Annotated in this window: 61 protein-coding genes (2 of these 61 only partly in view); 45 read left to right on the top strand and 16 right to left on the bottom strand. The window is 45.8% G+C overall.

The window, feature by feature from the left end:
• Positions 1–602 carry the 3' portion of a succinate--CoA ligase subunit alpha gene (sucD, locus tag MU515_RS06295; protein ID WP_260259583.1) on the top strand. Its footprint begins 271 nt before the window's first position, so only the last 602 of its 873 coding nucleotides appear in the window; its start codon lies off the left edge, out of view; it ends in the stop codon at positions 600–602.
• Between the two features lie 78 nt (positions 603–680).
• Here the strand turns inward: sucD and MU515_RS06290 are convergent, their stop codons facing one another.
• Complete coding sequence (locus tag MU515_RS06290) at positions 681–965, bottom strand: hypothetical protein (protein ID WP_260259581.1); 285 nt, start codon at positions 963–965, stop codon at positions 681–683.
• Positions 966–1840: 875 nt separating this feature from the next.
• Between MU515_RS06290 and MU515_RS06285 the strand changes: the two genes are divergently transcribed.
• Positions 1841–2359 (top strand): GNAT family N-acetyltransferase, encoded by a 519-nt coding sequence (locus tag MU515_RS06285; RefSeq protein WP_260259580.1) that lies wholly within the window; start codon positions 1841–1843, stop codon positions 2357–2359.
• Here MU515_RS06285 and MU515_RS06280 read toward each other — a convergent pair.
• Positions 2307–2606, bottom strand: coding sequence for a DUF3301 domain-containing protein (locus MU515_RS06280; protein ID WP_260259579.1), 300 nt, complete (start codon positions 2604–2606; stop codon positions 2307–2309). The genes MU515_RS06285 and MU515_RS06280 overlap by 53 nt on opposite strands.
• 42 nt (positions 2607–2648) lie before the next feature.
• On the bottom strand, positions 2649–3695 hold the full coding sequence (locus tag MU515_RS06275; RefSeq protein ID WP_260259578.1) for a DUF3549 family protein: 1047 nt from the start codon (positions 3693–3695) through the stop codon (positions 2649–2651).
• Between the two features lie 87 nt (positions 3696–3782).
• Here MU515_RS06275 and MU515_RS06270 point away from each other — a divergent pair, with 87 nt between their 5' ends.
• Together MU515_RS06270 and truC are read left to right on the top strand one after the other, a co-directional pair.
• Complete coding sequence (locus MU515_RS06270) at positions 3783–4097, top strand: YqcC family protein (RefSeq protein WP_260259577.1); 315 nt, start codon at positions 3783–3785, stop codon at positions 4095–4097.
• 12 nt (positions 4098–4109) lie between these two features.
• A complete protein-coding gene (gene truC / locus MU515_RS06265) occupies positions 4110–4832 on the top strand; it encodes a tRNA pseudouridine(65) synthase TruC (protein ID WP_260259576.1) in 723 nt (240 codons plus the stop codon).
• A gap of 84 nt (positions 4833–4916) precedes the next feature.
• On the opposite strand, the gene dxs is transcribed toward truC, so the two are convergent.
• From dxs to xseB, 3 genes are read right to left on the bottom strand one after another with little or no spacing between them, the layout of a single operon-like run.
• Positions 4917–6782: a 1-deoxy-D-xylulose-5-phosphate synthase gene (gene dxs, locus MU515_RS06260; protein ID WP_260259575.1), complete on the bottom strand. Its 1866-nt coding sequence runs from the start codon at positions 6780–6782 to the stop codon at positions 4917–4919.
• 20 nt (positions 6783–6802) lie between these two features.
• Complete coding sequence (gene ispA, locus MU515_RS06255; protein WP_260259574.1) at positions 6803–7687, bottom strand: (2E,6E)-farnesyl diphosphate synthase; 885 nt, start codon at positions 7685–7687, stop codon at positions 6803–6805.
• Positions 7688–7707: 20 nt separating this feature from the next.
• On the bottom strand, positions 7708–7950 hold the full coding sequence (gene xseB / locus MU515_RS06250) for an exodeoxyribonuclease VII small subunit (RefSeq protein WP_260259573.1): 243 nt from the start codon (positions 7948–7950) through the stop codon (positions 7708–7710).
• Between the two features lie 252 nt (positions 7951–8202).
• Between xseB and pomA the strand changes: the two genes are divergently transcribed.
• From pomA to rlmM, 7 genes are all read left to right on the top strand, one after another.
• Positions 8203–8967: a flagellar motor protein PomA gene (pomA, locus tag MU515_RS06245; protein WP_260259572.1), complete on the top strand. Its 765-nt coding sequence runs from the start codon at positions 8203–8205 to the stop codon at positions 8965–8967.
• A 9-nt stretch (positions 8968–8976) separates the two neighbouring features.
• Positions 8977–9918 carry a flagellar motor protein MotB gene (locus MU515_RS06240; protein WP_260259571.1) on the top strand — a complete coding sequence of 314 codons (942 nt, stop codon included), beginning with the start codon at positions 8977–8979 and terminating at the stop codon, positions 9916–9918.
• Between the two features lie 148 nt (positions 9919–10066).
• A complete protein-coding gene (gene thiI, locus MU515_RS06235; RefSeq protein ID WP_260259570.1) occupies positions 10067–11515 on the top strand; it encodes a tRNA uracil 4-sulfurtransferase ThiI in 1449 nt (482 codons plus the stop codon).
• A 446-nt stretch (positions 11516–11961) separates the two neighbouring features.
• Positions 11962–12873: a transcriptional regulator GcvA gene (locus MU515_RS06230; protein WP_260259569.1), complete on the top strand. Its 912-nt coding sequence runs from the start codon at positions 11962–11964 to the stop codon at positions 12871–12873.
• A complete protein-coding gene (locus tag MU515_RS06225; protein WP_260259566.1) occupies positions 12866–13492 on the top strand; it encodes an alpha/beta fold hydrolase in 627 nt (208 codons plus the stop codon). Before MU515_RS06230 ends, MU515_RS06225 begins: the two co-directional genes overlap by 8 nt.
• Positions 13482–13895, top strand: coding sequence for a DUF423 domain-containing protein (locus tag MU515_RS06220; RefSeq protein ID WP_260259564.1), 414 nt, complete (start codon positions 13482–13484; stop codon positions 13893–13895). Before MU515_RS06225 ends, MU515_RS06220 begins: the two co-directional genes overlap by 11 nt.
• The gene (gene rlmM / locus MU515_RS06215; protein WP_260259562.1) at positions 13892–14983 is read left to right on the top strand and encodes a 23S rRNA (cytidine(2498)-2'-O)-methyltransferase RlmM; all 1092 of its coding nucleotides are present in this window, start codon (positions 13892–13894) and stop codon (positions 14981–14983) included. The genes MU515_RS06220 and rlmM overlap by 4 nt, the downstream gene beginning before the upstream one ends.
• A gap of 62 nt (positions 14984–15045) precedes the next feature.
• Here rlmM and xni read toward each other — a convergent pair whose 3' ends face one another.
• The 5 genes from xni to queF form a co-directional block, all read right to left on the bottom strand.
• The gene (gene xni / locus MU515_RS06210) at positions 15046–15825 is read right to left on the bottom strand and encodes a flap endonuclease Xni (RefSeq protein ID WP_260259561.1); all 780 of its coding nucleotides are present in this window, start codon (positions 15823–15825) and stop codon (positions 15046–15048) included.
• Positions 15826–15904: 79 nt separating this feature from the next.
• Positions 15905–17269 carry a nucleotide 5'-monophosphate nucleosidase PpnN gene (ppnN, locus tag MU515_RS06205; RefSeq protein WP_260259560.1) on the bottom strand — a complete coding sequence of 455 codons (1365 nt, stop codon included), beginning with the start codon at positions 17267–17269 and terminating at the stop codon, positions 15905–15907.
• 189 nt (positions 17270–17458) lie between these two features.
• On the bottom strand, positions 17459–19024 hold the full coding sequence (locus MU515_RS06200) for a diguanylate cyclase (protein ID WP_260259559.1): 1566 nt from the start codon (positions 19022–19024) through the stop codon (positions 17459–17461).
• 112 nt (positions 19025–19136) lie between these two features.
• Positions 19137–21407 (bottom strand): tetratricopeptide repeat protein, encoded by a 2271-nt coding sequence (locus MU515_RS06195; protein WP_260259558.1) that lies wholly within the window; start codon positions 21405–21407, stop codon positions 19137–19139.
• Positions 21408–21421: 14 nt separating this feature from the next.
• Positions 21422–22267 (bottom strand): NADPH-dependent 7-cyano-7-deazaguanine reductase QueF, encoded by an 846-nt coding sequence (gene queF, locus MU515_RS06190; protein WP_260259557.1) that lies wholly within the window; start codon positions 22265–22267, stop codon positions 21422–21424.
• 119 nt (positions 22268–22386) lie between these two features.
• Here queF and syd point away from each other — a divergent pair, with 119 nt between their 5' ends.
• On the top strand, positions 22387–22932 hold the full coding sequence (gene syd / locus MU515_RS06185) for a SecY-interacting protein (protein WP_260259556.1): 546 nt from the start codon (positions 22387–22389) through the stop codon (positions 22930–22932).
• A gap of 2 nt (positions 22933–22934) precedes the next feature.
• A complete protein-coding gene (locus tag MU515_RS06180; protein ID WP_260259554.1) occupies positions 22935–23711 on the top strand; it encodes a Zn-ribbon-containing protein in 777 nt (258 codons plus the stop codon).
• Between the two features lie 110 nt (positions 23712–23821).
• Here the strand turns inward: MU515_RS06180 and MU515_RS06175 are convergent, their stop codons facing one another.
• The 4 genes from MU515_RS06175 to MU515_RS06160 all read right to left on the bottom strand — a co-directional run bounded on the left by MU515_RS06175 (position 23822) and on the right by MU515_RS06160 (position 26240).
• A complete protein-coding gene (locus tag MU515_RS06175; protein WP_260259612.1) occupies positions 23822–23989 on the bottom strand; it encodes a DUF2897 family protein in 168 nt (55 codons plus the stop codon).
• Positions 23989–24675 (bottom strand): M15 family metallopeptidase, encoded by a 687-nt coding sequence (locus tag MU515_RS06170; RefSeq protein WP_260259553.1) that lies wholly within the window; start codon positions 24673–24675, stop codon positions 23989–23991. Before MU515_RS06170 ends, MU515_RS06175 begins: the two co-directional genes overlap by 1 nt.
• Positions 24672–25805, bottom strand: coding sequence for a succinyl-diaminopimelate desuccinylase (dapE, locus tag MU515_RS06165; RefSeq protein WP_260259552.1), 1134 nt, complete (start codon positions 25803–25805; stop codon positions 24672–24674). Before dapE ends, MU515_RS06170 begins: the two co-directional genes overlap by 4 nt.
• An 87-nt stretch (positions 25806–25892) precedes the next feature.
• The gene (locus MU515_RS06160) at positions 25893–26240 is read right to left on the bottom strand and encodes an ArsC family reductase (RefSeq protein ID WP_260259551.1); all 348 of its coding nucleotides are present in this window, start codon (positions 26238–26240) and stop codon (positions 25893–25895) included.
• Between the two features lie 373 nt (positions 26241–26613).
• Here MU515_RS06160 and MU515_RS06155 point away from each other — a divergent pair, with 373 nt between their 5' ends.
• From MU515_RS06155 to MU515_RS06140, 4 genes are all read left to right on the top strand, one after another.
• A complete protein-coding gene (locus MU515_RS06155; RefSeq protein WP_260259549.1) occupies positions 26614–27621 on the top strand; it encodes a hypothetical protein in 1008 nt (335 codons plus the stop codon).
• A 40-nt stretch (positions 27622–27661) separates the two neighbouring features.
• Positions 27662–28051, top strand: a complete 390-nt coding sequence (locus MU515_RS06150; RefSeq protein WP_260259548.1) for a hypothetical protein — start codon at positions 27662–27664, stop codon at positions 28049–28051.
• The gene (locus MU515_RS06145) at positions 28051–29004 is read left to right on the top strand and encodes a glycine zipper domain-containing protein (protein WP_260259546.1); all 954 of its coding nucleotides are present in this window, start codon (positions 28051–28053) and stop codon (positions 29002–29004) included. The genes MU515_RS06150 and MU515_RS06145 overlap by 1 nt, the downstream gene beginning before the upstream one ends.
• 421 nt (positions 29005–29425) lie before the next feature.
• Positions 29426–29713: a winged helix-turn-helix domain-containing protein gene (locus tag MU515_RS06140; protein WP_260259544.1), complete on the top strand. Its 288-nt coding sequence runs from the start codon at positions 29426–29428 to the stop codon at positions 29711–29713.
• Between the two features lie 68 nt (positions 29714–29781).
• Here MU515_RS06140 and MU515_RS06135 read toward each other — a convergent pair whose 3' ends face one another.
• Positions 29782–30126 (bottom strand): DUF2956 domain-containing protein, encoded by a 345-nt coding sequence (locus tag MU515_RS06135; RefSeq protein WP_260259543.1) that lies wholly within the window; start codon positions 30124–30126, stop codon positions 29782–29784.
• A gap of 143 nt (positions 30127–30269) precedes the next feature.
• Between MU515_RS06135 and MU515_RS06130 the strand changes: the two genes are divergently transcribed.
• The 28 genes from MU515_RS06130 to flhB all read left to right on the top strand — a co-directional run.
• On the top strand, positions 30270–30782 hold the full coding sequence (locus tag MU515_RS06130) for a DsbE family thiol:disulfide interchange protein (protein WP_260259542.1): 513 nt from the start codon (positions 30270–30272) through the stop codon (positions 30780–30782).
• Positions 30783–30846: 64 nt separating this feature from the next.
• The gene (locus MU515_RS06125) at positions 30847–31305 is read left to right on the top strand and encodes a DUF2919 domain-containing protein (RefSeq protein WP_260259541.1); all 459 of its coding nucleotides are present in this window, start codon (positions 30847–30849) and stop codon (positions 31303–31305) included.
• 124 nt (positions 31306–31429) lie between these two features.
• Entirely contained in the window at positions 31430–32332 is a 903-nt protein-coding gene (locus tag MU515_RS06120; protein ID WP_260259539.1) for a Dyp-type peroxidase, read from the top strand.
• Between the two features lie 132 nt (positions 32333–32464).
• On the top strand, positions 32465–33598 hold the full coding sequence (locus MU515_RS06115) for a flagellin (protein ID WP_260259537.1): 1134 nt from the start codon (positions 32465–32467) through the stop codon (positions 33596–33598).
• 251 nt (positions 33599–33849) lie between these two features.
• A complete protein-coding gene (locus tag MU515_RS06110; protein WP_260259536.1) occupies positions 33850–34983 on the top strand; it encodes a flagellin in 1134 nt (377 codons plus the stop codon).
• A gap of 244 nt (positions 34984–35227) precedes the next feature.
• Positions 35228–36361 (top strand): flagellin, encoded by a 1134-nt coding sequence (locus MU515_RS06105; protein ID WP_260259533.1) that lies wholly within the window; start codon positions 35228–35230, stop codon positions 36359–36361.
• A 71-nt stretch (positions 36362–36432) separates the two neighbouring features.
• Positions 36433–36861 (top strand): flagellar protein FlaG, encoded by a 429-nt coding sequence (flaG, locus tag MU515_RS06100; RefSeq protein ID WP_260259532.1) that lies wholly within the window; start codon positions 36433–36435, stop codon positions 36859–36861.
• A gap of 20 nt (positions 36862–36881) precedes the next feature.
• Positions 36882–38921, top strand: coding sequence for a flagellar filament capping protein FliD (gene fliD / locus MU515_RS06095; protein WP_260259531.1), 2040 nt, complete (start codon positions 36882–36884; stop codon positions 38919–38921).
• Entirely contained in the window at positions 38905–39228 is a 324-nt protein-coding gene (locus MU515_RS06090; RefSeq protein WP_260259529.1) for a flagellar protein FliT, read from the top strand. Before fliD ends, MU515_RS06090 begins: the two co-directional genes overlap by 17 nt.
• An 11-nt stretch (positions 39229–39239) precedes the next feature.
• Positions 39240–39650, top strand: coding sequence for a flagellar export chaperone FliS (fliS, locus tag MU515_RS06085; protein WP_260259528.1), 411 nt, complete (start codon positions 39240–39242; stop codon positions 39648–39650).
• 255 nt (positions 39651–39905) lie between these two features.
• A complete protein-coding gene (locus MU515_RS06080; RefSeq protein WP_260259526.1) occupies positions 39906–41372 on the top strand; it encodes a sigma-54 dependent transcriptional regulator in 1467 nt (488 codons plus the stop codon).
• Between the two features lie 110 nt (positions 41373–41482).
• Entirely contained in the window at positions 41483–42538 is a 1056-nt protein-coding gene (locus MU515_RS06075) for a sensor histidine kinase (RefSeq protein ID WP_260259525.1), read from the top strand.
• Between the two features lie 2 nt (positions 42539–42540).
• Entirely contained in the window at positions 42541–43947 is a 1407-nt protein-coding gene (locus MU515_RS06070) for a sigma-54-dependent transcriptional regulator (protein ID WP_260259524.1), read from the top strand.
• 98 nt (positions 43948–44045) lie between these two features.
• A complete protein-coding gene (gene fliE / locus MU515_RS06065; protein ID WP_260259611.1) occupies positions 44046–44357 on the top strand; it encodes a flagellar hook-basal body complex protein FliE in 312 nt (103 codons plus the stop codon).
• Between the two features lie 14 nt (positions 44358–44371).
• Positions 44372–46123: a flagellar basal-body MS-ring/collar protein FliF gene (gene fliF / locus MU515_RS06060; RefSeq protein ID WP_260259522.1), complete on the top strand. Its 1752-nt coding sequence runs from the start codon at positions 44372–44374 to the stop codon at positions 46121–46123.
• Positions 46116–47171: a flagellar motor switch protein FliG gene (gene fliG, locus MU515_RS06055; RefSeq protein ID WP_260259521.1), complete on the top strand. Its 1056-nt coding sequence runs from the start codon at positions 46116–46118 to the stop codon at positions 47169–47171. The genes fliF and fliG overlap by 8 nt, the downstream gene beginning before the upstream one ends.
• A gap of 35 nt (positions 47172–47206) precedes the next feature.
• Complete coding sequence (gene fliH, locus MU515_RS06050) at positions 47207–48007, top strand: flagellar assembly protein FliH (RefSeq protein ID WP_260259520.1); 801 nt, start codon at positions 47207–47209, stop codon at positions 48005–48007.
• On the top strand, positions 48007–49329 hold the full coding sequence (gene fliI, locus MU515_RS06045; protein ID WP_260259518.1) for a flagellar protein export ATPase FliI: 1323 nt from the start codon (positions 48007–48009) through the stop codon (positions 49327–49329). The genes fliH and fliI overlap by 1 nt, the downstream gene beginning before the upstream one ends.
• 7 nt (positions 49330–49336) lie before the next feature.
• Positions 49337–49777, top strand: coding sequence for a flagellar export protein FliJ (gene fliJ, locus MU515_RS06040; RefSeq protein WP_260259516.1), 441 nt, complete (start codon positions 49337–49339; stop codon positions 49775–49777).
• 193 nt (positions 49778–49970) lie between these two features.
• Complete coding sequence (locus MU515_RS06035) at positions 49971–51953, top strand: flagellar hook-length control protein FliK (RefSeq protein WP_260259515.1); 1983 nt, start codon at positions 49971–49973, stop codon at positions 51951–51953.
• Between the two features lie 49 nt (positions 51954–52002).
• Positions 52003–52497: a flagellar basal body-associated protein FliL gene (gene fliL, locus MU515_RS06030; RefSeq protein WP_260259513.1), complete on the top strand. Its 495-nt coding sequence runs from the start codon at positions 52003–52005 to the stop codon at positions 52495–52497.
• An 8-nt stretch (positions 52498–52505) separates the two neighbouring features.
• The gene (gene fliM / locus MU515_RS06025) at positions 52506–53555 is read left to right on the top strand and encodes a flagellar motor switch protein FliM (RefSeq protein ID WP_260259512.1); all 1050 of its coding nucleotides are present in this window, start codon (positions 52506–52508) and stop codon (positions 53553–53555) included.
• Between the two features lie 36 nt (positions 53556–53591).
• Positions 53592–54002, top strand: coding sequence for a flagellar motor switch protein FliN (fliN, locus tag MU515_RS06020; RefSeq protein WP_005471831.1), 411 nt, complete (start codon positions 53592–53594; stop codon positions 54000–54002).
• A 3-nt stretch (positions 54003–54005) separates the two neighbouring features.
• Positions 54006–54401, top strand: coding sequence for a flagellar biosynthetic protein FliO (gene fliO / locus MU515_RS06015; RefSeq protein ID WP_260259506.1), 396 nt, complete (start codon positions 54006–54008; stop codon positions 54399–54401).
• Complete coding sequence (gene fliP, locus MU515_RS06010; protein ID WP_260259505.1) at positions 54388–55260, top strand: flagellar type III secretion system pore protein FliP; 873 nt, start codon at positions 54388–54390, stop codon at positions 55258–55260. The genes fliO and fliP overlap by 14 nt, the downstream gene beginning before the upstream one ends.
• 12 nt (positions 55261–55272) lie before the next feature.
• On the top strand, positions 55273–55542 hold the full coding sequence (fliQ, locus tag MU515_RS06005; RefSeq protein ID WP_260259504.1) for a flagellar biosynthesis protein FliQ: 270 nt from the start codon (positions 55273–55275) through the stop codon (positions 55540–55542).
• Between the two features lie 8 nt (positions 55543–55550).
• On the top strand, positions 55551–56333 hold the full coding sequence (fliR, locus tag MU515_RS06000) for a flagellar biosynthetic protein FliR (RefSeq protein WP_260259503.1): 783 nt from the start codon (positions 55551–55553) through the stop codon (positions 56331–56333).
• Positions 56334–56379: 46 nt separating this feature from the next.
• Positions 56380–56955 carry the 5' portion of a flagellar biosynthesis protein FlhB gene (flhB, locus tag MU515_RS05995; protein WP_260259502.1) on the top strand. It continues 561 nt past the right edge of the window, so the window shows 576 of its 1137 coding nt (coding positions 1–576); its start codon is at positions 56380–56382; the stop codon falls past the right edge of the window.

Here is a 56955-nt window from a genome sequence, read left to right as displayed (position 1 = left end):
AGCTCATCGTCACTATTACCGAAGGAATCCCAACGCTTGATCTACTAGACGTTAAAGTACGTCTAGACGAAGCTGGCGTCGTTATGATTGGTCCTAACTGTCCGGGTGTTATTACGCCTGATGAGTGTAAGATTGGTATTATGCCAGGCCACATTCATAAGAAAGGTAAAGTGGGCATTGTTTCACGTTCAGGTACATTGACTTATGAAGCCGTGAAGCAAACGACCGATGAAGGCTTTGGTCAGTCAACTTGTGTTGGTATTGGTGGAGACCCAATTCCAGGTTCTAACTTCATTGATATCCTAAAACTGTTCCAAGAAGACCCTGAAACCGAAGCGATCGTAATGATCGGTGAAATCGGTGGTACGGCAGAAGAAGAAGCGGCGGCGTTTATCAAAGATAGCGTCACTAAGCCTGTTGTTTCTTACATTGCTGGCGTAACTGCGCCTCCGGGTAAGCGTATGGGTCACGCGGGTGCAATCATCTCTGGTGGTAAAGGTACAGCGGAAGATAAATTCGCAGCGCTAGAATCAGCAGGTGTGAAAACCGTTAAGTCACTAGCAGACATCGGTAAAGCACTACGTGAAGTGACTGGTTGGTAGTTTTATCTCCAAATAGACAAAGGCTTGGCATTGCGCCAAGCCTTTTTTGTTTGTGCTTTACTCATCATTGGCTGATTGTTAGCTGAGTTTTGCTTCCAAAGCCGTTAAGCGCTGCTTTAACTCACTTACTTCCTTTTCAAGTTGGGCAATTCGCTCAGCATCTGATGTCGAATTTGTTGCCGCCACTTCTACTTTAGGAATGCGATGACTGCCTTTCCAACTCTTAATTGCGGTGATTAGCGCAGGCATAGGTACTGAGGTCGAGAGACGAGCTTTAACTAATGCAACGGTAGGTTCTTTGCCTTGGGCATGAAGCTCAGTAATAACGGCCTCTAATTCCGCGCTGACATCCTTAGTAAGCATTGACCACTCCTTTATTTGCTTATCGGATTCGTTGCTAATCATCATACGTCGCAATTCATCATAAGGCGAATGGTAAAAATGGCATTAGCTTGTGAGAGATCGCTTACAAGCAATGTGAGAGAAAGAGAATAGTGACAGTACTAAATGGCCAATTATTCTGTCTAAGTGACTGAATAGTGGTTATTTGTTTGTTTTTGGTTCGTTTGGGCCAAATTATTATGTGAGCCAGGGCAATTGTTCAGAATAAGGAAAGGAGTAAATTAAACCTTGTCGGAAGGATACTGACACGGAACAGGAACCACCAAGGATGTGGATATCTTCAGGAAGAAGATAGTTGATTGGTTAGGATTACCAATCAAGCACGGAGCGAGGATTGGGTAGGATACCATCGTTAACAAGGCCGTTAACGAGCAACGGATGCGAAGGACACCTCTAGGATGAGGCAGGACAGCATTAGGACGATGCTAGGGATACCGCTCAAGGAACAAGTGAAGTGCGCTAACGGGGAATGTTAGCTCAAAGGAATTGCAGGACACCGCTAGGATAGCGATGGACGGAATATACTGAAGGATTCAGTAACTATTAAGGAAGATGCATGGAGCACCTTTTAGTGGCTGGATTGCTACGAGTAAGACTATAGCCCCGGTACTGACGTATCGGGGCTTTTCTTATCAAACACATTCTCACAACAACGTCATTGCCCATCTATATAAAAAACTAAGGGCACTTATTCGGCTTAATACCAATAAACATAGAGTTATGCTCGTTGGTATCTCTGTCTCTCTGTATTTTGGTACAGGGAGATTTCGTGTATACGCTAACCCATGAAATGTTGTAAACAAGTGGGCGAGCGGAGTTGTAAGCAAGGAAGTGTTTTGACTATCGTAACCCGCAGAGTGCTATTGGTACCCTACAATGAATCGCTGCAATCCGAGTTTTTAATGCTGAACATCTGTGCGAAGAATCGTGCTGAGATGAATGGCCCTCATACTGTAGCGACCGCTAAACAGCTTTTTCATCGATTGATGAATGATCATACGTTGTATTCACGAGCCGTGCTTGATAGCCGAACGCGCGAATATATGGGGCACATATTTTTGAGCGATTTGGATGAAACGCCAGAGCTTGGCTATTTGTTTGATAAGGCATACTGGGGACAAGGGTATGCCTCAGAGGCCGTTGGCGCATTCTTCAATAAGGCTGTGAAAGATTTACGTTTAAGCCGCGTGAAGGCGACATCGAACGTGACCCATAAAGCTTCAATTCGAATTTTAGAGAAGCTGGGTTTTGAAAAGCAACGCCAGTATGACGATGCTTTTGGCCCTTATTTTGAGTTTGAGTTTACATCCGATGCGGTGGAAGCTGAAAGTGAACTACATGGAATCCCTGCATAATCAGTTCGCCCTGATAGTAGTCATCACCAAGCGATGAAAACTCAAATTGATACACCGTATGCCAACGCCAGACTCCGTCTGGCGTTTTTATTTTGTGGCCTTTAAACGCGACACTTAACAGCTGTAGGTCTAACTGATCGCACTTGCGTTTTACCGCTACTTTGGCCAGTTCAGATTGGCGGCGTTGTTGCCAAAAGATCATGCATACTAGGCTTAGCCCGACAATCGCCAACAAATCACCAATCATATTATTAGACCCTTTATCGTTGTGCTTTAACTGCTTGATACATTAACTGCTTGAGACTTTAGTTGCTTGCTGCAACTTGATCAGCGCTGCGGCAAGCTCTGTCGATGGTGCAGAGTGCAGCAAAGGTAAAATGACCATACGCAACTCAGGCAGCATTACTAAATCCGCGAATAACTGATTAAACAACGCTTGGTTGCCGGTTTGTGCTAAACGAAGTAAAAACTGCTCTGCGCGATTTGCATCGGCCAGTAGATGCCAACAGCGGCCTGCGATACCAATTAGCACTTCTTGGTGGCTAAGGCGCGGGCTTTGTAAAATGGCATCAAGAAGAGGATTAACGATTTCAGATTCAGCGCCAGAGAGAGCACGTATCAAGGCGGAAATTAGAAACAGATCTGGATCGTTACTTTGAATCTGTTGCTCAGCCAGTTCAGCAATCCTCTCGGCCAGTTTAGTCGGCAGTTGAGTGTGTTCTAACGCGCCGAGTAGGGCATAGAGTGGTTCGTTAGGCAGATGTTTAATCGCTTTACGAATTTGCACCCCATTTTGCGCAGTTGAAAGTCGCGCACAAATGTCGGTAATACCTTGTAACCCAACCGTTTGCCAGTTGTCCCAGCCAAGAGCGCCACTAAAGTAATGTTGCGCATGCTCATAGTATTGGCTGCAAGGTAAATCGAGCTTGGCGCGTACTTGGCTGTGGAATACCGCCATTTTGTCTTCAGCGGGTTTAAAGGTGTAAGGATTGTTTGATAGCTTTTGTTGTTGCTCTTCGCTCATTTCTTGATTAAGGCGAGTGCCCATGGCTTCGACCACGTACTTGATGAAGTTACCCACGTCCGCTTGCTTTAATAACCCGCGCTCATCCAATTCGAACTTGAGGAACCAAATCCACGGTTGCTTGGTTTCGTTCCAATATGCGATAGCTAGGTGCGCCTTGCGTTGTAGAGGGAACGGGTACGCTTGCTGACCTTTTTCTACATCGGCAAATACATCGTTCGCGATGGTTTTGATTCGACGGCCAAGATCGAAGACTTGGTAATCACAGTCACTGTTTTTCAGCAATTGGGTAAGGGTATGAATGGTATCCATGGGAAGACTTTTCCTAACTTTCTTTCCCTTATAAATGGTATTCTATCGCCAATTTTCAAGGTCATCGCCAAAGATAAACACAGATTCATGAAACAAAACAATCCGATGCTTGGTTTGCTGGATGCTTTAGAGCAGCAATTACAAGCAGCAGAACTTTGGGATTCAGTTCCGCCATCACCTGAACAACTCGCCAGTGAGCAACCTTTTGCCATAGATACACTAAAACCAGAGCAATGGTTGCAATGGGTTTTCATCCCGCGTATGAAGGCCATGTTAGCCGCAGGGCAAAGCCTACCGACTGGATTTAGTATGGTGGGATACTTTGAACAGAATTGGCAAGCAGAGGCGAGATACGCCGAGATCATTACCTTGATTGCTCAAATTGACCAGCAAGTGGCTTAAAGGAAAAGAACAATGTTAGAAATCGTCTACCAAGATGAGTATTTTGTTGCGGTCAATAAGCCTGCGGGTATGTTGGTGCATCGCAGTTGGCTTGATAAACATGAAACGCAGTTTGTTATGCAGACATTGCGCGATCAAATTGGTCAGCATGTGTTTCCCCTGCATCGCTTAGATCGCCCGACTTCAGGTGTGCTTATTTTTGCGTTATCCAGTGAAGTGGCTTCACAAGTGATGCCCATGTTTGCTAATCATGAAATGCAGAAAACCTATCATGCAATCGTACGTGGGTGGATAGAAGAGGGCGGCACACTGGATTATGCTCTTAAAGTTGAGCTGGATAAGATTGCCGATAAGTTCGCTAGTGAAGAAAAGCAAGCTCAAGAAGCGGTAACTGACTATCTGCCATTGGCGAAAGTGGAGATTCCTATTTCAACGGGGCGTTTCCCTACAACGCGCTACTGCTTGATGGAGCTTAGCCCTCAAACAGGCCGTAAACATCAGCTACGTCGCCATATGGCGCATCTACGCCATCCTATTGTGGGTGATACGACTCATGGTGATGGCAAGCATAACAAATTGTTCCGTGAGCATTTCGATAGCCATCGTTTGTTATTGCATGCTTCTTCATTGAGTTTTGTGCATCCATTTACTCAGCAAAATATAACCATCAAAGCTGGAGTGGATGAGACGTGGAATGCATTGTGTAGTGAGTTTGGTTGGCAGATGCCAAACTAACGAATCATTCCAAAATACCGAGCTATTTGGAAGATGTAAAAAAGCCCTCAATTTGAGGGCTTTTGTCGTTATGGGGGTTAGTGCTTACTTCGCGCAGTAGTCACGGATTGACTGTTCAATACCTTGGCTATCAAGCCCAAGCTCAGCATGAAGCTCTTGCTGCGTACCTTGCGCAATAAAGCGGTCAGGTAGGCCAAGGTTAAGCACAGGCTTCATGATCTTTTCTTGCATCAAGAACTCAACCACACCTGCGCCAGCACCGCCAGCGATAGCATTCTCTTCAATCGTGACTAGCACATCGTGGCTATCAGCGAGCTGTTTGATTAATGCATGATCTAGTGGCTTAGCAAAACGCATATCGGCAACGGTTGCGTTTAGCGCTTCTGCTGTTTCAAGTGCATTTGGCATGAAAGTACCAAAGTTTAGGATTGCGACTTTCTCACCTTGGCGAACCACGCGGCCTTTACCAATTTCAAGTGCAGTAAACTCTTGCTCAATTGGTGTGCCCATGCCATTGCCGCGAGGGTAACGGACAGCACTTGGGCCAGTATGTTTATGGCCTGTATAAAGCATTTGGCGACATTCGTTTTCATCACTTGGCGTCATGATCACCATGTTTGGAATGCAGCGCATAAAGCTGATATCAAACGCACCTTGGTGAGTCTGACCATCCGCACCAACTAAACCCGCTCGGTCAATGGCGAACATTACCGGTAAATCCATGATAGCGACATCGTGGATTAGCTGATCGTAACCGCGTTGCAGGAAGGTAGAGTAGATTGCAACGATAGGATTATCGCCAGCAATAGCCATACCTGTCGCTAGAGTCACAGCGTGTTGTTCTGCAATAGCGACATCGAAGTATTGCTCTGGGAACTCTTTCGAGAAACGCACCATGCCAGATCCTTCGCGCATGGCTGGTGTAATGGCCATTAGCTTAGGATCTTGCGCCGCCATATCACACAGGAAGTCACCGAAGATTTTAGAAAAAGTCGGTTTAGTGCTTGTGCTCTTTGGCAGGCTAGAGTGGTTTGGGTCGAACTTAGGTACGCCATGATAACCAATCGGATCTTTCTCCGCTGGTTCGTAGCCTTTACCTTTCTTAGTCATAATGTGTAAGAACTGCGGGCCTTTTAGCTCACGCATATTCTTCAGCGTTTTGACTAGCTCGATAACGTCATGACCATCAACAGGGCCTATGTAGTTAAAGCCAAGCTCTTCAAATAAAGTGCCCGGAATCACCATGCCTTTCAGATGTTCTTCGGTGCGGCGTACCAATTCTTTGATCGGTGGAACGCCAGAGAGAACCTTCTTGCCACCTTCGCGAATGGACGTGTAGAAGTTACCTGAAAGAAGCTGGGCTAGGTGGTTATTTAGCGCGCCGACGTTTTCTGAAATCGACATTTCGTTGTCGTTTAGAATCACCAACATATCAGGGTGAATGCCACCTGCGTGGTTCATCGCTTCAAACGCCATACCTGCAGTAATTGCGCCGTCACCAATCACACTGACAACTTTACGTTGCTTGTCTTCTTTCTGAGCGCTGATAGCCATACCTAGGCCAGCACTGATAGAAGTGGAAGAGTGACCAACGGATAGGGTGTCGTATTCGCTTTCTTCGCGCCAAGGGAAAGGGTGCAACCCGTCTTTTTGGCGAATGGTCGGCATCTCTTCACGACGACCCGTTAGAATTTTGTGAGGGTATGCTTGATGGCCTACGTCCCAAATGAGTTGGTCAAACGGAGTGTTGTAGACGTAGTGAATCGCCACGGTGAGTTCAACCGTGCCAAGGCCAGATGCCAAGTGTCCACTCGATTGGCTTACCGAGTTTAGTAAGTAAGTTCGTAACTCATCACACAACTTTGGCAGCACATCTTTAGGAAGGCTACGCAGCTCATCGGGCGTATTTGCCAATGCCAGTGTTGGGTACTTTGAAATATCAAGAGTCATATAAATGCGCGCTTATAGTGTTAGTTTTTGCGCTCGACGACGTATCGGGCGAACTCTTCTAATTGTGTTGTATTGTATGGGATCGCTTCCAATGCTTGAAGCGCTTCCTGTAACAAGTTATTAGCTTTGCTGATTGCTCCTTCTAAGCCTAGCAGAGCCGGATAAGTACTTTTGTTTAATTCTTGGTCTGAACCTTGCGGTTTACCTAAGGTTTCGGTATCGCTAATGATATCCAAAATGTCATCTTGAACTTGGAATGCAAGTCCTACCGCGTCTGCGTACTTATCAAGTAATGGTAAAACAGCGATGCCTTTTTCACCGGCAGCGATAGCACCAAGGCGAATGGCGCTTTTCATCAGCGCGCCAGTTTTGTTGCGATGGATTTCTTCCAGTTCCGCCAAATCAACAGAGCGATTCTCCGCTTCAAGATCAAGCGACTGACCCATGCACATGCCGTTCGCACCAGAGGCTTCTGCTAATACCTTCACCATTCTAATACGGTGCGCTTCAGCGTTTGGATTTAAACGGCCATCGGCCAAAATAGTAAACGCTAAGGTTTGCAGTGCGTCGCCGGTTAGAATCGCGGTTGCTTCATCGAACTTTATGTGACAAGTCAGTTGTCCGCGACGCAGTTCGTCATCGTCCATAGCAGGCAAGTCATCATGAATCAGAGAATAGGCGTGAATGCACTCAACAGCGGCGGCTGGAGTGTCTAAATCTTTGATGGAAACGCCAAGCATTTGGCCAGTAATGTAGACCAAAAATGGGCGCGCGCGCTTACCGCCTAGCAGCAGGCCATAACGCATCGCTTCAATCAGAGTTTGGTTTTGATGAGGGTAGCTATCTAACCACGACTCTAATTGTGAATTGTTTCTTTGTTGGAAAGAGGTTAATGCCTCAAGCATAGAGCAATCTTCTAACTGGTTTATTCAGGCTGTTGATTAAAGTCCGATAATGGTGCGTCATCATCGTTTTGTAACAATATACTAACACGCTGCTCAGCATCGTTCAGTTTACTTTGGCCTGCACGAGCTAAAGAAATGCCACGTTCAAACTTTTTCAGCGCATCATCTAGAGCGAGGTCACCATTTTCAAGGTTCTCTACTATGCTATCGAGCTCTTCAATGGTTGCTTCAAAGGTCATATTTTCAGGTTTCTTGCTCGCCATAACTTTTCTACTTAGGGAAAGATGCACGAAAGTTACCTTAGCCGCTAATGATGGTCAAATTTAACCGAGCAAATTTGTCAGAAAAGTGAAGTAATTTGATGGCTCAGCAAGCAGGTTTTTAACAAAGCATGAGAAATCTCGCGGCGTAATCCGCATTACTGTGAGTGTGATACCAATAAAAAGCTAAAGATTCACAGACACAGCCGATATAATTCCAGAGAAAGTTTAAAAGGTTAGCATGAGGAGTGCTTTGTGGATTTAGCAACGCTGTTAGGTCTGATTGGCGGTTTCGCCTTCGTTATCATGGCGATGGTACTGGGTGGCAGTATCATGATGTTCGTCGATGTAACGTCAATTCTGATCGTACTAGGTGGTTCAACCTTCGTTGTGCTGATGAAATTTACCATCGGCCAATTCTTTGGTGCGACCAAGATTGCTGGCAAAGCGTTCATGTTTAAAACCGATGAGCCAGAAGACTTGATTGCTAAAATCGTTGAAATGGCGGATGCGGCGCGTAAAGGCGGTTTCCTCGCTCTAGAAGAGATGGAAATCTCCAATACCTTCATGCAAAAAGGCATCGACTTGCTGGTGGATGGCCATGACGCCGATGTAGTGCGCTCTGCACTACAAAAAGATATCGCCTTGACGGACGAGCGTCATGAGCACGGTGCGGGTGTATTTAAAGCATTTGGTGATGTTGCTCCTGCGATGGGTATGATTGGTACACTTGTTGGTCTGGTAGCCATGCTATCAAACATGGATGACCCGAAAGCCATCGGCCCAGCAATGGCGGTAGCACTTTTAACCACGCTCTACGGTGCAATCCTTTCTAACATGTTGTTCTTCCCGATTGCAGACAAACTTTCCCTGCGTCGTGAACAAGAAAAACTTAATCGTCGCCTAATTATGGACGGCGTACTTGCCATTCAAGATGGTCAAAACCCTCGTGTAATCGATAGTTACCTGAAAAACTACCTCAACGAAGGTAAACGTACCTTAGACGTAGACAACGAGTAAGGGAACGGTATGGATGAAGAAAAGTGTAAATGTCCGCCACCTGGTGCCCCCGCGTGGATGAATACATTTGCTGACTTGATGTCACTGTTGATGTGTTTCTTCGTACTGCTGTTATCTTTCTCTGAAATGGACGTACTGAAGTTCAAACAAATTGCCGGTTCAATGAAATTTGCTTTCGGTGTGCAAAACCGATTGGAAGTGAAAGACATTCCTAAAGGCACCAGTATCATCGCGCAAGAGTTCCGCCCTGGTCGCCCAGAGCCAACACCGATTGATGTCATCATGCAGCAGACCATTGACATCACTCAGCAGACGTTGGAGTTTCACGAAGGTGAATCTGACCGCGCTGGTGGTACGCAGCGTGACCAAGGTAAATTGACAGGTGGCCAATCGCCAGAAACCTCAACTAAGAACAACCAAAACTCGGATTCAGATAAAGAGCAGCAGCAATCTGCCGAAGCCTCTCAAGAGCTTGAGACCTTGATGGAAGCGATTAAGAAAGCGCTGCAGCGTGAAATCGATCAAGGCGCAATTGAAGTTGAAAATCTTGGCCAACAGATTGTGATTCGAATTCGTGAGAAGGGCGCATTCCCAGCAGGTTCAGCATTTTTACAACCTAAATTCCGCCCATTGGTTCGCCAAGTGGCTGAGTTGGTAAAAGATGTGCCGGGTATCGTACGAGTATCAGGCCATACAGATAACCAGCGCATTGACTCTGAACTGTATCGTTCAAATTGGGACCTCTCTGCTCAGCGTGCGGTCTCTGTCGCGCAAGAGATGGAAAAAGTTCGTGGCTTCTCTCATCAACGTTTACGTGTACGTGGTATGGCTGATACCGAGCCGCTAGGGCCGAATGATACCGAGTCACAGCGTTCGAGAAACCGACGCGTAGAGATAAGTATCATGCAAGGTGAACCTCTCTACAGTGAAGAAGTACCAACGGTACAATAAATAAAACCAGGCGGGCTTAATGCCCGTCTTTTTTATGGCCTTTCCTTGATGTATAATCCGCGCCCTTAACGACCTCTGCGTATTCTACGTATAACGTATATGCTTAAGAGGTAATGATTGCGACAACTGTTAACCAGTGAAGTGAAGTATGAAATTTATTGTAAAGCCCCATCCAGAAATTTTCGTAAAAAGTGAATCGGTGCGTAAGCGCTTCACTAAGATTCTTGAGTGCAACATTCGCAACATCATCAAGAGTCGCACTGAGTCTGTTGCAGTATTCAACCGTCGTGACCACATTGAGGTGACGTCGGAGTCGTTTGACTACTACAAAGAAACACTAGAAGTACTCACTCGCACTCCGGGTATCCACCATGTGCTTGAAGTGAAGCAGTCAGAGTTTACTGACCTGCACGACATTTACGAGCAAGTGCTTGACCTAAACCGTGCGAATATCGAGAACAAAACGTTTGTGGTACGTGCGAAGCGTCGTGGTAAGCATGACTTTACCTCTATTGAGCTAGAGCGTTACGTTGGTGGTGGTCTAAACCAAGCGGTTGAGAGCGCACGCGTAAAACTGCACAACCCAGATGTAACCATCAAAGTTGAAGTCGCGAACGAGAAGCTAAACCAAGTGATTGCACGTCACAAAGGTCTAGGTGGTTTCCCTCTAGGTACTCAAGAAGATGTATTAAGCCTAATTTCAGGTGGTTTTGACTCAGGTGTTTCAAGTTACCTACACATCAAACGTGGCTCAAAAGTACATTACTGTTTCTTCAATCTTGGTGGCCCTGCGCACGAGATTGGTGTTAAGCAAGTGTCTCACTACCTATGGAACAAGTACGGCTCTTCAGCAAAAGTACGTTTCATCTCAGTTGATTTCGAACCAGTAGTGGCAGAAATCCTAGAGAAAGTGGATGACGGCCAAATGGGCGTTGTGCTTAAGCGTATGTTTATGCGTGCAGCAGGCATGATCGCTGAGAAGTTTGGTATCCAAGCGCTTGTGACAGGTGAAGCTCTAGGTCAGGTATCTAGCCAGACGCTAACTAACCTGCGTCATATTGATGGTGTGACAGATTCTCTTATCCTACGTCCACTTATCAACTGGGATAAAGAAGACATCATTAACCTAGCGCGTGACATTGGTACTGAAGACTTTGCTAAGACAATGCCTGAGTACTGTGGCGTTATCTCTAAGAAGCCAACAGTGAAAGCGGTTAAAGCGAAACTGGAAGCAGAAGAAGAGAAATTCAACTTTGACATTCTCGAGCAGGTTGTACGTGAAGCTCGCCAAATGGACATTCGTGATATCGCGAAAGAGTCTGAGCAAGCGGCTCCAGAAGTAGAGCAGGTTCAAGCGGTTGAAGAGCACGCGATCGTATTGGATATTCGTAGCCCAGATGAAGAAGACGAAAATCCACTAGAAATCGAAGGCGTGGAAGTAAAACACCTACCGTTCTACAAGCTAGGCACGCAGTTTGGAGATCTTGACCAAAGCAAGACTTACCTTCTTTACTGTGAGCGTGGTGTAATGAGTCGTCTACAGGCGCTCTACTTGCAAGAGCAAGGCTTTAACAACGTTAAAGTATATCGCCCATAGAGTTTTAGATGAGTGCCTTTAGAGAGGCGCTGATAGAAGCTGAAACATAAGCGCAAATCGTTCACGCGGTTTGCGCTTTTTATTTGCCTGCTGAATAGGAAAATTCGAGTAATGAGCAATCGAGAAAAGGGAGAATTCGCTAGATAAAAATACACCGCCATAAAGGCGGTGCTAAAAAATTTGACAGACAGGTCAAAATAAATACAGGAAGTATATGTTTTGTTTCTGGGATTAGTGAAACAAAACCGTGGTAGAAAATCTACCTAACTCGAAATACGAGTTTGCAAACACAACATCGCAACATCAAGCCAATTGATTTCAAAAAGAAATCAAGCCGTTCAGGCTTGCGTTGCGGGATGAAATATAGAATTTCTCTGGTCGTCAGGCAATGGACATTTTATAATGTTTCAGATAAAAAAAACTAATCCAATATATTGAGTGTCCCTATGTCTAGACGATTACCACCTCTCAACTCGCTTAAGGTCTTTGAAGCCGCTGCTCGCCACCTAAGTTTTACTCGTGCAGCAGAAGAGTTATTTGTGACGCAGGCCGCAGTTAGCCATCAAATCAAAGCCTTAGAAGAGTTTCTTGGTTTGAAACTTTTCCGCCGTCGCAACCGCTCTTTGCTGTTGACCGAAGAAGGTCAAAGTTACTTCCTCGATATTAAAGATATTTTTACCTCACTGGCTGAGGCGACCGATAAGGTGCTAGAGCGCAGTGAGAAGGGCGCATTGACCATCAGCTTACCGCCAAGTTTCGCTATTCAGTGGTTGGTTCCACGTTTGGCTGACTTTAATCAACAAGAGCCTGATATCGATGTTCGGATTAAAGCAGTTGATCTGGATGAAGGCTCGTTGACCGATGATGTTGACGTTGCTATTTACTATGGCCGAGGAAATTGGCCGGGCTTGCGTGCGGATAAACTCTACCAAGAATTTCTTATCCCGCTCTGTTCGCCGTCCTTGTTGCTCGGCACAAAACCATTAGAACAGCTAAGTGATCTTAAGAATCACACTTTGCTGCATGACACCTCGCGTAAAGATTGGAAACACTTCGCGAAGTTTCATGGTATTGAAGGGGTGAATGTAAATCACGGCCCAATCTTCAGTCACTCAACCATGGTTTTACAGGCAGCGGCGCATGGCCAAGGTGTGGCGTTAGGTAACAACGTATTGGCACAGCCAGAACTAGAAGCCGGTCGATTGATTGCACCATTTGATGAAGTACTGGTTTCTAAGAATGCCTTCTATGTCGTTTGTCACGACAAGCAAGCAGACATGGGACGTATTGCCACGTTCCGAGACTGGATGCTAGCCAAAGCGCAAAGTGAGCAAGAGGAGCTGTTAGAAGATGAGTAATGTCCTTGTTGATGGCGAGTTAGGACAGCCACTATTCATTTTTGCTCATGGCGCAGGCGCAGACATGGAGCATGACTTCATGGCGCAAGTGGCTAAAGGGTTAGCGGCGAAAGGCATTTGTGTGGTGCGCTTTAACTTTCCGTATATGGTGAAGCGCGCTGAAGATGGCAAACGTCGACCGCCTGATCGCGCGCCTAAACTGCTTGAGGCTTATGAAGCCATCATTGCCGAGCATGCCCAAGGTAAGCCAATTGTGATTGGCGGTAAATCGATGGGTGGTCGAATGGCCAGTTTATTGTCTGAGCATCAACATGTAGCAGGAGTTGCTTGCTTAGGCTTTCCATTTCATCCCCCGGGTAAGCCTGAAAAGTTCAAAGGTGAGCACTTAGCAGAGATGGTTAAGCCCTGTCTCATTCTGCAAGGTGAGCGTGATACGTTTGGTAAACAGGAAGAGTTTGCTGAGTTTACCTTGTCAGATAAGGTGACGGCCTACTTCTTGCCTGATGGCGATCATAGCTTTAAACCACGTAAGCGCTCTGGATTTACTGAGCAAGGCAATATCGATCTTGTGGTGGGGCGATTGAGCCAATTTATCTTGGAGGTTTACGATGCAAGCTAAGCCACTATTCGTTGTAGGCGCGCTGTTTTCTGGTATTGGTGTTGGACTAGGTGCTTTTGCCGCACATGGCCTTAAGAAGGTGCTATCGCCTTATTTGCTTGAGGTGTTTTCAACCGGAGTAGAGTACCAATTCATACATGCGATGGCGATTTTACTTTGTGGCGCGCTGTTATTACTGAATATCGGCGCAAAAGCGCAAAAGTATTTTAGACTCGCAGCGATTTGCTTTATCATCGGCATCTTTTGTTTTAGCGGCAGCCTTTACGCCCTTGCCTTAACCGGAATCAAATGGTTTGGGCCGATAACTCCATTGGGTGGGCTAACCTTTATGCTAGGTTGGGTGTTGTTCGTTATTGCTGCGTTGAAAATTGAAGCGTCACAAGTTAATGAGGTGAGTAAGTGAAACAGTTAATGCTCTATTGCCGTTCTGGCTTTGAAAAAGAGTGCGCGGGTGAAATTCAAGATCGTGCAACGGCACTGGAAGTATATGGTTTCCCTCGCGTTAAGAAAAACTCTGGTTACGTGTTGTTTGAGTGTTACCAAGAAGGTGATGCAGCCAAACTGGTCAAAGGGTTAGATTTCAAATCTTTGATTTTTGCACGTCAGATTTTCGCAGTGGCTGTTGAGTTTACTGACTTACCTCGCGAAGACCGTATTTCTCCGATTCTGCAACAACTGAGTGACGTTGAAGAGTTGCCTCGTTGTGGCGATCTACGCATCGAAACGCCAGACACTAATGAAGCGAAAGAGCTACTGAAGTTCTGCCGTAAGTTCACTGTACCAATGCGTCAAGCATTGCGCGGTAAAGGTATTTTACTTAACAAAGACAACCCGAAGAAGCCGGTGTTACACATTTGCTTTGTGGAGTCAGGCCACTGCTTTATTGGTTACTCGTTGGTGAACAATAACTCACAGTTCTTCATGGGTATTCCACGTCTTAAGTTCCCTGCGGACGCGCCAAGTCGCTCGACATTGAAGCTAGAAGAAGCATTCCACGTATTTATTCCACGCGAAGAGTGGGATGAGCGCCTAGCAGCTGGTATGTGGGGCGTAGACTTAGGTGCTTGTCCGGGCGGTTGGACATACCAATTGGTTAAGCGTTCGATGTTCGTTCACTCGGTGGACAACGGTATGATGGCGCAAAGCTTGATGGATACCGGCCAAGTTAAACACCACCAAGAAGATGGCTTTAAGTTTGAGCCGATGCGTAAAAACGTTACTTGGCTTGTGTGTGACATGATTGAGAAGCCATCACGCGTAGCACAGTTGATGGGTGAGTGGATCATCAGTGGTTGGGCGAAAGAAGCGATCTTTAACCTAAAGCTACCAATGAAAGGCCGTTACGACGAAGTATTGGAAGATATCGAGAACCTGAAAATCTTCCTAAAAGAAAATGGCGTGAAGTTTAAGCTACAAGCTAAGCATCTATACCATGACCGTGAAGAGATCACGGTGCACGTTCAGTGCTTGTCGAACATCTCTCCTCACTAAGCTTGGTGAGAGACTAATAAGAGTAAAGGCTTCCAATTGGAAGCCTTTTTAATGTGTTTTAGTTAACTTTCGTTAGGGCCGTTATAGCGTAAATCTTGTAGATTGAAGCCCAGTTCAATATCAGTTTTTAGTGCCGATATCTGTTTGCAGCGTCGCGCAGATTCAATGTGCTCATCCAGTTTTTTACGATATTTTGCTGGTAGTTCTTCTGCGCTATAGGCTTGTTCAATATCGCCATATTGAGTGAGAATTTCTTTAGCAGCTTTTGGCCCTACGCCCGGAACGCCCGGTACTTGGCTAGAGCTAACTCCCGCTAATCCCCAGTAATCCGCAAGTTGAGTAGGTTTCACCCCAAATTCTTTTTCAATAAAAGGTTCATCCAACCAGCGATGCTGAAAGTAATCGCGGATTTGCAAAGTCGGTGAGAGCAGTTGGCAGTAGCCTTTATCCGTTGAGATGATGGTTACCTTCTCGTTATGGCTTGCTACTTTCATTGCCAGTGTAGCCACCAAGTCATCCGCTTCATCACCTTCTGAAAGCAGTGAATCAATCCCTAGCTTCCACCAAGCGTCTTGTATGGACTCTAAGCCTTGCATTAGAGGCTCAGGCATAGGTTTACGGTTTTGTTTGTATTCTGGCAGTACCTCTGCACGCCAGCCTCGCTCTTGTAGGTGATGATCAAAGACTGCAATGATGTGGGTTGGCTGCGCTTCATTAATAATGCGATTTAATGTGCGGCTGGTGGTCTCTATGGTTCTTGCAATATCAGCAGGATCTGGCTGAGCAGAATGAACTCGGCGAATGAGATTTAGTGCATCGATAATGACAAGATGAATAGACATAACTGGATAAAATATAAGGGCCAACAGGCCCTTATTGTAATTGATGAGTGCTGAATTACCAGCACTGCTGTGGAGATGGCTAATCGCTGCCCGCGATTTGATAACAAGGCACGTAGGCAGTACCACCCGGTAGCTTCATGCGGTCTTGCTCTACAAAGTCTTTCAGCAGTTTGTCCATCTTCTTCATTAGATCGGCATCGCCATCTAATTGGAATGGGCCTCGTCGCTCGATCTCTTTGATGCCTTCTGCTTTAACGTTACCTGCCACAATACCAGAGAAGGCTTGGCGTAATGCCGCTGCCAAGTTTTCTGGGCGTTGGTTAAGGTGTAGGTCGAGGCTGGCCATGTTTTCATGGGTAGGCTCAAACGGCAGTTGGAACTCAGGTTCAATTTTCAGTGACCAGTTAAAGCTGTATGCATCACCGGTTTCTTTGCGTTGTAGGCGTACATCTTCCATCTTACCTTTAATGATGCGAGCCACTTTTGCTGGGTCATCCACCACGATTTGATAATGTTTTTGAGCATCTTCGCCCAAGGTATCGCCAATGAATTTATCAATTGAGCGGAAGTAAGCCTCACTCTCTTTTGGCCCTGTCAGCACGATAGGTAGAGGTTGGTCTGCGTTTTCTGGGTGCATCATAATACCCAGAATGTAGAGTAGCTCTTCTGCCGTACCTGGGCCGCCTGGGAAGATCACAATGCCATGCGCCATACGAACAAACGCTTCCAGACGTTTCTCAATGTCTGGCATGATAACCAGTTCATTTACGATTGGATTTGGTGGCTCGGCCGCGATGATGGATGGCTCAGTCAGGCCAAGGTAGCGCTGCTCGGTATAACGTTGCTTAGCATGGCCAATAGCCGCTCCCTTCATAGGGCCTTCCATTGCGCCCGGGCCACAACCGGTACAGATGTTAAGCTCGCGTAGGCCAAGCTCATGCCCAACTTCACGAGTGTATTGGTATTCAATTGGATTGATTGAGTGGCCGCCCCAACACACCACAAGATTAGGGTCGATGCCCGGCGTTAAAGCGCCAGCATTGCGTAAAATACCAAACACGAGGTTAGTAATGTGAGTGGCATTAGTAAGATTAAGGCGTTGGTTATCCGCTAAGTGCATATTAACGTAGACAATATCGCGCAGCACAGAGAACAAGTGTTCTTGAATACCTTTGATAATCTGCCCATCAACGAAAGCGTGTTCAGGCGGGTTGTTGAGTTCGAGTTTGATCCCGCGTTCACGACGTAGCACATTCACATCAAACGATTTGTGCTTATCAAGCAGCTCTTTTGAGTTGTCTGTGTGGCTGCCAGAATTTAACACCGCCAACGTACAGTTACGGTAGAGCTGATAGAGATCGCTAGATGCGGTTTTTTTAAGACGCTCAACTTCAAGTTGAGAAAGCAGATCCATACTGCCTGCAGGACTGATATGAGTGATCATCAAGACCTCCTTGATTCTTATTGCTCAATCAATACGGGTTACGAGCAACTTTAATGCGTTCTTTTAGCTTAGCACTGTTTGCGTGACATAACAGACTAACTATCTGATATAACTAGATCTATCACGGTTTATCTCTTAGTACGATCAAAAAAGCCGCTCAGTTTTCACTAAGCGGCTTTTAAATGGCTTTTATTTCCAAATCAGTTGGTTTGGCCCAACCTTCTTGCCTTCTTTCAACATGGCTCGCAGGCCTTCTAATATCTCTTCGGGAGTATCAGAGTCCTTAAAGCTGACACTAGCCGCCGTTAAGGTGATAGCAAGTTGCTGGTCGCGGAACTTAAAGGGTAGCTTGGCAACTTGAGTCTGAACCGCTTTGATCAGTTCATGGCATTCCGGGTCAGCACGCTCAGGCAGCAGAACAATGAATTCCTCACCGGCAAAGCGGGCGAGAGTATCATTTTCACTCAGCTCAGCTTTAATGCTGCGCGCGATAATCTTTAAGGCTTTATCACCTGCGGTATAACCAAAGCTGTCGTTGACATGTTTAAAATTATCGATATCAAACTGAACAACGCGCAAGTTGTGCTGAGCTCGAATCCAACGACGGTATTCCAGCTCCATTTTTTCACTAAACGCAGAGCGATTAAGCACACGAGTGAGAGGGTCTTGCAGCAGGCGCTCAGCTTGATCATCTAAGCGGCGGCGATACTCTTGCGTAGACTCAAACAGTGACTCTAGCTGACCTTGGTTGTATGTCATGCGCTCAAGTAAGGCTTTTTCTCTTTGCTCTGCGTGGTTAAGACGCTCGGTTAAAGAAGAAAGCTGTTCTAGCATTGGTGTGAGGTTTTGTTTCGCCTCTTCAATGCTTTGAGATTGGGTGAGCGCACTTTTCGTGTCAGTGACGAGGGTATTGAGCTCAATACCGTGCTCTTTACGTTGTTCAAAGTAGCTTAGGCTTTGGTCGGAAACTTGCGCAGAACTCTTAATAGACTTGGAAAGTGACTCATTAACTTGAGCCAAAAATTGTTGTGAGGTTTTTCGCTCGAAATGCGTACCTTGAATAACTAACTTAAGAACTTGAAGCGTATCTTCTAATAATGCTTGGGTATTAAGGCCAATTAGGAGTTTTGATCGAATGTCGTTGAGCAACTCACCAGACTCACCATTGAAATCCAGCTCGGTGATTAGGTTTTGCAGTTCTTCATTTAGCTTTTGTAGTAATTCTTTGTCACTTTCACTAGCTAGCGCAGAACCATTCTGTTCTGAATTTGCAGTAAGAATTTTTAGCGAGCGCTGATAAATAGCCAGAAGCTTGATCGCTTGTTCACTAACAGGAATTTCTTGCGCGGCACAAAAGCTTAACAAATCACGAAGATCACGTTTTACTTTCGAGGGGATGCCCACCACTCGAAGTAGCGTTTCACCAGCATGTTTGACTTGAGAATCAAGCTGTTGATTTTTTTTATTCATCGCCAACGTGTGTTGTTTTAGTTGTTTTTCTAGTATCGCTAATTTAGGAATTAGCGTGCTAATGTCTTTCTGTTGCTCAATGGCTTGCTTCAACTCTATCAACCCAAGTTGAAGCTTAGGATCTTCACTTATACACGCATCGCTTAATGAATTTACAATGCGCTGTAATACCTGCTGCTCTCGTTTAAATTTGAAAGAGGTATCCCTTTGTGTCAATCGAACTTGTTCCAATTGAGATTTCAGAGTGTGTAGCTGAGACTGAATATCTTGTTCGAGAACGCCCATGTAAATCTAAACTTTATTACTACTGGATCTAAATAGATCCTATTAATTAATTTATTGATAATATCAAATAATAAAAGTTCGTCACGGCTTGTCTTGCACTTATGGTTGGCTTTTAGACATCTTTTAATAGTTTTTTGATGCTGTCCTCATTATTGTACGAAGAATGCACTTTTATTAGACCTTGGCTTATGGCGTGTTTGCATGCTTTGCGCACATTGCCTGTCGCGAGACTTGCCGCTGGCGCGTTGTCGATAGCTTTTAAGTAGACCCACTGGCTGCTGGATTCTTTCAAGCTTAAAGTACGTGCTGTGCCTGTGGCCATAAGCAGAATATCGAGCAGCTGTTTGTCGTTTAGTGCGGTATACGCACGAGGTAGGAATGGGTAATCGACCATGCCAACGCGAATCACTCGATTGAGTTGTTGACGCGGTTTGAAGTCAATGATCCATTGTTGCAGTTTATCCACCAGCGCTTGCGGGTCGTTATCTCGGTCGCTATTTGGCTCAATATAGAGCAAGTTAGCGTCGGAAAAGTGATAAACACGCGCAGGAGAGGTGATCTTTTCTTTGAGGTATTCGCCAAACTCTTTTTCGAGTTTTAAACCTTCACTGTACCCATGCTGCATGTGCAGATTGCGTAGGAAAGGCACGTCAATCATCACGAAACGTAGGCGATCATTGAGTGGCTCATGAATTAGTTCACCCACGTGCCATTTTTCAAATTGGCCGTTTGTGGCTTCTAGTGAAGCAGGCAATTTAGCGTTTAACATACGTAGATTACGTAGGCCAGAGCGAGAGTGGGTAAATAGGTTTTGGTTGAGCTTGTCTATCTCTTCATTTTGCACACGCATGATATGACCACGGCGTAGCGCAAAGATAAGCAGTACCAAGCTGCTGACAAACATGGCAAAGGAGATCTTTTGGAATTTGCGGTATTCCGATTTGGTTTGTACGAGCTCTTCTTTTTGCCCAACTAAATGCAGCGTCTGCTCGACAAATTCTTTTTGCTGACGGAAGGCATCCTCACTAATCAAGTCAAGTTGCTGCTGCTCAATGTTAGACAGCGCGTTGTACTGGCGTAGATATTCCAGTGCCTGCTTGTACTCTTTTTTCAGTGTATAACCGCGATGGATCAGCTGATAAGCGCTTTTCTGGATTGAAATATCGTGTAGCTGATTAGCGATTTTGAGTGCTTGATAGGAGCGCTCTAATACTTCATCTGCCTCACGTTGGTGAGAAGCTAAGCCTGCTTCCAATAAATATGCGTAGGCTTGGAGTTTTGGCTCATCAACGTATTGCAGTAGATCTTGAGCTTTATCGAGGTATTGCTCGGTCAATGGGAAGTTGACGAGTTTTAAGTAGGTCGCGGCCAGTGAGATACGAATGTCGATCACGTTGGTGATGTTGTTTTGCATTCGCTCATGGTCCATTGCATTGAAGTAATGAACCAGCGCTAAGTTGTACTTGCCTTGATGGTAATAGATATCGCCCATCAGTTTTAAGATAGGTGGCAGCAGCGGCGAGTTTTCATAATTGTCGTAAAAATCGGCGGCCTGCGATAAGTGCTCGTTCGCTTTATCCAATACACGGCGGTTGTAGAACAGCTCACCGAGTAGATGGTTGGTTTGCGCAAGCAGTGCGCCCGAGTCTTCTTCAATCGCTTTCCAGTAGCTGATTAAGAACTCCGACAGTGCGCGGTTGTACTTCTTGTGCGCAAGTAAGTGTTTACCTACTGTTGTGTGGTAGGTAATAAAGGTATACGCCGATTTCTGTTTGTCGACATAAGGCTTGAGCTCAGCAAATAGGTTGTTGGCAATATCAAATTCACCTTCTTTTGAGGCGATTTCAGCTTTTAGCATCGACAGTTGGTAGCGCAGCCCTTTGGCTAGCTGCTCAGGGTTTTTGATATTCTTATATTGCTCATCGACCTTGTGCAATTGTTCGCGCGCTTTAATGGCATTACCAGTGTGTTTCCATTCTAATCGGATCTGGTGCAGTTGCACATCCAACCCTAAATAAGGCAATTGGTAGGCTTCGGTCAGCGCACGAGCTTCAGCAAGATGCTTCAACGCTAGTAGGGGATTACCCAAATTAAACTCGGCGTCTGCAAGAATCTTTAACGCATCAATCGTTGCACCCGGCGTGCGGGTGCGGTTATCCGCTTCATCACGAGAAATGGAAGAAGGGCTCTTTTCGGTCGTTTCAGTGAGTTTACGCTGGGCAAGATAATCCATCGCTAGACGACGGGACTTCTTAGGTACGATGTCGACTAAGCTATTGGCTTCGTTAAGTGTTGGCGAGGTATAGATTGCGGACGCCCAAAGGTTTCCAGACAATACTAAAGCAAATAAACAGAGCCAACGCTCCCAGCGCAGATTTCGCATCCTAATATTTTTCCTTACTGACGAGCCATGCGTTGATTGTGATTTGGTTGAGTAAACTCGGTTGAGCGGAATGGGTTAATATCTAAGCCACCGCGACGAGTATAACGAGCGTAAACCGTCAACTTTTCAGGCTGACAGTATTTCATAATATCAGTAAAAATGCGCTCTACACATTGCTCATGAAACTCGTTGTGCTCACGGAATGAAATAATGTAGCGAAGCAGAGCTTCACGATCGATTTGTTTACCTTGATATTGAATCTCGACGCTGCCCCAATCCGGTTGGTTGGTGATAAGGCAGTTTGATTTCAGTAGGTGGCTGTGAAGCGCTTCTTCTACCTCGTTATCTAACGTTGCACCTTGCAGCAGAGTGTCGTCGAAGTCATAGCTAGTAATTTCAATATCTTGCTCATCGATGCAGTCACCTTGCATGGTAACAACCAGCGTATCGGTGTAATCCGTCACAGGGCGGATAGTGACTTCAACTGCTTCACCCGCGCATTGAGATAGGTCTTTCGTTAGTGAGCTTTCTACATCTTCCCAGCTAGCAAAGCGAGTTTGATTGTAGCTGTTTAGGTAAAGTTTGAATGACTTAGACTCAATCAGGTTTGCACTGGTCGCAGGGATAGAAACCTCACCCACAGCAACTTGTGGTAAGCCTTTGTTGTTTAGCCATGACAGTTCGTACATTGTCCAAACATCGCAGCCTTTAAATGGCAGCGAGTCACCTAGGTTTAGGTCGTCACGATTCAAGCTACGCGGTACTGGTTGAAGTAGGCTAGGGTCGTATTGGTTCGAGTATTCCGTTTTTTGACCAAGCGTCAGGCCGGCCAATTCTTTTGCGTCAGAATATTTGCTCATTATTTGTAGTAATTTGGATTAGAATACCGAGAATTTTACGCAATCTCGACCTGAGTGTCATTAACTCATGGCGAAACAGATTGAGCGAATGTCCTGAATTACAACGATTGGAGAATCGAATGGCTGACCATGTCCAGCAAGCGCTAACTGCTTTTAGTGAAAAGTACCAACAAGCTTATCAAGAAGCTCATGGCACACTGCCTTTGAGTGAAGAGCTTGCCGACCTTGTTTCGCCTTGTGTTGAACAAAAGCGTGCTGATGGTGTGGAATGGAAAGCATTTGCTAGAGAGCAACAAGCAGACTTCTCTAATGTCGAGCAAGGCATTGAGCTAACGCTACATGATGACATTAAAGCTTTTTATGGTTCTCAATACAGTGCAGACATGAGTGCAACATGGAACGGTAATGAGCTGGATTTGCTGCAAGTGTGGAGTGACGATGACTTTGTTCGTCTACAAGAGAACATTCTTGGCCATCTCGTGACTCAGCGCCGCCTAAAACTCAAGCCAACGGTATTTATTGGTGCGACCGATGCCGAGCTAGATGTGATTTCAATTTGTAATATTACCGGTAATGTCGTTCTTGAGCGCTTAGGTACAGATAAGCGTGATGTGCTGGCTGAGAATGTTGCAGAGTTTCTTACTAACCTAGAACCAGTGGTGTAATTGTGTACGTTGTTGAATTGCAATTTGAATGTTTTGATAACACCACAGTTTCAGCGGTCGATAAGGCCATCAATGGCTTAATGGATGCGCTTCGTTACAACGGCCAAGTGCTTGGGCGAGAGTTCCCGATCATCATGGGTGACGGTGAGTTTTATGTGCGAGCCGTATGCCCAGAGCAAGACAGTTTGCATCCAAACTACCATTCTGATTTTGTGAAGGTATGCCTAAATCGCTTAGCGGATGCCTCACTTCTGGCACCAAAAGTGCGATTACTCGGCCGCGATTTAAACTCAGAGCAAGCGGCGGAAGAAGAGCAGCCAAGCTGGCAAGTACTTTACACTACCTATGTACACACTTGTTCACCATTGCGTAGTGGTGAATCCTTACTGCCGATTCCACTGTATCGCAACCCGCCAACGCTTAATGGCGATCATAAAGCCGTGGTGAAATGGCAAACGGAATGGCAAGCCTGTGATGAAATTCAGATGGCAGGCGGCTGCCGAGCTGAACACGCTGCGCTGCATGAGATTTGTGATGCAGATAGTGTGTTGTTCCGCCGAGGTTGGGATTTACGTGGCCGCATTGAGTACATCACTAAAATTCCAACTTATTATTATCAGTATCGAGTTGGCGGTAAGAGCTTAGCGGATGAACAAGCAAGACCGTGCCCCAAATGTGGTGGCGAGTGGTTGTTGGACGAGCCTTTGCATGACATCTTCCACTTTAAGTGCGATGAGTGCCGAATTGTCTCTAATCTATCTTGGGATCATCTCAAGTAACGATTGATTAGAATAAACATGACCAAATAGCAAAGACCCGCAAAATAAAGCGGGTCTTTTTGATCTCGCAAAACACTGCAATTAGCGTGAGCAGTTAAAAGCCAAGCGAGCTACTGAGCATTTTTGTCGTCGGTTTGGTCATCTTCGCTTGAAGGTGGCTGCTTTTTTTTCATTTGGCCAAATTTCATATTGGCGGTGTATTTCAGCGCCATGATATTACCGACAATCACAGATAATACGATGGCGATGATAACCCAAGGGTTTGTGAGTAAGTCCATCATTCCACTCCACTGATGTTAGTAATATATTGATTGTAGATCTTTTCTAGGTGCAGAAGTACCGTTTCTTGTCCCAAAACTGGAGACAACATGAGCTGTTGTCTGAGGGTATCTAGGGTTAGTTGTTGTTGGCACTGGGTTGAAATCGCACGGTGGCTAATATGCCATTGCTCAGGAGCAACACCGCCTTTATCTTGCGCGTATGGAAAGAAGAATCCATGTTGTACGAGGTTATGCTTTAGCCATTGATAGAACTTAGCTTGATGCCCTGTTAAGTATTCCCACGGCTCAAGCTTTAGTTGAGTATTTTGTGGCAAAGAATTGCGATCAAACACGTCAAATTCACACCCCCAGTGATGACGGCTCGCGCCCGGTAGGGCTGACCAACGTAAAATAGCGAACACTTTTTGCTGCTCGCTAAGTGCATCGTATGGGAGTGGCTGGCTATCGCTGTCTAAAATGGCTGTGTTACCTGCCATTTTGTTATTCCAAATCGTCTGTTGACGCTCAAAATCACGAAAGCCACTGGCAATGTTGAGATTAAAGCCCGCCCGAGCCGCACTCTCTTTCAGCGTCAGTAAATCTTGGCTGACTTGCTGATGAACAAGAAAATACTTTTGACCGAACAGCACTTCCACTAAATGGTCTTGGCTTTTGCCTGTCAATTGCTCGGGCGTCATCATCATGCCAATAAGTTCTCCATGATGTTTTGGTACATATCAGTGAGTTTTTCTAGGTCTGCTACGCTGACACATTCATTCACTTTGTGAATCGTCGCATTGATTGGGCCTAGCTCAACCACTTGACCGCCCATTTGAGCAATAAATCGACCATCTGACGTTCCGCCAGTGGTTAGCAGTTCAGGCTCTTTGTGGTTTACATCAGAAACGCCTTTCACTACCGCATCGAGCAAAGCGCCGGTATCCGTTAAGAAAGGTTGACCACTCAGTGTCCATTTTAGGTCGTAATCTAGGCCATGCGCATCAAGGGTTGAGTGCACGCGTCGTTTGATTTCTTCATCTGTTAGCTCGGTACTGAAGCGGAAGTTAAACTGAACTTCAAACTCACCCGGAATAACATTAGATGCCCCCGTTCCAGCCGCTACATTCGGGATCTGGAAACTGGTTGGAGGGAAGTATTCGTTACCTTCATCCCACTTAGTTGCAGCCAGTTCCGCCAATGCGGGTAGGGATTGATGCACTGGGTTATTGGCCAAGTGTGGGTACGCCACATGGCCTTGAGTGCCTTTAACGGTTAGATCACCAGTAATAGAACCACGACGGCCATTCTTAACTACATCCCCCACTGCATGGGTAGATGAAGGTTCACCTACGATACACATATCGATGATTTCGTTACGCGCCATTAAGGTATCCACCACGCGGGTAGTACCATTAATGAATGGGCCTTCTTCATCAGACGTGATCAGGAAAGAGATCGACCCTTTATGATCAGGATGTTCAGCAATAAAGCGTTCTACCGCAACCACCATACACGCGAGTGAACCCTTCATATCGGCAGCGCCTCGGCCATGCAAATGGCCATCGATGACAGTAGGTTCAAAAGGTGGGGTATGCCATTGTTCTAATGGCCCTGCTGGTACTACATCTGTGTGACCTGCAAAGGTGAAAAGTGGGGCTTCGCTGCCACGGCGAGCCCAAAAGTTCGTGGTGTCTTCAAACACCATCACTTCAATTTCAAAACCGAGTGCTTTTAAGCGGTCAATCATTACTTGTTGGCAACCCGCATCTTCAGGGGTTACCGATTGACGGCTAATTAAATCTTTAGCCAGAGCCAATACAGGGCTGTCTGTCATTTTTTAAATCCTTTTATTCCCCTCATACTTAAAATCGCTGCGTGGATGAATACGCCAATTCCAAGTACTTGGGGTTTATTGCTGTTGCTATGCAAAAATAGCGGCGTATTGATCCGCTTTAAATCCAATGTGGTACTGGCCATCGACCAATAAAATCGGGCGCTTGATCATCGCTGGTTGCTCAACCAATAGCTCGATAGCGGTTTCTTGGTTTAGGCCATCTTTTTGCTCTTGGCTTAGCTGGCGATAAGTTGTACCACGCTTGTTAAGAACCAGTTCCCAACCTAGCGCTTGGCAAAACTCACTCACCATCGCGTTATCAACACCTTGCTTACGGTAATCGTGAAACTCAAATTCGACACCTTCTGCTTCAAGCCATTTCTTCGCTTTCTTGATGGTGTCGCAGTTTGGAATGCCATACATAGTGACTTTCATAGTTATCCCTTGAAGTGACTTTTTGTTATTTCTGAATCCTATCAGGAAGTTGAACATGAAACAAAAAGTGTGATGCGTACAGGTTTCATCTCATCGATAAATGAGCAGGGTTATTTATCTTTTAGTTTCTTTCTATTGAGATGGAATACTATAAAAAGTGGAGGATTAAGCGTTAGTATGTCATACTATTAATGTGCGTTGGACGTACCGATTATCGAGTCTGGCAGAAGGTATTGCGATGACTAAAGTAAAGGCAGGTTTTGGGATAGAACCATTTGGTAAGTCACTATTTAGGCACTTGGCGTTCCCCTCGAGTTGACCTAATAGTTGGCTTGCAATTGCCTTTGGGTTTATTGCGATCATTGAGAAAAACATGAAATTACATTTTCCTCTGGCAGGCTTACTACTGCTGAGCTCGGGCTTCGCATTAGCGAATCAAGATAGTTTACCTAACAACCCTCATAAGTTGACCTACGAATCTCCTCAAGTTTGTGTAGAGCTAGGATCGCCGAAAAGCGGTTTTATTAAGAACTTCATTTCTGATGCTGAAAGAGCATTGCGAGTCGCGAAAGATCAAAAGCGCTCTTATAAAAGCAAAGTTACTTACATTGCTAATACGCTAAAAATAAAGCAGAAGTTGCTTTGGTCTAAAAGTGGTGTGCAGCAAGCCCAACAAGAACTTCGCGTAAAGACACAAGAGATCATTGCGAAAAAAGAGCAAGACTTAAAGGTGAAGGCTTTAAATCCAGCTAACCAAGACTATAAGCAAAGAAATGCTTGTGGTGGTTACTACAGCCGCGTTAAAGAGCGAGTGATGTACCACAATGTGGTTGAAGATATTTACACCGTGATGCTTCCCCAAGCTACTGAGCAAGAAAATCTTGCTAAGAAACAACAAGCAAAAGCTCAGGCTGAGGAAAAGGCAAAAGCGGAGAAGGCAGCCAAAGAGCAAGCTTTGCGTGAAGAAAAGCGTCAAGAACAGCAAAGAGTAAAGCAACAAAAGCAGGCGTTGCAACAAGAGAAAACTGCTTTAGTGAGAGAGTTTAATGCTCGCAAGCCTAATAAAGTTCTGGTAACAGTCATTCGTAAAGATGGCAATGGAAACATAGAAGCGTATGCCTCGGAGCATGGTTCGTTTATTTTGCTCGATCCAAAAGGGCAAATTAAGTCAGCAGGCGCAGTTTGGTTAGAGCTTGCAAAGAATCCACTCACGTTTAGCCGCAAAGATGCCAACGGTTTTACGCAAACCATCGAGTCTTACACCATTACAGACAAAGGCTCAAAAGCATTTACTCAATGGTCCAAGTCGGCAGAAGCAAAACGTCTTCTAGAAGATATCGCTGCGTTAGACGCAAAGATAGCTCAACTGTCTCAGAAATAATCTCAGGTTTATAGCAATGTCGTTTATACAGAAAACTACCATGTTTGATACTCAGAGCTTGTTCTCTTCGAATGGTCAAATCATTGGCTCATCAATTCAATCACCGTTTAATTTAGGTACGCACTATTACCAGCCTGGCAGTGCAAGCCCAACCCATCATGAAGTTGAAAACGCATTTGGCACTAATCACTACGACGGTACTGGTCAATATGTAGGGACGACTCGTGAGGATGCATTTGGTAATACACACTTTAATGGTGCTGATGGTAGCCATAGTTTTGTTCAAGAGAATGCCATGGGTGCGAACGTGTTTGAAAATGGCGTTTTGACCAAAACGATTGTTGGTGACTCGACGGATGCTCATGAATTGGCGAGTAATTTTATGAGTGGCGCTGTTGATTTAAGTGATGATTTTGTGGATTTAATCTAATGAATTCAGTGGAAACTTTGCACTCATCCGCATACGTATTGCTGATGGAATTAGTCAAGCATGAATTAGCATGTGAAGAACTTTCTTATACTGGTCTTGCTCGTCTCCATCTCGATGTTATTGAGTATGTAACCTATTACCTGCCTGATGACTATGGTGTGTTGAGTGAAGTGCATAGCCTTTATCCAGACACTGCCTTGCAAGCAACCGAACTGGTATTAACAAATATGCTTTCGCGTAGTGATACACAGGAGTTCATTCGGGAGGTGTCTGATGGTTTCCGTATGGGCTCGAACCCAATCCGTTATTTTACACGTGAAGCACTTAAAGACGTTGAAGATATGCCCGAGTATCTTCAGTTACGCCCAGTAATTAGAACAAGTGCTTTGCCGATTGTTCTCAGTGCCTTGGATGAAATGCATTCACGAGGCGTTGAGATGGAGGCTCTGCTTGAGGCGACGGAAGGGGCGTTCTGTTTTGTTCAAGGTGTTCTTGATTCTAACGGCGATATTACTCAAGCGGTTAAAGAAGACCCAGAGTTGATTGTAGCATGTGAACAAGAGTACCAAACACTTGTGGCCAATAGTTGGGAGTTCGGTGAAGTTGATGGTTCAATCGATACTGGGCTTGCCAAGGCCGGTAAAGTTGCTGGTGGAGTGACGGGTGCAATTGCTGGCGCAAAAGTAGGTGCAGTTGTTGGTTCGGTGATTCCTGTTTTTGGCACTGTAATTGGTGCTGCGGTAGGTGGGGTGGCTGGTAATATGGTCGGAAAATCACTAGGTGAAGAAGTGACGCGCCCTGATCTTAATGACGACAAATCCGTTGAGCGCAACGATGCATTTGAATCTGGTATGAAAGATGCGTCTGAATACGCAAAAGAGACGGTAGAAGAGGCGCTTGATATCGGCAAAGCACTTTCCAAAAAAGCTTCACGCTTCTTTTCTGGTTGGTAATGGTTGATGTTAGCTGCTGCGCTTACTCCCTATATCGTAACCATCGTAATGTGGGGCCAAATTGCTTTTGCCCTAATCATGGGTAATGAGATTGAGTGGTATGACTGGCTCACGGTATCGCTCTGTTCGATGGGTTGTCTAGGACATTTGATTTATATATTTTTCCTTAAATCTCGGTAGTTTGTATGAATGTACGGCCTTATTGATATTCAATAAGGTCGTTTTTCTTTGTGGCTTAGGAAAACGTTAACTATTTGGGTGGAAAATTGATTACTACAACAAAGTAAAAATGTGACGCATATATTTTGATGAGTAAAAAATACCCCTAGTGAGGGGGGTGTAATGGCGACTTATTGATCAAACGCAACAAACAAATCGGCAAAACAGAAATAATGTGCATTGAAGTTTATAGGAGGTATCAATGGAACTGAGTCCTGTTTTTGCGAGACGTTTGTATTTAGCTCTGTTAGTTGAACATTTAGAGAGGCCAAATGTGCCTAAACTGATCGAGCAAACAGGGTGGCCGCGCCGCACGATTCAAGATGTGATTAAGGCGTTACCCGGTATCGGTATTGAGCTTGCTTTTGTTCAAGATGGTCGACGTCATAACGACGGTTATTATCAATTATCAGATTGGGGACCATTCGATAGCCAGTGGGTTGTCGAACGCGAATCTGATATCGCAGCAAGCCTAGGTTTCAAAGCCTAGTTGGTAATACAAGCATTAAGCAAATAAGGCAGCGATTTCGCTGCCTTATTTGTATCTATCATTTGGTTCTATTTGCCGATAAATGTGTAGGTCGCAAAACCTAGCCAGCTTAGCACCAGCAGTATCCATGGTAGCTTAGATGATTGCGTTTCGGTTTGATTCTCGATGTCAGTAGAGTGGTCGGTTGCTACATCCTCAGCTTGGGTTTGCTTTTGGCGCTGCTGTTTTTTCTTCGCTTTATCCGCTTGGCGTGATTTCTCTTTTTGCTGTTTCTTGTAGAGCGCGATGCCTTTTTCAATACCTTGAGCGACCAGTTTAGTTTGTTCTTTGGTTTGGCCTGGCTTTTGCGTGGCTTTCGCAATTTTCATCGCTTCTTGTTGAGTTTGCTCTGATGGGACAACTTTCTGTTTCATTGTAACGTCTTCATTATTCCTGATATTTACCAGTCTACCATGGGCTAGTTTGTTGGTCTGCTTCGCGTTCCTGTAATTGAGATTAGAAATGTAGCTTGAAGGTGCGGTATTACTAAAACTCAGTATTTCAGCAAGAGGCGAGTATGAAAAAAATAGTCTTGGTATTGGTGATGACGGCGATTTTTTCTGCGGTGCTTGTTGTTGGTGTTCGCCATGGTAACTTGGGGCCGCAATTGTCTGCTTCGACGCAGCGGCTTCCCGCTATCGATGTGCGGGAGCTGCTGTCGCCACAAACTCGACCATTACAAGATTTGATTCAACATGATATGCAGCTAGTGAATGTGTGGGCCTCTTGGTGTGGTTACTGCCGGGCGGAGCATGGTTTTATTGAAGAGTTGAACGAGCAAGGCGTGCCAATCATTGGCGTGAATTATCGAGATAAACGCGCGTCGGCGATTCACTTCCTAAATCAAATGGGTAATCCTTTTCAGCACGTGATTTATGACCCTAGAGGAGAGTTGTCTGATCAGCTTTCAGTAACCGTTGTGCCGGTAACGTTCTTAGTTAACAAGCAAGGCGAGATTATTTATAAGCACGTAGGGCAGCTGGATGCAAAGAGCTGGCAAGCTAGATTTGCAGAATACTTTGATGAATGAGTAGCAAGTTAAGCAAATTTGAGTAAAGTAATGGCAGTTTTCCTTTCTACATCGCAGGCGATATATGCGTTACGCCATTGAAGCATATGATAAAAACGGCTTCCTCCAAGCGCCTAAATGGCTCTGGCTTGGCTGGTTACTGTTGGCGAGAGCGTGGATCGTTTTTATTGCCGTAGGAGTCACTCGTACCAGCGGTGATAAAATCCTTAATTATGTCTATCCTGATTACCACATGCTTTATTTAGGGCTTGCTATGGGCGTGCCGAGCATTCTGTTTATGTGGTTAATTGGATTACGATCGCCAGAGCGTCGTTGGGCAGTAAACTTAGTCAAATGGTTAGCCAAACCATTGACCCTAGCAGTAACGATTATTCAGTTAGGGCAAAGTTTGTATCACGTTTATTTGCAGGCTGGCGCGTTCAGTTGGGTAAATGGCATGATCATGTTGGCGCTGTTATGGTTTTCTATCTATCTCTACCGCAGTAAAACGGTCTCTGACTGTTTTAAGTCAAATACCGATTAAACCAGCGTATAAGTAAATTGAGTAAGGCGTTCAAACAACAGTGATGCGCCTGATCATAATCAATATTTAAGCTGAAATAACAATTACACTGAGCAAAAACACAATAACAACTGAGGAGCAAATAATGTCACACCCTCAAACGGCAATTCTTCCTGAAGCGGGACCATTTGCGCAGTACACGCTGCTAAAAATTAAGCAGAATCCACAGCACGTCATTAGCCAACTTCAAGCGCTACCGCAGTTGGTTTCTGAACTTAATGAGCAACAACCAGACGCTAACCTAACGCTTTCAATTGCGTTTACCCATCAATGCTGGGCGACACTGAATCAAGCGATGCCAGCAGAGCTGATGGAGTTTCCTGTTCTGGGTGAAGGCGATGTGGTTGCGCCAAGTACAGACGCAGATGTACTGGTTCACCTGCATTCAAATCGTCATGATTTACACTTTTACACGCTACGCAATCTACTCAGTGAGATTGCGGATGATGTAGAAGTTGTCGATGAAACAGCAGGGTTCCGTTACTTAGATTCACGCGACATGACTATGTTTGTCGATGGTACGGAAAACCCGAAAGATGCCGCGCGTGAAGAAGTGGCGATTATTCCTGAAGGTGAGTTCGTTGGTGGTTCTTATGTGATGGTGCAGCGTTTTATTCATAACCTGCCAGCATGGAATCGCCTGAACATTTCAGCGCAAGAGAAAGTGATTGGTCGTACTAAGCCAGATTCTATTGAACTAGATGATGTACCTGCTCAATCTCACGTAGGTCGTGTAGATATTAAAGAAGAAGGTAAAGGGTTGAAGATTGTCCGCCACAGTTTGCCATACGGCAGCGCAAGTGGTGAGCACGGCCTGCTGTTTATTGCTTACTGTAATACGCTGCATAACATCAAAACCATGCTAGAAAGCATGTATGGTGAAACCGATGGTAAAACGGACCAAATGCTTCGTTTTACTCACGCAGTAACGGGCGCATACTTCTTTGCGCCGAGCAGTGAGATGCTACAAGCTCTTGCTGTGAAATAACCGATTGCACACAGTGTAAATGAAGAAGCCGAGCCATAGTGCTCGGCTTTGTCGTTTAGTGGGTAATTTAAACTAAAGAAATCGAGCGCTTGCCGATACAGAGAGTAATCCCTAATAGAGTTGTATTCATTCATGACGATTACTGTTAATACCAACGTTTCTGCAATGACCGCGCAGCGCCACTTGAGCAATGCGACAGAGTTGTTGAACCAATCCTTGGAGAGGCTTTCTTCAGGGAGTCGTATTAATAGTGCCAAAGATGATGCCGCGGGCTTACAAATCTCAAACCGTTTAGAAACTCAAATGAGTGGCCTAGACGTTGCGATGCGTAATGCCAATGATGGTATTTCTATCATGCAAACGGCAGAAGGGGCGATGAATGAGTCGACCAATATCTTGCAGCGTATGCGTGATCTTTCTTTGCAGTCGGCCAACGGAGCAAATAGCTCAGCAGAGCGTCAAGCGTTACAAGAAGAAATGAGCGCTTTGAATGATGAATTGAATAGAATCGCTGAAACGACCTCTTTTGGTGGTCGAAAATTGCTCAATGGTTCGTTCGAAAATTCAGCATTTCAGATTGGTGCAAGTTCAGGTGAAGCCGTTCAACTGACGCTTAAAAACATGCGTACTGATGATATCGCCATGGGGGGCTTTAGTTATATCGCCAATGCCAAAGCAGATTCTACGTGGCAAGTTTCGTCAGGTCAGCAGCAATTGGATATGACGTATACCGACGCCAAAGGTGTGCAACAGACGATTAATATCGAAGCCAAAGTGGGTGACGATATCGAAGAGTTAGCCACTTACATTAATGGCCAAACGGATAAGATATCTGCCTCGGTCAATGAAGATGGTCAATTGCAAATCTTTATGGCGGGTAAGGAAACATCAGGCACGATCAGTTTTTCTGGCTCGTTGGCAAACCAGCTTCAGCTTAATACAGCGGGTTATGAAGCCGTTGATAATATTGATATAACTAGTGCTGGTGGCGCGCAAAGAGCCGTTGCGGTGCTCGATACTGCAATGCAATATGTTGATAGCCACCGTGCCGAGCTGGGTGCTATGCAGAACCGCTTTGGCCATGCAATTAATAATCTCAGCAATATTAATGAGAATTTAGCAGCGTCAAACAGCCGCATTAAAGATACAGACTACGCAAAAGAAACTACGCAGATGATTAAGCAACAAATTCTGCAACAGGTCAGTACATCAATATTGGCGCAGGCCAAACAGGCACCAAACTTAGCTTTGACTTTATTAGGCTAGAGATTAATTCTCAAAAAAGAGAATGGTATCGACTGGGTTGATAAAAGCTTTAGCTAAAAATTGCACTTTGTATGGTTTTTATCCGTTTCGTCACACCTTTCTCGCCAAACTAAATTTTTTAGAAAAAAACTTAAAAAAATCCTAAAGGTTTTCTCAGCCGTGTCGTTAAAGATAGTAACTTTGAGAGAACTACTTGGTTTTCCGAGACGTCGGAAACCGGAAACATCGGAAAATCAATTGGAGAAATCACCATGGCAGTGAATGTAAATACTAACGTTTCAGCAATGACAGCTCAGCGTTACCTAAATCAAGCGACAAACTCACAACAAACTTCAATGGAGCGTTTGTCTTCAGGTTCGAAAATCAACAGCGCAAAAGATGACGCAGCTGGTCTTCAAATCTCTAACCGTCTAAACGTTCAAAGCCGCGGCCTAGACGTAGCAGTACGTAACGCGAACGATGGTATCTCTATCGCTCAAACTGCTGAAGGTGCGATGAACGAGACAACAAACATCCTGCAACGTATGCGTGACTTGTCTCTACAATCTTCAAACGGCTCTAACTCAAAATCTGAGCGTGTTGCGATTCAAGAAGAAGTAACAGCACTGAACGACGAGTTAAACCGTATCGCTGAAACGACTTCTTTCGGTGGTAACAAACTACTAAACGGTACGTTCGAAACTAAATCTATGCAGATTGGTGCGGACAACGGTGAAGCAGTAATGCTTACACTAAACGACATGCGCAGTGACAATGCTGGCATGGGTGGTTCAAGCTACGCAGCAGCGAATGCTAAAGATTCTAGCTGGACTGTTGCAGCTGGTACTCAAAACATCACGATGGCATTTAACGATGCATCTGGTACAGCGCAAAGCATCTCTATCGACGCGAAAGAAGGCGACGATATCGAAGAAGTTGCAACCTACATCAACGGTCAACAAGATTTCGTTAAAGCATCAGTAAACGAAGAAGGTAAGCTTCAACTGTTCGCTGGTCAAAACAAAGTTGACGGTGCGGTAACACTATCTGGTGCACTATCTACTGACCTAGGTATGGCTGCGGCGGGCGATAAAACTGTAGACACTATCGACGTAACATCAGTTGGTGGTTCTCAAGAAGCGGTAGCGGTTGTCGACGCAGCACTACAATACGTAGATAGCCACCGTGCTGAGCTAGGTGCTTTCCAAAACCGTTTCGAGCATGCAATCAACAACCTTGATAACATCAACGAAAACGTGAACGCATCTAAGAGCCGTATCAAAGATACTGACTTCGCGAAAGAAACAACTGCACTAACTAAGTCGCAAATTCTTTCTCAAGCTTCAAGCTCTATCTTGGCTCAAGCGAAGCAAGCGCCAAACTCTGCACTAAGCCTGCTAGGCTAATCAGAGCACCAAATATAAAAATCCAGCTTCGGCTGGATTTTTTTGTATCTTAAGGTTAGTAATTTCATTATCAATCAGAAGTGGATCACGTTTTATCGATGCTAGAAAATAAAATCTAAAAAAATTTAATTTTTCTCTAAAGGTTATTTTTCTCTCGCCGTTAAAGGATTGAGAGAAATGAGATGCATCAAAGTGAGGTGAGAGACACTGAGATGCATTCCCCAATGCCTAAGGAGATCAAAATATGGCAATCAACGTGAATACGAATGTGTCCGCGATGACCGCGCAGCGTTACGTAAACAATGCTACCGATGGTATGCAGAAGTCGATGGAGCGTTTGTCGTCTGGTTATAAAATCAACAGCGCAAAAGATGATGCAGCAGGTCTGCAAATCTCTAACCGCTTAACGTCACAAAGCCGTGGCTTAGATGTTGCCGTTCGAAATGCCAACGACGGTATTTCTATTGCGCAAACAGCAGAAGGTGCGATGAATGAAACCACCAACATTCTGCAACGTATGCGTGATCTATCACTTCAATCATCAAATGGTTCGAACTCTCGTTCGGAGCGTATTGCTATTCAAGAAGAAGTGACTGCATTGAACGATGAACTAAATCGTATTGCAGAAACAACGTCTTTTGGTGGTAATAAGCTATTGAACGGTCAGTTTGGCAGCCAATCTTTCCAGATCGGTGCGAGCTCTGGTGAAGCTGTAAAACTGAGCATGGGTAACATGCGTTCAGATACTACTGACATGGGTGGTAAGTCTTACACAGCAACAACAGGTAAAGCTGCTGACTGGCGTGTACAAGCGGGTACGACCGACATTACACTAGACTATACTGACGTGCATGGTGATGCTCAATCTATCAGCGTTAACGCTAAAGTTGGCGATGATGTAGAGCAGTTAGCGACCTACATCAACGGCCAAAGTGAAGATGTAAAAGCATCGGTTGGCGAAGATGGTAAAATGCAGCTATTCACCGCGACGAATAAAGTTGATGGTGCGGTTACTATCGGTGGCGGTCTAGGTACAGATCTTGGCTTCGGTGCAGCACAAGATGTGACTGTTGCTGACGTTGATGTAACAACAGTAGCTGGCTCGCAACTTGCAGTGTCAGTGATTGATGGTGCATTAAAATCCGTTGATAGCCAACGTGCGTCATTAGGTGCATTCCAAAACCGTTTTGATCATGCGATCAACAACCTAGACAATATCAACGAGAACGTAAACGCATCGCGTGGCCGTATTCGTGATACTGACTACGCAAAAGAAACAACCCAAATGACGAAATCTCAGATCCTACAGCAGGCGAGTACGTCAGTATTGGCACAAGCCAAGCAGACTCCAACTGCGGCGCTAAGCCTATTGGGTTAAAGAAAAGCCGAGCTGACTAGGATGAGTAGCTCGTAAGAGCTACCAACCTATGAGGTGGAAGGGAGATTGTTATGGAGATACCATCCTACACGTCGAACATCCAGTCTTATGGCTCACAAAGTGGCACTAAAATTGCTTCAGGGTATGATAACCCGCAAGGAGTTTCCTTACCTTCTAAGAAGGATGTGGCAACAGAATTAGATCAGCTGACTTCGCGTTCAGTGGAACAAACAGCAGAAGCCATTCAAGTTAGGCAGAAGCTATCTGAGCAAGAACGTGAAAAAGTGGTTGAACAGATGAATGAATTTATCTCGTCAATCAATACCAGCTTATCTTTCCGAGTTGACGAAGAGTCAGGTCGAGATGTCGTCACCATTTTTGAAGAAAGCACTGGTGAGATAATTCGCCAGATACCCGATGAGGAAATGTTGGAAGTCTTGCGACGCCTTAGAGAACAAACAGCGCGATATTCATCGGGCTTGGTGGTCGATAAGGTGTAATCGTATTTTGAGGTGATTAGATGAGTTTTGGCCCGATAGGGATGAATACTGGCATGGATATCAATTCCATGGTGAGCAAAATTGTCGATGCTGAGCGCACTCCAAAGCAGCAGCGCATCGACAATGAGCGCACTGAAATTGATACCAGTATTAGTGCTTATGGGCGGCTTAGAGAGTCGCTGGATACGATGAAAAACTTGATGGTGAGTTTCCGTCAAGAGAAGGCGTTTGCTGCAAGAACGGTGGAGTCAACCGATGACACCGTTGTGTCAGCAAACGCAACAACTGAAGCTATTGCAGGCCGTTATGCTGTCGATGTGTTGCAACTTGCTCAAAGCCATAAAATTGCCTCTGATGTACTACCGGAAGATGGCAAGTTTAACGCGGGTAAGTTGCGTATTTCGATGGGCAGCAAGTCGTTCGTTGTTGACGTAAAAGAGCACTCCAAGTTAGGTGATGTTGTCCGTGGTATTAACGGCAGCAAATCTAACCCTGGGGTGCGTGCTTCTGTTATCAATGACGTAAACGGCCCTCGTCTTATCGTTGCTTCTGACGCCTCAGGTCAGGACAACGCCGTTAAAATGAGTGTTGAGACAGATAAACCAGACAATCTGCTTAAACGTCTTGAATACAAAACCTTAGAGCAACGAGTAGAAGATCTTGAAAGCGCCCGAGCGGCTGCTCAAGAGCTACTTAGCCCGCTCACACCAGAAGAAAAACTGGTCGCTGACCGAATTGCTCAAGCGAATATCGATGCGGCAAAAGTTGTCGACCAAGAAATTGCCGATACCACTAAGCAAGCGGCAAGTGTTGTCGATCCAAATGCGGCAAAAGATATTACTCCGACCAATGAAATGTCGGCAGCGGCGTTAAGTGCTGCGGCTAATGCAGGCCAAGCCGCAAATAAATACATTAAACCGGAAGATCGAATTCCCGGCTGGACAGAAACCGCATCAGGCACCTTACTGGATTCTTATTGGGAACCCGAGCCAGAGCTAGACGCCAAAGCGCAAGAAAAAGCGGGCGACGTACCCGGCTGGTCAAATACGGCTTCTGGTACATTGACTGATTCATACGTCACGCCAAAAGAGGCGCAAGCGGCGCTTGATAAACAGATGGCGCAAGAGCAAGCAATGATCGATGCGGCAGATAAAGTGAAAGCCGATAAAATCGATGCAGCTCTAGCCGCTGGCGAGCTTGATGATACACAAGCCAAACAAGCCAAGCGTGATTTACTGCCTCCAGAGCAGCGTGAATATTTAGAACGTATTGATAAAGCTCAAGCCGATTTAAAAGCCGCGCAATCATCGTTTGATGCTTATGGTGGTATGAGCCAAGTGCAAGCCGCGCAAGACTCAAAAGTATTGCTTGATGGGGTTGCCGAACTCTCAAGTAAAAACAACATAATCGAAGACGCCATTGATGGGGTAGATTTGACGTTGAAAGGTCGTAGCGATCCGACTCAGCGCCCATCAGAAATTGATATTGAATACGATCGACAAGGTGTGCGTGACGACATTGAACAGTTCGTCGCCGCTTATAATCAATTCCACCAGTTGTCGAAAGATCTCGCTAGTGTTGACCCATTAACAGGCCAAGCTGGCCCATTGTCGGGTGACAGCGTGGTGCGCAGTGCGGATTCACGTTTGAAATCGGTTTTCTCATCGTCAATAGAGCCGGCACCAGAAGATCTTAAATCTCTGACCGAGTTTGGTATCACAACCACGCGTCAAGGTACGTTAGAGATTAACTACAACATGCTGGATAAGCAGTTGAACAATAACTTTGGCAAGTTAGAAGATTTCTTTGGTGGTAACCAAGGATTCGCCAAAAAGGTTGAAGATGCCATTCATGGTATTACTGGCGTACAAGGTTCATTAAGAACTCGTGAGCAAAGTTTAGTAGAGAGAAACTATAGACTGCAAGATGATCAAGTCAAACTGGATCGCCGTATGGAAGGTCTAGAGAAACGAACTCACGCTAAATTCTCTGCGATGCAAGACTCAACCAGTAAAATGCAATCTCAGCTGGCAGGGATGATGAATGCACTTGGCCAATAATTTCTTTGAACAACTAAAGTTATTGAGTGATCTTGATCGCAATATTAAAATCACACTTACATCCGCTGACATTGATACTGAAGAAATTCATTCGTTGGTCGATAAAAGGGAACAATTGTTGCTAAACATCATTAGCGACGTCAAAAAGTCACCTGAGTTGGCAGAAACAGAACAATGGCAAGCTGCGATTGCTCTGACTAAAGAAGTGGTGAATTTGATGGCGCAGCAAACAGCAGCGATTGGTCAAACCCTACAAAAGTATCGACACGGCAGTAAGTCGGTTCAGCAATACAAAAAGTTTTTATAAAGAGGAATGTTATGCGCGGTTCATTACAGGCATACAAGAAGGTATCGGTAGATAGCCAGCTCAGTGCGGCCTCCCCGCATAAGATCGTAACGATGCTGATGTCTGGTGCGATCGAGCGCTTGATTCAAGGTAAAGCTGCAATGCAGCAAGGTAATATCCCAGCGAAAGGTGAACGTCTAGGTAAAGCGCTAGATATCATTATTAGCTTGCGTAGTTGTCTATCGATGGACGACGGTGGTGATATTGCTCAAAATTTGGATCAATTGTACGAATTCATGATTACACAAATTACTGCGGCAAATCATCAGAACGATCCGCAACCAATTGACGACGTAATCGACATTATTCGTGAGATTAAATCGGCGTGGGAACAGATCCCAACTGAGTTTCATAACCTAACAGCGCAAGATGTTGGTTTGTAAGAAATTTATCAAATAAATGTTATTTTATTTAGAGATTTAAAAAAAATAGCTTTGGGTTAATATCACACCCCATAATTGCTTGGTTGCCTTATTTTTTTTATCAAATAGAATAGAAGCCACTAACAAGCCTAGTGGCTTTTTTTGTTGCTGAAATTTGTATTTTGACTATCGTTAAAATTACTCGAACAAATTAGAGATCAAATACATTTTATGTCAGCAGCCCCAAGTATTTAATGAAGGCAATCATTCTCACCTATGCAAGGCTTAGCAAAATTACTTGTAATTGAAGACGACGCGCAAGCACAAGCGACCTTATCTAGCATTCTAGAGTTCGTTGGTGAACAGTGCGAAGTTATCAGTGCCGCACAAATTGATACGTTAGATTTATCCGGAGTTTGGTCTGGATGCATTGTTGGCTCTATATCTAACAGCACTGAAGCAAAAAAATTGGGTGATGCCCTCGCTCGCGCTAATCACATTCCTCTTTTGGTTGCGAACAAACAGTTTCGCAATGTCGACGATTTTACCAACTACGTTGGCGATCTCGCTTTTCCACTGAATTACCCTCAACTCAGCGAAGCTCTCCGTCACTGCAAAGACTTTTTAGGTCGTAAAGGCGTTAACGTCGTATCGACTGCTCGTAAAAACACTTTGTTTCGCAGTTTAGTCGGCCAGAGCCACGGCATTAAAGAAGTTCGCCATCTGATTGAGCAGGTGTCTACTACGGAAGCGAATGTACTGATTCTTGGTGAATCTGGTACAGGTAAAGAAGTGGTCGCGCGTAATATCCATTATCATTCATCACGTCGCGGTGGGCCGTTTGTGCCAATTAACTGTGGCGCGATTCCACCAGATTTATTAGAAAGCGAACTGTTCGGCCATGAAAAAGGGGCGTTTACGGGGGCGATTACCGCGCGTAAAGGTCGTTTTGAACTGGCAGAAGGTGGCACACTGTTTTTGGATGAAATTGGCGATATGCCGATGCCAATGCAGGTTAAGCTGCTACGTGTGTTGCAAGAGCGCTGTTTTGAGCGCGTAGGTGGCAACAGCACGATTCGAGCAAATGTACGTATTATTGCTGCGACGCACCGTAATCTGGAAACCATGATTAACGATGAGTCGTTCCGCGAAGATTTATACTATCGCCTCAACGTATTCCCAATCGAGATGCCAGCTTTACGCGATCGTAAAGAAGACATCCCATTGTTGTTGCAAGAGTTAATGACGCGTATGGAAGCAGAAGGGGCGCAGCCTATCTGTTTTACACCTCGAGCGATCAACTCTCTTACCGAGCACGATTGGCCAGGTAACGTGCGTGAACTAGCAAACCTAGTAGAGCGCATGATCATTCTGTATCCAAATAGCTTGGTGGACGTAAACCATCTACCAACAAAATACCGTTACAGTGATATTCCTGAGTTCCAACCTGAATATAACCCAATTGTTTCAGTGGAAGAGCAAGAGCGTGATGCACTAGCGAACATCTTCTCAGATGATTTTGATCTGGATGAAGCTGAGCTGTTCCCAAGCAGTGAAAATGCACCGCAGTCATTGCCACCGGAAGGCGTGAATCTCAAAGAGATGCTCGCTGAGCTAGAGGTGACTATGATTAACCAAGCGCTTGAAGCGCAAGGTGGTGTTGTTGCCCGTGCTGCGGACATGTTGGGTATGCGTCGTACGACTCTGGTAGAGAAGATGCGCAAATACAATTTACAAAGATAAGGCGCTGTCAAAAAATCGACTTTACCTTAACTTGTTGTAAAATATAATAAAATGGCTTGGCGTGCATTTTGCATTTCAAGCCATTGTAGTATCTGAGGCAAAAAAACGACATGCAACCAAGCCAGCAAAGCGAAAACCACCATTTAGGCTCTTTAGAAGAGCAAGTAGAACGTTACCAGCAGGTATTAGATGTAATGCCTGCGGGGGTCATTTTGCTTGATACCCAAGGGGTAGTGCGTGAAGCAAACCCTGAAGCACTTCGTCTATTGGAAGTGCCGCTGGTTGGGCAAAAGTGGTTTGAGGTGATTCAGCAGGCCTTTGCGCCACGTGAAGATGATGGTCATGAAATTTCTCTGCGCAATGGTCGTAAAGTGAGGTTAGCCATTTCAGCTTCTGCTACAGGCCAGTTGATTCTAGTGACAGACCTAACAGAAACCCGTTTACTGCAATCACGTATCAGTGATTTGCAACGTTTGTCGTCATTAGGTCGTATGGTGGCCTCTTTGGCTCACCAAGTTCGAACACCACTTTCAAGTGCGATGCTTTATGCGGCTAATTTGGGTGCACCGAATCTGCCTCCTGCGACGAAAGATCGCTTTCAAACCAAATTGCTTGATCGACTGCATGACCTTGAAAAACAAGTTAATGATATGCTGTTGTTTGCGAAAGGTGGTGACAACAAAGTGGTTAAGCCATTTAAAGTGTCGGATTTGATTGCAGAGTTTTCCCCAATGGTTGAAACCGCAATCAAAAACAACGCGATTGACTACTGCCTAGAGGTTGAACAAGAAGAGACAACCTTGATGGGTAATGCCAATGCGATTGCTTCAGCATTAAGTAACTTGGTGATGAACGCGATTCAAATCGCGGGTAAAGAGTCACAGGTGGATGTGTTTTTCCGCCCAGTAAATAACGAATTAAAAATCTCGGTTCAAGACAGTGGGCCGGGTGTGCCGCAGGAATTGCAGCAAAAGATAATGGAACCTTTCTTCACAACGCGCTCGCAAGGCACTGGCCTTGGTTTGGCCGTTGTTCAAATGGTGTGCCGTGCCCATGACGGAAGGTTAGAACTTATTTCAGAAGAGGGTGATGGTGCGTGCTTTACAATGTGCATTCCACTAGAGCGCAACGTATCACCTGAACAAGCAGTAACGACTGGAGAATAACAATGGCTCAAAGCAAAGTACTTATCGTAGAGGATGATGAAGGTCTACGCGAAGCACTGGTTGATACTCTAGCCTTAGCTGGATATGAGTGGCTAGAAGCAGATAGCGCTGAAGACGCCCTAGTTAAACTTAAGTCAAACGCTGTTGATATCGTCGTGTCTGACGTGCAAATGGCCGGTATGGGCGGTTTAGCGCTGCTTCGTAACATCAAACAGCATTGGCCAAACCTTCCTGTATTGCTGATGACGGCTTACGCCAACATCGAAGATGCTGTTTCAGCCATGAAAGATGGTGCGATTGATTACATGGCGAAGCCATTCGCCCCAGAAGTGCTTCTTAACATGGTTAGCCGCTACGCGCCTGTGAAATCCGATGATAACGGCGATGCCGTCGTTGCAGATGAAAAGAGCCTCAAGCTGTTGGCGTTGGCAGAGAAAGTCGCAAAGACAGATGCAAACGTGATGGTGCTTGGCCCAAGTGGCTCGGGTAAAGAAGTGATGTCTCGCTACATTCACAATGCTTCAAATCGGAAAGATGGCCCATTTGTGGCGATCAACTGTGCCGCGATTCCAGACAACATGCTTGAAGCTACGCTATTTGGTTATGAGAAAGGTGCGTTTACTGGCGCGGTTCAAGCGTGCCCAGGTAAGTTCGAACAAGCTCAAGGCGGCACTATCTTACTAGATGAAATTAGTGAGATGGATCTCAATCTTCAAGCTAAACTTTTACGTGTGCTACAAGAAAGAGAAGTGGAACGTTTAGGTAGCCGAAAGAGCATCAAGTTAGATGTTCGTGTGCTTGCGACCAGTAACCGTGACTTAAAGCAATATGTGCAAGAAGGTAATTTCCGTGAAGACTTGTACTACCGCTTAAATGTTTTCCCAATTGCGTGGCCTGCACTTTGTGATCGTAAAGGCGACATCGCACCTTTAGCTAAGCATCTGGTAGAACGTCATTGCCAAAAGTTGGGGATGCCAGTTCCAAGTATTAATGATGATGCTTTGAATAAGTTGGTCGCATATCCATGGCCTGGTAACGTGCGCGAGCTAGATAACGTCGTGCAGCGTGCATTGATATTAAGTGAAAATAGCCACATTACCGGCGATCATATTTTGCTAGAAGGACTTGATTGGCAAGATGCAAGTAGCTTGCAGCAAGTGGTTGAAACTGGCCATATAGCAACGCCAACCGTCAAGCCGGTAGCTGAAGTAGATTCTTCCCAAACTCTGCCTTCGGCATCAGGCCTAGGAAACGAGCTAAGAGATCAAGAATACGCCATTATTCTTGAAACTTTGGTTGAGTGTGGTGGCCGTCGTAAGGAAATGGCTGAAAAATTGGGTATTAGTCCACGCACTTTGCGCTACAAGCTAGCAAAAATGCGAGATGCAGGGATTGATATTCCAAACTAACGTGCTATTTTCGATACCTTATATCTACGTGGCATAGGATTTGCAGCGTCAGTATTACAGCGAAAGAGTTAGTCAAATAGTTGACATCAGAGGTAATGATGAGAATTGATGGATTTAATAGTGAAATGCAAGCCATGATGCTTGAAGCTGCTAACACTAAACCAGCGGCAACAGGTCAGGCTGTGGGTGCAGATTTTAGTGCGCTATTGAACAATGCTATTAATAACGTCAATGACCTTTCTAAGACCTCTAGTAACCTTCAAATGCGTTTTGATCGCGGTGATGAAGGTGTGTCTCTTTCCGATGTAATGATTGCGCGCAACAAATCCAGTGTCGCATTTGAAGCAACAATTCAAGTACGCAACAAGCTTGTTGAAGCGTACAAAGAATTGATGAACATGCCAGTGTAACTTAGGTATTTTCTGTGGCAGATCCAAACCAATCAACCGATTTGACTCTTTCAGAGTCTAGCTCTGATAACGCCTTGATCACGCAATCTGACGTGGATTCAGGCGCAAGTCAAAATCCTGATCTTGATGAAAAAAGCAGTTCTAAGTTCGATATGGCGGTCGGTGATCTCGACTTACTTCGCCAAGTCGTGTTGGTGCTGTCTATTTCTATCTGTGTTGCGCTGATCGTGATGCTGTTTTTCTGGGTGAAAGAGCCAGAAATGCGCCCTCTAGGTGCGTATGAAACAGAAGAACTGATCCCTGTACTCGATTACCTAGATCAGCAAAAACAAGAATACACGCTTGAAGGTAACACCATTATGGTGCCAGTGGCTGAATACAGCGGCCTTAAGCTCAACCTTACGCGTGCTGGTTTAAACCAAGAGAAAGAAGCTGGCGACGATATCTTGCTGCAAGATATGGGCTTTGGTGTGTCGCAGCGCCTTGAGCTAGAACGTCTTAAATTGAGCCGTGAGCGTCAGCTTTCTAAAGCAATAGAAGAAATGAAACAGGTGCGTAAAGCACGTGTTTTACTCGCCCTACCAAAACAAAGTGTGTTTGTACGTCATAACCAAGAAGCGTCTGCTTCGGTGTTTCTGACAGTGAGTACAGGCAACACGTTAAAACAAGAAGAAGTCGATTCGATTGTTGATATGGTTTCAAGTGCTGTACCAGGCATGAAGCCAACTCGTGTGACAGTAACCGATCAACATGGCCGACTATTAAGCTCTGGCTCTCAAGATGCGGCCTCTATGGCGCGTCGTAAAGAACACGAACTAGAGCGTAAGCAAGAGCAAGCGCTGCGCGAGAAGATTGATTCTGTTCTTATCCCAATTTTAGGCTTCGGTAATTACACCGCTCAGGTGGATATCGAACTGGATTTCAGTGCAGTAGAACAAACGCGTAAACGTTTTGACCCAGCTACGCCAGCTACTCGAAGTGAATACACGCTAGAAGATTACAACAACGGTAATGTTGTGGCAGGTGTGCCGGGTGCGTTGAGTAACCAGCCTCCAGCAGATGCTTCAATTCCACAAGATGTGGCGCAAATGAAAGATGGTACTGTGCTTGGTCAAGGTTCAGTCCATAAAGAAGCAACCCGTAACTACGAGCTAGATACAACAATTAGCCACGAACGCCGTCAAACTGGTATCGTGAATCGCCAAACCGTTGCTGTTGCAATTAAAAACCGTGCGATTGTTAACCCTGATACTGGTGAGACAAGCTATCAACCGCTATCAGATACTGAGCTTAACTCCATCCGTCAAGTGTTGGTGGGCGCAGTCGGCTTTAGTGAAGCGCGCGGTGATTTACTCAATGTACTAAGCATGCAGTTTGCTGTACCTGAGTCTGAAATTATTCAAGATGTGCCAATTTGGGAGCATCCAAACTTCAACGATTGGGTTCGTTGGTTTGCAAGTGCTCTGGTCATCATCATCGTGGTCTTGGTATTGGTTCGCCCTGCGATGAAGAAACTGCTCAACCCTGCTGCGGATGACGATGATGAACAAATGTATGGCCCAGATGGTCTGCCAATTGGTATGGACGGTGAAACCAGCCTAATTGGTGGTGACTTAGACGGTGGTGAGCTGTTTGAGTTTGGTTCTAGCATTGATTTGCCGAACCTACACAAAGACGAAGATGTGTTAAAAGCGGTGCGTGCACTGGTTGCTAACGAACCAGAGCTAGCGGCGCAAGTAGTGAAGAACTGGATGCAAGATGCCTAACGAAATCGTACCTCAAGAACAAGGCGGTGAAGTTACTGAAAACACCGTTGATATTTCAGCGATTCCCGGTGAAGAGCGCGCGGCAATTTTGCTGCTGAGCCTAAACGAGGAAGACGCTGCAGGTATCATTCGTCACCTAGAGCCTAAACAAGTTCAGCGTGTAGGTAGTGCAATGGCTCGCGCTGCCGACCTTAGCCAAGATAAGGTTGGGGTGGTGCATCGTGCATTCTTGGAAGACATTCAGAAATACACCAACATTGGTATGGGCAGTGAAGACTTCATGCGTAATACCCTTGTTGCCGCACTTGGTGAAGATAAAGCGAATAACTTAGTAGACCAAATTCTACTTGGTACTGGTTCGAAAGGTCTCGATTCCCTTAAGTGGATGGACCCTCGTCAGGTAGCCAGCATCATCATCAACGAGCACCCACAGATTCAAACCATCGTATTGTCTTACTTAGAGCCGGATCAGTCTGCGGAGATCTTGTCTCAGTTTGCTGAGCGTGACCGTCTAGATTTGATGATGCGTATTGCCAACCTCGAAGAAGTTCAGCCATCGGCATTGGCAGAGCTGAACGAAATCATGGAGAAGCAGTTCGCTGGTCAAGCGGGTGCGCAAGCCGCCAAGATTGGTGGCCTGAAGGCTGCAGCCGAGATCATGAACTACATGGACAACAACGTCGAAGGCGTGTTGATGGAGCAAATCCGCGACCAAGACGAAGACATGGCAACGCAAATTCAAGACCTTATGTTCGTATTCGAAAACCTTATCGAAGTGGACGATCAAGGTATTCAGAAGTTGCTGCGTGATGTTCCGCAAGATGTACTTCAGAAAGCACTTAAAGGTGCAGATGATGGCCTGCGTGATAAGATCTTCAAGAACATGTCTAAGCGTGCCGCTGAGATGATGCGCGACGATATCGAAGCAATGCCACCGATCAAGGTATCGGATGTAGAAGCAGCACAGAAAGAAGTGCTGGCGATTGCTCGTCGTATGGCCGATGCTGGTGAGCTAATGCTTTCTGGTGGCGCAGACGAATTCTTATAATCGACCTTGTCAAATTCAACAATTAGGTAAGTAGCATGTCAGGTGAGAGAAAACGAGGCTTTTTACGCCTTGATGACGACCAACAAGTAGAAAAGCCGCAGAAATGGGGCCTACCTGACTACAGTTCAGAAACCCATTCACAAGCGCGTGAAACGGCAATGAACTATGACCCTAGTTGGATGCCTAACTTCGAACAGCCGGAAGAAGAAGCGCCAGTAGAACTTACTGACGCTGAAATAGAATTGATTAAGCAGCAAGCCTATCAAGATGGTTTGCATCAAGGCCAAGAAGCGGGCTTCAAACAAGGTTATGAAAAAGGCAAAGAGCAAGGTTTGCAAGAAGGCCATCAAGAAGGTTTAGAAGCCGGAAAGATGGAAGGCGTTGCCGCTGGGCAAGAGTTTATCCAACAGCAAGTGCAAACCTTTGTTAATTTGGCCAATCAGTTTGCTCAACCTTTAGAGCTAATGAATGCTCAGGTTGAAAAACAACTTGTCGACATGGTGCTGACCTTAACCAAAGAGGTGGTGCATGTCGAAGTTCAAACCAACCCTCAAGTTATCTTAGACACTATCAAGCAGTCAGTAGAATCCTTACCAGTTTCTGGTCATGCGATCACGCTGAAACTGCATCCTGATGATGTTGAAATTATTCGTTCTTCCTACGGGGACGAGACTCTCGAATTTAGAAATTGGACATTGCATAGCGAGCCTGCGCTAAATCGCGGTGATGTACAGATCGAAGCGGGAGAGTCGAGCGTGAATTACCGTATGGAGGAGCGAATTCGAAGCGTGCTACAAAGCTTCTGTGGTGTGAACCGCCATCAAGGTGGTGATTAGTGCTGCCACTCGCTGACCGACTCTCCCAATACAAAGTCAATGGCTTAACCTGTCGCCCTGTGGCCTCGGGTAAATTGGTGCGTGTCGTTGGGCTGACTTTAGAAGCGACCGGGTGTCGTGCACCCATCGGCAGTTTATGCCGAGTAGAAACCATGCATGGTGAGATGGAAGCCGAAGTTGTCGGTTTTTCGGGTGACAGCTTGTACCTTATGCCTAGTGAGCAGATCACAGGCGTATTACCCGGCGCGAAAGTGACGCCATTAACCAGTGAAACGGGCTTGCCTGTTGGTATGGAGCTACTTGGCCGCGTAATTGATGGTGTTGGTAACCCGCTTGATGGCTTAGGCCCTATTTATACCGAAAAGCGCGCATCGTTTAACGCAGAACCGATTAACCCACTCGCCCGTAAACCTATCTCAGAACCACTTGATGTTGGTCTTAAAGCCATTAATGGCCTTTTAACGGTAGGTAAAGGGCAACGTATCGGTCTATTTGCCGGTTCAGGTGTTGGTAAGTCGGTCACCTTGGGAATGATGACGCGAGGTACGACCGCGCAAGTCGTGGTTGTTGGCCTAATCGGTGAACGTGGGCGCGAAGTTAAAGAATTCATTGAAGAGATTTTGGGTGTCGATGGCCGTCAACGTTCGGTGGTCGTTGCTGCACCTGCCGATGCTTCGCCGTTGATGCGTTTAAAAGGTTGTCAGACCGCCTTGACCATTGCTGAATACTTCCGCGATCAAGGCTTAGATGTTTTGTTGCTGATGGACTCTTTAACTCGTTTTGCTCAGGCTCAGCGTGAAATTGCCCTTTCTGTGGGTGAGCCTCCGGCAACTAAAGGTTATCCACCTTCGGTTTTTGCTAAGCTTCCAGCGCTAGTAGAACGTGCTGGTAACGGTAGCCCAGATCAAGGCTCAATCACTGCATTCTTTACTGTTCTTACTGAAGGTGATGATTTACAAGATCCAATCGCCGATGCTTCTCGTGCGATTCTTGATGGTCACGTGGTGCTATCTCGCGAAATGGCGGATGCGGGTCATTACCCAGCGATTGACGTTGAGAAATCGGTCAGCCGTGTTATGCCGCAAATTACCAGCGAAGAGCATGTGCTGATGTCTAAGGCCGTGCGTCAGGTACTGTCTATCTGTCGTAAAAACCAAGACTTGGTATCGATTGGTGCGTATAAGCCGGGCTCAGATCCTGCAATTGATAGCGCCTTTACTCTCAAGCCAAGACTGGATGCTTTCCTACAGCAGGGTATGAAAGAAAGTGTGCCATACGAGATGTGTGTCAACATGCTCGGTAGCTTGCTAAAAGGGGAGTAGCTGAGCCATGGATAACGCCCTAGAGTTTTTAATGGATCAAGCCAAAGAGCGCGAAAACCAAGCAGTTTTAGCGCTTAACCAAGCTCGCACTGAGCTTACTGGTTATTATCAGCAGCTTGAGCAAATTGAAAAATACCGTTTGGATTACTGTCAGCAATTAGTTGACCGTGGTAAACAAGGTCTCACGGCAAGCCAATATACTCACTTGAATCGTTTTCTAACCACCTTGGATGATACGTTGTCTAAGCAGAAGCAGGCAGAATCTCACTTTAAAGAGCAAGTTGAAACCTGCGAGCAGCACTGGCTTGAATGTCGTAAACAGCGCCGCTCTTATGAGTGGATGATTGAAAAGAAGAAAACCGAGAAGCAACGCATTCAAAATCAGCGAGAGCAAAAGCAGATGGATGAATTTTCAACGCTGCAATATTCTCGCCGTTCAATCAACTAATTTCATTTTCCGCTGACTATCAGTCTGATTTTTGGCGCGTATCTTGCAGAACATATTCTAATCTGGTCTGTTCTAATGCCATGTTTCGTTATCTATTTGACGTCGTTCGGTAGTGCAATCTCGCATTAGAATCAATTTATACAAGATACCGAAGTGATTGATTATCCTTGGTAGTATGATGAGTTAATGATTTATGAATGTGAATTTGTCTCCGACAACCGATGCCGCAAAAGCCTCCAAAATCAGTGTGGATGGCTCAAGCTCATCTTCTGAAACCTCAGAATCTGAAGGGTTCTTCTCTAAGTTAACCTCGTTGATTAGAGGCGAATCTAAAGCAGAGAAAAGCGCGGAAGGCACTGCTAACGTGAAGTCTGAGTCCGTAAAAGGCCAAGGTGAGGCGAGTGCTGTCAGCGAGGGTGAAGCAGAAGTTACAGCATCAAAACAAGCTGAAGCTGTTAACGATGCGCTCGATGGTCAAGAGGGCGAGGAAAGCGAAACCGCGAAAACGGCGCAACCTGGCGCGGAGAAATCGACCATTCCACCCGAGCTTGAACGTTTTATTGAAAAGCCAGCAGGCGAGACCAATGCTAAGGCTTCTAGCCAGCAAGCAGAACAGACCGTATCAGAAAATAACGAACTACTTGGCCGACTTAATCAATCAAGCCAAGCGTTGCAGCCTAAAGACGGCAATGCATTGCCACATCAAGGCGCAGAAGTAGAACTGCCAGAGCAAGATAGTGAATCCAAGAGTCCACTTGTTGGCGCAGCAGCGGCAGGAGTTGCGACCGGCGCTGCAATTGAAGCTAGTGGTGTAGAGCAAGCGACCAACACGATTGATCTTGCTAAACTGGAACAAATCCAAGCGGTAGAACCTGAAACCATCACCTTACATGGTGAGCGCATCGTGCTCCCTGCAACCAATACTCTGGAGCAACCGGCTATTGCCAGTGATGCGGCCTTGGAGTCGCTAGACCCAGAAGTGTTAAAGGCGATGTCGGCAGATGAGCTAGCAGCATTGAAAGCATTGCAAGAGGCGCAACCAGAGTCAACTCAGCCAACCATGGTTGTTAGTGGCACTTCATTTAGTGCGGCGACCACACAAGTGGACGGTCAAGCACCTGTAGTGGCAATGACCGCTGAAGAAATGACGCAAGTAACGCAAAACGGTGAAACGGTCGCTCAAGGTGTTGTGTCGGCAGCAACGAATCAAAATATTGAAGGTGTCACTGAGTCATTAGACCCAAATGCAGCAATGCCTGTAACAAGTGCAGCGATTGCTTGGTCAACCAATGACGGTGTGCCACTGTCGGATGCAGAGCTTGCCGCTCTTGCTGAAAATCAGTTAAAAGCGGGGCATAAACTTGCGGCAAGTCCACAAGCTATGCAGCAGGCCCAGTTAGCGGCCCTTCAAGCTCAGCAACAAGGTCAAGCACCTCAAGTGGCAGCCCAAGGTGCTCAAGCGATGCTCAATGCAGCTAGTCCTGAAGCTGCGATAGCACAGCAAATGCAAGCTGTTACCGCACAAGCGGTAGCCGCGCCAACTAGCCCCGATCAGTTAGTCGCCAAGGCAGCACTCGGAGCAAACGCAGCCGCTTCAATTGGTAAGCTTTCAGCAAAAGATAGTGCGAACAACGGGCAAGGCGCAGAAGCGACCATTGCCCAGCAACTAAGCCACGCAGCAGGTCAGCAAGGTGTTAACAACCAAATGCGTGCAGAGCAAGCCGCTCAAGCTCAGCCAGCGATGCAACTAAACCGTGAAATGGCAAGTGAGCAAGTGGCTGAACGCGTGCAGATGATGCTGTCGAAAAATCTCAAGAACATTGATATTCGCCTTGACCCACCAGAGCTTGGCCGCATGCAGATTCGCATGAATATGAATGGTGATGGCGCGACAGTCCACTTTACCGTTGCCAACCAACAAGCACGAGATATTGTCGAACAAGCGATGCCACGTTTGAGAGAAATGCTCGCTCAACAGGGCGTACAATTAAGTGATACTTCGGTTCAACAGCAATCTTCTGGGCAGCAACAAGGCCAATATGCGGCCGGAAATGAAGGTGGAAGTGGTCAAGGTAACGGCAATCAAACCTTCTCAGGTGAAGAAAACCTTGAACCAGACGTCAAACTTGATTTGAATGTCGCATCAAAGCGTGATGGAATCAGTTATTACGCTTAAACTATGCCTTAAGCAAATAAAGAACTGAATAGTTAGAGAAAGTTTATCTATGGCAGAAGAACTAGACAACGAAGCACCAAAAGGTAAAAACAAGCTAATTATCATTATCGCAGCCGTGGTAGTGTTGTTGGTTGTTGGCGGTGGTGCTGCATTTTTCTTGATGGGTTCGAGTGAACCAAGCGCAGAAGAGCTCGCAGCAAGCCAAACGGCAGCGACAGTTGAAGCTCCCGTTTCTTATGTAAATATTGCCCAACCGTTTTTGTTTAATGTGACCGGGGATTCGAAAGATCGTCTCGTTCAGATTAAAGTGCAGCTGATGGTACGTGGAAGCAACAATGAAAACCTTGCTCGCTACCACTCGCCGTTAATTGAAAGCTCCTTGTTGGCGACGTTCGCTTCGGCGACTGTCGATCAGTTGCGAAGCGCGACAGGGCGTGTCGAACTTCGTGATAAAGCGACCCAAGACATTCAAGCGAGTTTGACTCGCGCAGTAGGCGAGCCCGTGATTGAGCGTGTGCTGTTTACTGATTTCGTAATTCAGTAGGACTAAGAGTGACTGATCTATTAAGCCAAGACGAAATTGATGCGCTATTGCATGGCGTAGATGATGTCGATGACGTTGAAGAGGATGAGGTAGCGGGTGATGCCAGTGCGGTAGAATTCGACTTCTCTTCTCAAGACCGCATTGTTCGTGGTCGAATGCCAACGCTGGAACTCATCAACGAGCGCTTTGCTCGTCACATGCGTATCAGTTTGTTCAACATGCTGCGAAAAACCGCTGAAGTTTCTATCAACGGCGTGCAGATGATGAAGTTTGGCGAATATCAAAACACCTTGTATGTACCAACCAGTTTGAACATGGTGCGCTTTAGACCGCTTAAAGGTACGGCGCTGATTACCATGGAAGCGCGTTTGGTTTTCATCTTGGTGGAGAACTTCTTTGGCGGCGATGGCCGTTTTCATGCCCGTATCGAAGGTCGTGAATTTACCCCAACCGAGCGTCGTATCGTTCAGTTGCTGCTGAAAATTGTATTTGAAGACTACAAAGAGGCGTGGTCGCCAGTAATGGGTGTTGAGTTTGAGTACCTCGACTCAGAAGTAAACCCAAGTATGGCGAACATTGTTAGCCCGACCGAAGTGATCGTGGTGAGCTCATTCCATATCGAAGTGGATGGCGGCGGCGGTGACTTCCACGTGGTAATGCCTTACTCCATGGTTGAGCCGATTCGTGAACTGCTTGATGCAGGTGTTCAATCAGACAAAATGGAAACAGACGTACGTTGGAGTACGGCGCTGCGTGAAGAGATCATGGATGTGCCGGTTAACTTCCGCGTTGATTTACTTGAACAAGACATTTCACTGCGTGATTTGATGGAGCTACAAGCAGGCGACATTATCCCAGTCGATATGCCAGAGCATGCGGTAATGTTCGTCGAAGAGTTGCCAACCTATCGCGTTAAGATGGGGCGTTCGGGCGAGAAATTAGCGGTTCAAGTGTCAGAAAAAATCAAACGCCCAGATGTGGTGAAAACCGATATCGCCTTCCTCGGCAAGGATGTAATTTCCGAGCTAGAGCAAGATGATGGCGAAATCGAAGATTAAAAGATTATATAAGTATCAAGTATATAGGTATTAGGTATGGAACCAAGTGACGACCAAAAACTGGCTGACGAATGGGCAGCCGCGTTAGGTGAAGATCCAAGCGCTCCAGAGATTGATGTTGATGAAGTGATGTCAGCACAACTGGATGAGCTAGAAGATACATCTTCACCGATTTCTGATGATGAGCGTCGTAAACTCGATACCATTTTAGATATCCCGGTGACTATTTCGATGGAAGTAGGCCGTTCGCAAATCAGTATTCGTAACTTGCTGCAATTGAACCAAGGTTCAGTGGTTGAGCTAGAGCGCTTAGCGGGCGAATCGTTAGATGTATTGGTTAACGGTACTCTGATCGCTCACGGCGAAGTGGTTGTGGTGAACGATAAGTTCGGTATTCGTCTCACTGACGTAATCAGCCAAACAGAGCGAATCAAGAAGCTAAGGTAGCCTATGAACTGGAAAGCGTGTTCGCTTTTACTGCTTTCATCGCTGTTGTCACCAATGGCGTTAGCGGCTCCTACCAGCCAACTAGATTGGGCGACCACCTTTGGGTCGCTCTTGTTCGTTTTAGCACTGATCTTATTGTTGGCTTGGTTGTTAAAGCGTATGCGCATGCCTGCGCTAGCCAATCAAAAGGGGTTGAGTGTTGTTAGGCAAGTTGCGGTAGGCACAAGAGAACGTATTATCATCGTTCAAGCAGGTGAAGAGCAGTTCTTAGTGGGGGTCACTCCACAAGCGATTCAATTAATCTCTAAACTGGAAAAACCTTTGTCTCAGGAGGAGCTGGCATCCAGTCCGTTTGCAAATCAACTGACTCAGCTTTTAAAGAAGAATGATAAAAATTAACGCATTATCTTCCCTGTTATTGAGCTTGGTATTGGCCTTGTTTTCAACCAGCGTATTGGCTCAAGAAGAGCTAGATACCCCAGTGAATAACAGTGTTGCATCGAACTCTGTCACAGTCAGTGCCATGGAACAGCAACAAGGCTCGGCTAAGACCATCTCAACTAGCACGGTTACAGGCGGCAGTGGTGGTATTCCTGCGCTAACCATGACCACCAATCCTGATGGCAGTGAAGATTACTCCATCAACCTGCAAATTCTAGCGTTGATGACCATGCTTGGCTTCTTGCCAGCCATGGTGATTTTGATGACGTCTTTCACCCGTATTGTGGTGGTGATGTCGATATTGCGTCAGGCGATGGGTTTACAACAGACGCCATCTAACCAAGTGATCATTGGTATCGCGATATTTCTGACTTTCTTTATCATGTCGCCAGTACTGAACAAGGTGAATGATACCGCGATTCAACCTTACATTAACGAGCAGATCTCAGCGCGCCAAGCGTTCGATTTAGCGCAAATTCCGATGAAGGATTTCATGCTAAAACAGACGCGAGTGAAGGACTTAGAGACGTTTGTTAACATCTCAGGCTCAACGGCAACTGCGCCGGAAGATGTCTCCATGGCGGTTCTTATTCCTGCTTTTATCACTTCGGAGCTGAAAACCGCGTTCCAGATCGGCTTTATGCTGTTCTTGCCGTTTTTGATTATCGACTTGGTGGTGGCCTCGGTTCTGATGGCGATGGGTATGATGATGCTTTCGCCAATGATCGTATCGTTGCCGTTTAAGCTCATGCTGTTTGTATTGGTCGATGGTTGGAACTTGATATTGTCCACCTTGGCCGGCAGTTTTGCCTTGTAGCGGGAGAAGCCTATGACTCCTGAAATGTTCGTCGAGCTGTTCCGTGATGCACTTTGGATGGTGCTTATCATGGTGTGCGCCATTATCATTCCCAGCCTTTTGATTGGTTTGGTGGTGGCGATATTCCAAGCCGCAACCTCGATTAACGAACAAACTCTAAGTTTCTTACCGCGTTTAATCGTGACCTTGTTGGCTTTGATGTTCTTTGCCCACATGATGACCACCATGATGACGGAATACTTCTATTCCATCATTGAGCAATTACCTCAGGTTCTGTACTAGGAGCCCTGATGGAGTACCCTGCAAGCGTCGTCCTCGATTGGATTGCCAACTACTTTTGGCCTTATACCCGCATTGCCGCCATGTTGATGGTGATGTCGGTAACAGGGGCGCGCTTTGTTTCCACCCGTATTAGGCTTTATCTTGGCTTAGCCATTACTTTGGCTGTGATGCCTGCGATACCTGCTGTACCGCAATCTATTGAGTTGCTCTCTTTCCAGGGCTTTATGGTGCTGCTTGAGCAGATCATCATTGGCGTGGCGATGGGTACGGTGACGCAGTTTATGATCCAAACCTTTGTTATTTTGGGTCAGATCTTAGGTATGCAATCGAGCTTGGGTTTTGCTTCAATGGTTGACCCTGCTAACGGTCAGAACACCCCTTTGCTTGGTCAGCTATTCATGTTTTTGGCCACCATGTTCTTTTTGGCCACCGATGGCCATTTAAAGATGTTGATGCTGGTGGTGATGAGCTTCCAGTCATTGCCTATTGGGATTGGTAAACTGAACGCGGTGGATTTTCGTGAGTTAGCGTTGTGGCTTGGAACCATGTTCCAGCTAGCGCTAAGTATGTCGCTGTCTGGCATTATTGCACTTTTGACCATTAACTTGTCATTTGGCGTAATGACTCGTGCAGCTCCGCAGCTAAACATCTTCTCATTAGGTTTTGCCTTTGCCTTGATTGTCGGCTTGCTTTTATGTTGGTACATCATTGGCGGTCTATTTACCCATTACGAGCTGATCTGGCTGCAGGGTGAACAGCAAGTTTGTCGCTTTATTCGTTTAAATTGTTAGTCCATACTTTTTGAAGTTATGGTTCTAGAAGTAACAGGAGACTGAGTTGGCAGAGTCAGACGGTCAAGAACGTACCGAAGACGCCACGCCCAGGCGCTTGCAACAGGCTCGTGAAAAAGGGCAGGTTGCAAGGTCAAAAGAGTTAGCGTCGGTTTCAGTATTGGTTGTAGGTTCAGTCGCCTTGATGTGGTTTGGTGAGGGCTTGGCGCGCGCGTTATTTAATATCATGGGGCGTCTTTTCGAACTGCAACGTGAAGAAATCTTCGACCAAACCAAATTGTTTGATATCGCCCTTGGCTCAATGGGTGCGCTATTACTGCCGTTACTACTTATTCTGTTTGTACTGTTTGTCGCTGCGCTGATAGGTGCTGCTGGGGTTGGCGGTATCAGTTTCTCGGCTGAAGCTGCGATGCCAAAGCTTTCCAAGATGAACCCGCTTAGCGGTCTGAAACGTATGGTCGGCATGCAGAGTTGGGTTGAGCTGATCAAATCCATCTTAAAAGTATCGCTCGTGTCGGGTGTGGCATTTTATCTGATAGAGGCGGCGAAAGAGGATTTGTTCCAACTCAGTTTGGATGTATTCCCGCAAAACATCTTCCACGCGCTCGATATTCTGCTCAAC

The organism is Vibrio intestinalis (genome assembly GCF_025195085.2).
Lineage (GTDB): Bacteria > Pseudomonadota > Gammaproteobacteria > Enterobacterales > Vibrionaceae > Vibrio > Vibrio intestinalis.
Note: the sequence above shows the minus strand (reverse complement) of the source record. Positions and strands in the feature narration are given on the sequence as shown.

Bases quoted from the DNA above. Each gene is read 5' to 3' on its own strand.
- MU515_RS06290 (WP_260259581.1), bottom strand. From the start codon at position 965: ATGCTTACTAAGGATGTCAGCGCGGAATTAGAGGCCGTTATTACTGAG.
- MU515_RS06280 (WP_260259579.1), bottom strand. From the start codon at position 2,606: ATGATTGGTGATTTGTTGGCGATTGTCGGGCTAAGCCTAGTATGCATG.
- MU515_RS06275 (WP_260259578.1), bottom strand. From the start codon at position 3,695: ATGGATACCATTCATACCCTTACCCAATTGCTGAAAAACAGTGACTGT.
- MU515_RS06270 (WP_260259577.1), top strand. From the start codon at position 3,783: ATGAAACAAAACAATCCGATGCTTGGTTTGCTGGATGCTTTAGAGCAG.
- truC (WP_260259576.1), top strand. From the start codon at position 4,110: ATGTTAGAAATCGTCTACCAAGATGAGTATTTTGTTGCGGTCAATAAG.
- dxs (WP_260259575.1), bottom strand. From the start codon at position 6,782: ATGACTCTTGATATTTCAAAGTACCCAACACTGGCATTGGCAAATACG.
- ispA (WP_260259574.1), bottom strand. From the start codon at position 7,687: ATGCTTGAGGCATTAACCTCTTTCCAACAAAGAAACAATTCACAATTA.
- xseB (WP_260259573.1), bottom strand. From the start codon at position 7,950: ATGGCGAGCAAGAAACCTGAAAATATGACCTTTGAAGCAACCATTGAA.
- MU515_RS06240 (WP_260259571.1), top strand. From the start codon at position 8,977: ATGGATGAAGAAAAGTGTAAATGTCCGCCACCTGGTGCCCCCGCGTGG.
- thiI (WP_260259570.1), top strand. From the start codon at position 10,067: ATGAAATTTATTGTAAAGCCCCATCCAGAAATTTTCGTAAAAAGTGAA.
- MU515_RS06230 (WP_260259569.1), top strand. From the start codon at position 11,962: ATGTCTAGACGATTACCACCTCTCAACTCGCTTAAGGTCTTTGAAGCC.
- MU515_RS06225 (WP_260259566.1), top strand. From the start codon at position 12,866: ATGAGTAATGTCCTTGTTGATGGCGAGTTAGGACAGCCACTATTCATT.
- MU515_RS06220 (WP_260259564.1), top strand. From the start codon at position 13,482: ATGCAAGCTAAGCCACTATTCGTTGTAGGCGCGCTGTTTTCTGGTATT.
- xni (WP_260259561.1), bottom strand. From the start codon at position 15,825: ATGTCTATTCATCTTGTCATTATCGATGCACTAAATCTCATTCGCCGA.
- ppnN (WP_260259560.1), bottom strand. From the start codon at position 17,269: ATGATCACTCATATCAGTCCTGCAGGCAGTATGGATCTGCTTTCTCAA.
- MU515_RS06200 (WP_260259559.1), bottom strand. From the start codon at position 19,024: ATGGGCGTTCTCGAACAAGATATTCAGTCTCAGCTACACACTCTGAAA.
- MU515_RS06195 (WP_260259558.1), bottom strand. From the start codon at position 21,407: ATGCGAAATCTGCGCTGGGAGCGTTGGCTCTGTTTATTTGCTTTAGTA.
- queF (WP_260259557.1), bottom strand. From the start codon at position 22,267: ATGAGCAAATATTCTGACGCAAAAGAATTGGCCGGCCTGACGCTTGGT.
- syd (WP_260259556.1), top strand. From the start codon at position 22,387: ATGGCTGACCATGTCCAGCAAGCGCTAACTGCTTTTAGTGAAAAGTAC.
- MU515_RS06175 (WP_260259612.1), bottom strand. From the start codon at position 23,989: ATGGACTTACTCACAAACCCTTGGGTTATCATCGCCATCGTATTATCT.
- MU515_RS06170 (WP_260259553.1), bottom strand. From the start codon at position 24,675: ATGATGATGACGCCCGAGCAATTGACAGGCAAAAGCCAAGACCATTTA.
- dapE (WP_260259552.1), bottom strand. From the start codon at position 25,805: ATGACAGACAGCCCTGTATTGGCTCTGGCTAAAGATTTAATTAGCCGT.
- MU515_RS06160 (WP_260259551.1), bottom strand. From the start codon at position 26,240: ATGAAAGTCACTATGTATGGCATTCCAAACTGCGACACCATCAAGAAA.
- MU515_RS06155 (WP_260259549.1), top strand. From the start codon at position 26,614: ATGAAATTACATTTTCCTCTGGCAGGCTTACTACTGCTGAGCTCGGGC.
- MU515_RS06150 (WP_260259548.1), top strand. From the start codon at position 27,662: ATGTTTGATACTCAGAGCTTGTTCTCTTCGAATGGTCAAATCATTGGC.
- MU515_RS06145 (WP_260259546.1), top strand. From the start codon at position 28,051: ATGAATTCAGTGGAAACTTTGCACTCATCCGCATACGTATTGCTGATG.
- MU515_RS06140 (WP_260259544.1), top strand. From the start codon at position 29,426: ATGGAACTGAGTCCTGTTTTTGCGAGACGTTTGTATTTAGCTCTGTTA.
- MU515_RS06135 (WP_260259543.1), bottom strand. From the start codon at position 30,126: ATGAAACAGAAAGTTGTCCCATCAGAGCAAACTCAACAAGAAGCGATG.
- MU515_RS06130 (WP_260259542.1), top strand. From the start codon at position 30,270: ATGAAAAAAATAGTCTTGGTATTGGTGATGACGGCGATTTTTTCTGCG.
- MU515_RS06125 (WP_260259541.1), top strand. From the start codon at position 30,847: ATGCGTTACGCCATTGAAGCATATGATAAAAACGGCTTCCTCCAAGCG.
- MU515_RS06120 (WP_260259539.1), top strand. From the start codon at position 31,430: ATGTCACACCCTCAAACGGCAATTCTTCCTGAAGCGGGACCATTTGCG.
- MU515_RS06115 (WP_260259537.1), top strand. From the start codon at position 32,465: ATGACGATTACTGTTAATACCAACGTTTCTGCAATGACCGCGCAGCGC.
- MU515_RS06110 (WP_260259536.1), top strand. From the start codon at position 33,850: ATGGCAGTGAATGTAAATACTAACGTTTCAGCAATGACAGCTCAGCGT.
- MU515_RS06105 (WP_260259533.1), top strand. From the start codon at position 35,228: ATGGCAATCAACGTGAATACGAATGTGTCCGCGATGACCGCGCAGCGT.
- flaG (WP_260259532.1), top strand. From the start codon at position 36,433: ATGGAGATACCATCCTACACGTCGAACATCCAGTCTTATGGCTCACAA.
- fliD (WP_260259531.1), top strand. From the start codon at position 36,882: ATGAGTTTTGGCCCGATAGGGATGAATACTGGCATGGATATCAATTCC.
- MU515_RS06090 (WP_260259529.1), top strand. From the start codon at position 38,905: ATGCACTTGGCCAATAATTTCTTTGAACAACTAAAGTTATTGAGTGAT.
- fliS (WP_260259528.1), top strand. From the start codon at position 39,240: ATGCGCGGTTCATTACAGGCATACAAGAAGGTATCGGTAGATAGCCAG.
- MU515_RS06080 (WP_260259526.1), top strand. From the start codon at position 39,906: ATGCAAGGCTTAGCAAAATTACTTGTAATTGAAGACGACGCGCAAGCA.
- MU515_RS06075 (WP_260259525.1), top strand. From the start codon at position 41,483: ATGCAACCAAGCCAGCAAAGCGAAAACCACCATTTAGGCTCTTTAGAA.
- MU515_RS06070 (WP_260259524.1), top strand. From the start codon at position 42,541: ATGGCTCAAAGCAAAGTACTTATCGTAGAGGATGATGAAGGTCTACGC.
- fliE (WP_260259611.1), top strand. From the start codon at position 44,046: ATGAGAATTGATGGATTTAATAGTGAAATGCAAGCCATGATGCTTGAA.
- fliG (WP_260259521.1), top strand. From the start codon at position 46,116: ATGCCTAACGAAATCGTACCTCAAGAACAAGGCGGTGAAGTTACTGAA.
- fliH (WP_260259520.1), top strand. From the start codon at position 47,207: ATGTCAGGTGAGAGAAAACGAGGCTTTTTACGCCTTGATGACGACCAA.
- fliJ (WP_260259516.1), top strand. From the start codon at position 49,337: ATGGATAACGCCCTAGAGTTTTTAATGGATCAAGCCAAAGAGCGCGAA.
- MU515_RS06035 (WP_260259515.1), top strand. From the start codon at position 49,971: ATGAATGTGAATTTGTCTCCGACAACCGATGCCGCAAAAGCCTCCAAA.
- fliL (WP_260259513.1), top strand. From the start codon at position 52,003: ATGGCAGAAGAACTAGACAACGAAGCACCAAAAGGTAAAAACAAGCTA.
- fliN (WP_005471831.1), top strand. From the start codon at position 53,592: ATGGAACCAAGTGACGACCAAAAACTGGCTGACGAATGGGCAGCCGCG.
- fliO (WP_260259506.1), top strand. From the start codon at position 54,006: ATGAACTGGAAAGCGTGTTCGCTTTTACTGCTTTCATCGCTGTTGTCA.
- fliP (WP_260259505.1), top strand. From the start codon at position 54,388: ATGATAAAAATTAACGCATTATCTTCCCTGTTATTGAGCTTGGTATTG.
- fliQ (WP_260259504.1), top strand. From the start codon at position 55,273: ATGACTCCTGAAATGTTCGTCGAGCTGTTCCGTGATGCACTTTGGATG.
- fliR (WP_260259503.1), top strand. From the start codon at position 55,551: ATGGAGTACCCTGCAAGCGTCGTCCTCGATTGGATTGCCAACTACTTT.